Consider the following 50,543-nt stretch of genomic DNA (forward strand, 5'->3'; position numbering starts at 1 on the left):
GAGGTCGCGGAGGTGCGCATCGGGGCGCGCAGCGCGGCGGTGCCGGCCATGACTGCCTGGGCCCTGGCCGCCGGTGGGACCTGGAGGCGCCTGATCACCGACCCGGTCAGCGGAGTCGTGATCGACGTGGGCCGCACCCGCTACCGTCCCCCGGCGGGCCTAGCCGACCTGGTGCGCGCCCGCGACCGGGTCTGCGTCTTCCCCACCTGCCAGACCCCAGCCGAGCGCTGCGACATCGACCACCTCACCGCCTGGAGCCAGGGCGGGACCACCAGCCTGGACAACCTCGTGGTCCTGTGCGAGGCCCACCACCGCCTCAAGCACACCCCCGGCTGGGCCCTCACCCGCGACCAGGCCAGCGGGACCCTGTCCTGGCACACCCCCGACAAGACCGTCTACCAGCGCCACCCAGACGGCACCATCACCCGCCACCCCAAGAGGGTCGGCCCCCACCAGCACCTTGTTCCCAGCACCGTCATACCCAAGGACCTAAGCAAGCAGATCAGCCCCGACATCCTCAACCGCCTCAACCGGGCCCTTGACAGAGCACTCGACAATCCGGCCCACAACCACACCAGTCTCAGCACCAACACCAGCCGCAGCGGCAGGGCCCGCCTCGTGACCCGCGGCCCCCAACCCGGCCACAAACCCGGAGCCTTTGAGACCACCCCCTACCCCCAGGCCACCCACACCCTCCAACTCGCACCCCTCATCGACCAAGCCCCACCCTTCTGACGAGGACGAAGCGGGCGGCCTCGGGGTGCTACGCGAGCGCCGCGCTGTCCATCTGCGCGGGCACGAACCCGCCCCAGCCGTCCTCGATGAGGCCGGTCCGCAGACGCTCCATGGCGGCGTCGAGCTCGGGGGCCTCGGGGTGGCGGGCCGAGGAGAAGGACAGGTCCTCCTCGCAGCGGATCGGCAGCACATGAAGGTGCAGGTGGTCGACGCCGTATCCGGCCACGACGAGCCCGGCCCGGGGCGCCTCGAAGACGCGCACCTGCGTGGCACCGATGCGCTTGGCGACTACGGCCAGGTGCGCCACCACGTCGTCGGGCGCATCCACGTAGGAGTCGACCTCGGCTCGGGGGACCACGAGGACGTGCCCGTCAGTGTGCGGCTCAATGGTGGCGAAGGCGACGCAGACCTCGTCCGCCCACACGAAACGGCCGGGAATCTCGCCGGCGATGATCTTGGTGAAAATCGTGCTCATGGCCCCATTGTCCCCCAGTCGCGCCCGGATCCGTCCAGGCCCTTGTCCCAGATCAGGCCAGCAGCCACAGGGAGCCGTCAGGGATGACGGCCTCCGGAGTACCCTTGGGCCCTGCGCTGCGTGAGGCGTCGTCGTCCATCAGGGTGATGACGGTAGCCCGACGGCGGCCACCGCCCTCCACGGCCGGCGCCACGGTACCCCGATCCTGGATCCGCACCCGGCTGTCCAGCCCGATGCCGACCCTCTCCAGGCGGCGCAGCGTCTCGGTGTCGTCCTGGATCCGTCCGACGACGCCGTCGGAGCCCACCGGCAGGGTCTCCAGGCCCACCAGGTCGGGCACGATGAGGCGGCCGTCCGCCGTGGGGATCGGGTCCCCGTGCGGATCACGGGTGGGGTGCCCCAAGACCGCATCGAGTCTCTCCAGCAGCCGCTCGGAGACGGCGTGCTCAAGCTCCTCGGCCTCGGCGTGCACCTCGTCCCAGCCGAAGCCGAGCCGAGTGACCAGGTAGGTCTCCAGGATGCGGTGGCGGCGGATCATGCCCATGGCCCGGCGCCGCCCCTCCTCGGAGAGGGTGACGGCCTTGTAGGGCTCGTGGACGAGCAGCCCCTCCTCCACGAGGCGAGCCACGTTCTCCGAGGCGGTCGAGGGCGCCACCCCCATACGTTTGGCCAAGCCGGTGACGGAGGCGCCCGCGCCGCCCCACTCACTGGCGACCCACACGACCTTGAGGTAGTCCTGCGTGACGGTCGAGTCCCCCGCCACCGAGGACTTCCCGCCGGATCCGCTCGGAGTCCTCCGCTCCATGGGCGCAGTCACCCGAACAGCCTGGCCAGCTGGCCGCCGAAGGCGATGACGATGGTGAGGACCACCGCCAGGTACATCGCCGCCATGATCCACCAGCGGGCCTTGAGCACGTCCAGCGCCAGGTTGTCGCGCAGCCCCAGGTGCCCGCCGGCCGCGGCCCAGGTCCAGGAGTGGGCGGCCACCGGGATGGTGACGGACCAGATGACCATGCAGAAGGGGCAGAGCTTGCCGAAGGTCATGATGGAGACGGACAGGAACCAGATGACGAAGGCGATCCCGCCGAGGCTGCCGGCGCTGAGCCCCCACCACATCCAGCGTGGCAGGCGCGCGCCGCTGAGCAGGACCGCACCGATCGCGGCCAGGGCCCCGAAGGCGATGGCCCCGACGAAGGAGTTCGGCACTCCCAGCAAGTTGCCCTGCCACACGTTGAGGGAGTCGCCGCAGGACACCAGAGGGCTGACGTCGCAGACGAGCTCCGCGTCCGGGTTGCGCAGCAGGTCGAGCTGGGCGCTGATGAGCTCCCAGCAGGCGAGGATCCCGATGAGCGCGCACACGGTGAGCAGCCAGCCGAATCCCCGCTCGGCCCCGGAGCGCCGCAGCCAGGACGGGCGCGCGGCTAAGTCCTCGCCGGCATCGCGGCGGGTGCGCCGGTCGAGCTCCTGAGCGGGGGCGGAGCCCAGGTAGGCCTCGAGCTCTTCCTCGCTCATCTCATCGATCTCGGCATCTGTGGGCATGCGCGACATCGTCAGTCTCCTCACCGGTGGTGCGTCAGCAGTTCTTCTGGGCGTCATGGGGGTTGTCAGGACGAGAGCGTATGCCACATGCGGCCACCTGCGCCCTACCCGTCCGAGGAATCGCTCTCCCCCTGAGCCTCGGCCCCCTCCTGTGGCTGCGTGGCCTCCTCAGGCCTCGCGCTCTGCGAAGCCTCGGTCGGTGCCTGCACCGAGGTGGCCGACGCCGACGGGCTCGGAGTCGACGCCATCGTGGCCGTCGTCTGTCCCGGGGCGATACCGGGCACGGGCCGCCACGCCCCCACCGTCACTGAGGCGTCGGAGTGAAGAATGACCGCCCGCCAGGCCACCAGCGCCCCGGTGGCATCGAAGGACAAGACGTGGAGGAAGGCGTCCTCAGTGACCGCGCCCAGTGACGTGCCACCCTTGCCCGCCCCCGAGATGATCCCGGTGACGGGCAGGCCGGTTCGGGGACTGATTTCCGTGGTCATCCCCCGCTCGGCGTGGACGTGACCGGCCAGGAGCAGCGGCGCACAGCCCTCCTTCGTGAGCGTGTCGAAGGTGGCGGGCTGGTGGATGAGAACGACGTCGACCGGCGTGCCCCCGCAGCTGGTCGTGGCCAGGCGGGAGGCAATCTTCTCGGTGGTCTCCCCGCTGCGGGGCTTGGTGCCCGCCGCCGTCGTGCGCTCGGCGTCATCGTGCCCCAGGACAGTGATCCCGGCGACCGTCTGAACCGAGCCGTCGGTGACGGTCCACCCCTGGGAGCGCAGGCGGGAGGCGGTGGCGTCGGAGTCGTGGTTGCCGATCGTGGCGACCTTCTTCGCCGAGCTCGGGACCGCCTGGGTCAGCGCGTCGACGCACACCCGCTCCGGATCCGAACCGGTCATCGTCAGGTCGCCGTCATCCATGTGGATATCGGCGCCCGAGAGCTGGTCGAGGACCCCGGAGAAGGCGATGACATCGAGGTTGCAGTGCAGGTCCGTGGTGAGCACGGCGGTCTTGCGTCCGCGCTCGGACACTGAGCGGGCCCCGGTCACCGAGATCGAGGGCGTCGCAGCGGCCCTCGGGCTCTCAGACGGCTGCGGGGCGGCGTCGGGCTCAGGATCAGTGGCCTTCACCAGGGTCTTCGCGGAGGACGCCCTGACCCGGGCCTGCAGGTCCTCGGTGTCCACCTTTCCGTCAACGGCGGTGACATCCACCAGGCCCTCAGTCTGCTCGGCGGCCTTCCAGGCAGCCCGCAGGTTGGTGTCCGCCTTGGCGTAAAAGCCCTTACTCGTCTCCACGAAAGTACGCGCCTTGGGACCATAGGCGGTGACGACGTCGGCGATGCGTCCTGAGAAACGGGCCTGGGCCAGCGGGGTCCCCTCCAGGACGGACAGGGTGGAGCCGGGCGAGGGAACCGTGCGCATGGCCGGCACCAGGATAGAGGCCACGGTGGCCACGGCCGTGGAGAACGCCACGGTAGCGGCCCAGCGGTGCGAGACGCCGGCTCGGACGGTCTCACGCCAGGGCTTGGTCGGTGCCAGGCGCCAGGCGGCCACACAGCACAGGAAGATCGCCTCGACGACCCCGGCCCGGCGCAGGGCGTCGCCGGCAAGTCCGTAGAGGCCCTGCCGGATCGTCAGGTCGGGGTGGGAGACCAGTGAGAGGTAGGAGGTCGCGTCGGAGGACAGGGACTGCCCCACGCTGGCCGCATTGGCCGTATCGGGTGCCGGATCGCCCGGGATCTCCCCCAGGACCACCTTAACACCGAGGATCCCCGCGGGGGACTCCATTGCCGCGGTCCCCAGCGGCCCGAGGTCCAGTGTGACCGTGGAGTCCAGGGTTGTCGACCAGGTCGCCTCATGCGGGCCGACCGGCGTCGAGGCCGTCGCCGTGGACACCCCCAGCAGGAGGGAGACGAGGCTGGAGGCCAGGATCATGGCCGCCGTACCGATCGCCGTGCGGGTGCCGCGGCGGCGACGACGCCACCACAGGCGCGGCGAGAGCAGCACCGTGACAACCAGGGCGCAGCAGTGCCGCACGGCTGTCAGCAGACCGTCCCACCGGTCTCCGGCTCCTCCGGTAGTGCCGGTACCGGCATCGGTGTCGGGGTCTGAAGTTGTCCGTAGCACGACTCACCTCAGAGACGAGCGCCCAGTGAGACCTGGGCGGCAGGGTCCTCACCGCCGTGCGTCTGAGAGGCGATGAGACTCGCCAGAGAGGTGACGTAGGTGACGGTGTCCTGCCAGCCGCCCACCGCCTGGCAGGGAACGCCCAGGGCCTTGACGGGGTAGTCGTTTCCCTCCGGGTCCAGGCGGTCGCCGACGAAGATCATCTCCTCCAGCGCGATACCGGTCACCTTAGCCAGGCGCTTCATGCCGTAGGCCTTGTCCACCCCCTTGAGGGTGATGTCGACGCTCGTGGAGCCGCCTGAGCGGACCTCCAGGTCCGGCAGGAGCGGGGCGACGGCGTCACGCAGCGCGGCCTTCTTCTCACCCGTGGGGTCCCACGCGCGCTTGGCGTCCAGGGGGGCCTCCTGCCCCAGGGCGGAGAAGGTGATCTGGCTGCCGCGGTCCTCCAGGATCTCCCCCCAGGTCTTGTCCTCCCACAGGCCGAGCCGACGTGCCTGGGCCTCGACGATCTCGAAACCGGTGCGGATCTGCTCAGGGGTGAGGTCGTTGGCGTAGACCAGCGTCCAGGCGCCCTCATCGCTCTCGGCGCGGGAGGGGTCGTAGGTGTAGTAGCGCGTTCCGCAGGTGGGCATGAGGTGGAGCCGGGAGAGCTCGTCGGCGTCGGCGTCGAGGTGGGCCAGGACCTGGTCGCGGAACTGCCCCATCTGCCCCCCGGAGATGATGCAGACGGGGACGACGTCGAGCAGCCGCCTGAGCGCTGTGGCCATGGCCGGTGGCATGGCCGACTTCGAGGGCGCCAGCGTGTCGTCGAGGTCGAAGGCCACCAGGCGGGGCAGCACCTGGGGGCTCATATCAGTCTGAGTCATAGGCGTATTGTGTCCCACCCGCCTGGAAACCGGCCGAACCGGGCCCCAGACGGGTGGTGGAGTCAGTCTCTCTTCTCAGGCGGTCTCGTCAGTGGATCTCTGCGGACCGCACTGCGAACCGCGCCGGTCAGTCGGCCTGCTCGGGGTTGAGCATGTGCTCGCGGGCACGCGCCGAGGCCTCGGCCCGGGCGTCGCGGTCCTCGCGGCGTCCGCGCGAGATGAGTGCGGTGATGGACACCGCCAGGCCACCCCAGATGATGACGATGGCGATCAGCATGATGAGCACGGCGATTCCGGTCATCTCAGTCCTCCTCCCGGGAAGCGGCCTCCAGCGTGAGGGGCTCGAACTCGTCCACCGGGGTCTTCCAGGGGATGAGGCTCATGACGGCGGTGCCCAGGGCGACCACCAGCAGCATCCCCCACCCGAAGACCATGACGAAGCCGCTGGAGTAGGCCTTCGACTCGTATCCTTCGGACAGGTACGTCCACAGGGTCTGGATGAACATGTATCCCAGCAGGACGGGGACGACGGCGCCGACGAGGACCCGCCACCACAGGCCGATCATCCGGGACTCGGAGACGGCGTTGAGGTGGTCCTGAAGCAGCCTGGTGCGCCGCAGCACCCAGCCGACCACCACGCACATGATGATGGCCGAGGCGACCACGCCGATGTTGTTGATGAAGGCGTCCACGACGTCGAGGTCCGGCAGGCCCGAGCTGGTGGCGAACAGGACGAAGGACAGGACGGCGGCCGGGACGCCGACGACGAGGGAGGCCTTCTTCGGCGTCAGGTCAAGCTTCTCCCCCACGCCGGCGGCCACCACCTGGATGATGGAGATGAAGGAGGTCAGCCCCGCCATGGAGAAGGAGGCGAAGAAGAGCACCCCGAAGAGCGCGCCTCCGGGCATCTGGGCGATGACGGTGGGGAAGGTGATGAAGGACAGGGAGGGCCCGGTGATCTTCATCTCACTGATCCCGACATGCTGCGTGTGCGCCATGAAGCCGAGGGTCGCGAAGACTCCGATACCTGCGAACAGCTCGAAGGAGGAGTTGGCGAAGCCCGCCACGAGACCGGTTCCCACCAGGTTGGAGCGGCGCCGTTGGAGGTAGGAGGCGTAGGTGAGCATGATGCCGAAGCCCACGGACAGGGAGAAGAAGATCTGCCCGAAGGCCGCCATCCACACCTGGTAGTCCAGCAGGGCGGACCACTTGGGTGTGAACAGGGCATTGAGGCCTTCCCCCGCTCCCGGGAGCATGAGGGCGCGCACCACGAGTCCGGCGAACATGAGGACCAGTAGCGGCAGGAAGATCTTGTTGGCCTTCTCCACGCCTCCGCTGACTCCCAGGGCGGTCACCACCAGGCCGAAGCCCCATACGAACAGCAGCGGCAGGGCCACGCCCATGATGACTGTCGGGGAGTAGGCGACCTCGGAGCCGAGCCGGTCCATTCCGATGTAGTTCTGGAAGAAGCCTGCCGCGTCGTCGCCCCAGGCGATGTTGACGGAGAAGAGCATGTAGCGCAGAGACCAGGCCACGACCACCGCGTAGTAGGTCATGATGACGAAGCAGATGAAGACCTGGAACCATCCCAGCCACTCGAGCCTGGCGGACAGGCGCCTAAAGACCGCCGGCGGGGAGCCGCGGAAGCGGTGGCCCAGGGCGTAGTCGAGGAAGAGGATCGGCAGCCCAGCCGCCAGCAGCGCGATAACGTAGGGGACGATGAAGGCGCCGCCGCCGTTGGTGTAGGCCACGCCGGGGAAGCGCCAGATGTTACCCAGTCCGATCGCCGAGCCGATGGCGGCGACGAGGAAGCCGAGCTGACCGCTCCACTGCTCGCGCGGGGGCGCCTGAAGTGACTCGCTCTCCCCTGTCTTGGAGGTCATGAGTGCCTTCCGTGATGTGACGAACGAAGGCGGCCCTGGGGCTACCTTCTCCTGCGGATAGGGCGCAGGCCCTTTTATCGTTGGACGCTAGCCCAGCGACCACGATGTGTCGTCTGATGTTCACGATACGGACAATCGTCAGGGCGGGAGCCTGTCTTTTCTCACGCGATCCATGCCACACTGAACACCACTGTCCACACCTGATTCACCACTCCGAGAGGACCCCCATGGCCACCCCTCATATTGCCGCAGAGCCGGGAGACTTCGCCCCAGCCGTCCTCATGCCCGGCGACCCCAAGCGGGCCCGGCGCATTGCCGAGCTCCTCATGGATGACGCCCGCCTGGTCACTGACGTGCGCGGGATGCTGGGCTTCACCGGGACCGTGAACGGGAAGCCACTGAGCGTCATGGGCTCGGGGATGGGGCAGCCCTCCTTCACGATCTACGCCACCGAGCTGTTCAGCCAGTTCGGGGTGGAGCGGATCATTCGGGTGGGCACCGCCGGCGCCCTCTCCCCGAAGGTCAAGGTCGGCGACGTCATCGTGGCAACCGGCGCCCACACGGACTCCTCCATGAACCAGCTGCGCATCCCGGGCGTCAACTTCTGCGCGGTGGCGGACTTCCGGCTGGCTGCGGCCGCATACGAGGTCTCGCAGCTCGAGGGGGCTCTGGCCGGCGGAGAAGTCCACCTGGGCACCGTCATGTCACGGGACCACTTCTACTTCACCCCCGAGGGGCAGACCGAGGCGCTGGCGAGGTACGGGGTCCTGGGAGTGGAGATGGAGGCCGCCGCCCTCTACGGGGTCGCCGCCGAGTACGACAAGCAGGCGCTGGCGATCCTGACCGTCTCCGACCACCTGCTGGACCACTCCGGCGACATGAGCGCCGCCGAGCGCGAGACCCGTTTCGCAGACTCTCTGCGCCTGGCCGTGGCGGCGGCCCACAGCTGATCCACGTGCAGTCCTCCAGGTCGCTCGGACTTCCGGGCGGCCCAGGCAGCAGCGACTCCCCGGAGGCGGGGCGGGCAGTGTCCGCCCCGCCTTTGACGTAGTGCGCTCGCACAGCGGCAAGTCCTCAACCGCACCCTCGCAGGGCTGCCTTACCTGCGAGGAATAACGAAAACCGACGGCACACAACCCTAGCCTTCCTCAAAGGCCTCCAACGGGCGAAAACAACCTGATGCGGATCGTCAAAACAGCGTCATTGCAACGATTGACAACGTGATCCGAAGCAGGACAGGCTGCCCTTCGTTGCCGGGGAGCGGATGCAGATTTACGTTATTCACGTCCACAGCGCACATCCGCTCGAAAGGAAAAGCATCATGTCCGTCACCAAGATCTCCTCCTGCACCACCACCTCCTGCGCCTTCAACAACGGCGGCTGCACCGCCTTCGCCATCACCGTCGGTGGCGACAACGGCGCACCGGCCTGCGACACCTTCATCAGCCTCGACGCCCGCGGCGGTCTGCCGGTGGCCGAGGGCCACGTGGGTGCCTGCCAGCGCCTCGAGTGCGTCCACAACAAGGACCTCATGTGCACGGCCGAGGCCGTGACCGTCGGCGGCGACACCGCCGCCTGCACAACCTACGAGGTTCGCTGACCGGAAGGCTCTCCAGCTCGAGCGGCTGGGGGCCAACGGGGATGCCACCGCATGGTGGCATCCCCGTTTTGGTTTCTGCAGTCGGATCAACGGCCGTCAGCACAGCCGGGTGACTGAATCTCGCCTCAGGGACGAGCCAGGCGCTGCGGCAGGGCCTGAGAGGCCAGCTGCTCCAGGGTCGGTCCGACCTCGCCGGCACCGGCCAGGGCCTGCGGGAAGGAGACCACCAGCGTGATGACCTCTTCACCGGTGATAGACATGAGGGTCACCCCGTGGGCATCGACGTCGACGCACAGGGTCCTGTCCCACAACGTGGGGCACACCCCGACGGCAGGGCGGGAGGAGCAGACCCATCCGAGCATCTGCCCCTCGCGCACGGCCTCGCACACGGCCCGCAGCCCCAGCTGGCCGACGGCGCTGACCGCCTCATGGGCGTCCATGATCTCCTGAGGGCTCCAGGAGGGTGAGGGGGCTGCGCCGGCATCGGTGGAGTCGACGTCGAGGATCTCCTCAATGTCGTGGCTGGAGACCCCGGAGACGCAGTGAAGCATGACCCGCTCGCAGGCAATGACGCCCAGCCGCCCACCGGGTCCCGAGGCAATCTCCCGGACCCGCTCGAGCGGATCCTCGCCGACGATGGCGCAGTGGCAGGCAGAGGACCGAGAGGAGGCCAGGACCAGGGCGCGGTCCTCGCCCTCGACCCAGGTCAGGTTCCCGAGCAGATGAGCGGTGGCGGCAGTGATGCGAACACCGGGCTCGGCCGCGTCGAGAGTGACATCAAGTCGGACGTCAACGGCGACGCCGTCGGGCGCGATGGCCAATGGGGTGCTCTTGGGAGGACAGGCGGCAACGAGGATCCGGCCATCGGCCCGCATGGCATGAGCGACGAAGGCAGCCGGTGCGGAGGGGTCGATGCGGTAGGCCGTTACCGCGGCGCTCCCACTGCCGGCCAGAAGACGCCGGGCCATGCGCCGAGCACGCTGCATGATGTCAGGAACCTGAACGGAGGTCACACGCTTACCTTCCTACCGTGTTGCCGCACGTGGGAGCGGGGTGCTCCCAGCAGCATCTGAAGGTGAGGCTACCCTCAGTCTGCTCGTGGAGCCAGTTCCTCTCGGGAACCCGCACGTGGGGCGCGTCTCAGCGAGCCAGCCCGGGGAAAAGGTGCTGGATCCCGACGACGATCATCTGCACCGCGATCGAGGCCAGGATCATTCCCATGAGGCGAGTCATAATGGTGCGCATCGTCTTGGACAGACGAGCACCGATGCTGGCTGAGAAGTAGAGGACGATCCCGAGCGCTATGAGGACGGCCGCCAATGCAGCCACAACCGCCGCATGCCCGTCCAGTCCCCGGGCCTGGGACTGGATGACAATGATGGTGGCGATTGTTCCCGGACCCACGAGGATGGGAAAGGTCATAGGGTAGAAGGCAATGTCGTTCCCGTCACCGGCAACGACGTCGCGCTGCTGCTGCTTCTCCTGCGCGCTGCCCTCGTGTGCGCTGGAGCCACTGCCGTGGAGCATGGACAAGGAGATGATGAGCAGGACGATTCCGCCCGCAATCCGGAAATCGTCGACGCCGATGCCGAAGAATCTCAGGATCGTCGCACCGAGGAGCAGGACGACGGCGCACATGACGGTGGAGGAGATCGTTGTACGAACCGCTGTGCGCCGCTGGGTCGCAGCATCCTGGTCTTGGGTGAGGCTCAGGAACAGGGGCAAGTTGACAAAGGGGTTCATGATCGCGAAGAAGGCACCCAAGGCCTTGACCAGTACAGCAATAGCCATACCCGCATTGTGCCGCACAGAGTAACGGTGAGTGGAGAAACACAATGACCCTCGCCTGGATGGCGGGGCCTGCTCGGTGATGTGGTGGAGCTAGGGGGATTCGAACCCCCGACCTCTTCCATGCCATGGAAGCGCGCTACCAACTGCGCCATAGCCCCGTCCAGGCGTCCCACCCGGCGTTCACTCCGAGGGGATCGTGGAGCTAGGGGGATTCGAACCCCCGACCTCTTCCATGCCATGGAAGCGCGCTACCAACTGCGCCATAGCCCCGTCCAGGCGTCGCTCGCGTGCGGCGACGCGGATAACTGTATGAAGTTCGGACCCGTCAGAGCAAATCCGCACCACGTGCACTACCTCACCCGTTCAGCCCAGGATACTACCCAACGGACTAGAGTCCACCGGCGGCCCGGCGTTCCACGTCACCACCGACCAGCCCGGAGGCCGTTCGCTGGTCCGCAGGAGCGCGTAGCAGCAGTTGCTCATGCCACGTAGGCCGAACCACTGCTGGGCATCCATCCCCAGCAGGTAGGTGGCCCCCAGGTTGGTGGCCGCTCCGTGGGAGACGGCCACGACGACGTCGTCCTTCTGAGAGCCTGCGACGATGGCCTTGAGTGCCTCTCCCACCCTCTCAGCGGTCTGACGGCGCCCCTCGATCCTGAACTGCGGAAGCTCTCCCCCGGCGCGCCAGGTGGCGTAGTGCTCCGGCCACTGCTTCTTGATGTCAGCGGCCTTGAGCCCCTCCCAGTCCCCGAAGGACTTCTCCGCCAGTCCCTCATCGATCTCAACGCTCAGGCCGGTCAGCGACGCCAGCACCTCAGCCGTGGCCCGAGCCCGCACCAGCGGGGAGGAGATGATGCGAACGGGCCCCAGCGCCACGATGCCCTCGGCGGCGCGCCGGGCCTGGTCGCGACCGGTCTCGTTGAGAGGGATGTCGACCCGGCCCTGAATACGCCCTTGACTGTTGTAGTCGGTCTGACCGTGGCGCCACAAAATGAGATCCGTCATGACGCAGTGGTCTCCCAGCCACCGAGGGCATCACCGTCTCGGCTGCTCTCATGCGTCAGGTCCACCGGCAGCTCGATAGCGGGGCAGTCCTTCCACAGACGTTCGAGCGAGTAGAACTCCCGGTCCTCGTTCTGCAGGACGTGGACGACGATGTCGCCGTAGTCCACGAGGACCCAGTGGGCGTCGGCGAAGCCCTCCCGGGTGCGGCGCTTGGCCCCGGCATGGTGCATGGCCTCATCGACCGCGTCGACGATGGCGTGGACGTGGCGGTCGTTCGCCCCGGAGGCCAGCAGGAAGACGTCGGTGAGTCCCAGTCGCTCGGAGACGTCGATGGCGGCGAGGTGCTCGGCCTTCTTGTCAGCCGCCGCGCGAGCGGCAGCGATCGCCAGGCCGGTGGCGTGTTCAGTGGCGGACACGGCTCTCCTTCGGGACGGTCAGTCGGACATCATGCGGCAGCGGCGACTGTACCGTGCACGCCGCCGTCAGACGAGCTGACGGATCCACTCCCCCGCCCCGATGCCGGCCGCCATGGCGCTCGAGCTGCCGCCGAGCTTGCCGTTGGAGATCAGCAGCGCCAGGACAACACCGATGATGAGCAGCAGGAGGACGATGATGAGTGCGGCCATGAGGATCTTACCGATGCGTGAGGAGGAGCCGGGCTGCTCCATCGGCAGGACGTGATCGGGGGTGGGCACCCTGCCGGTCACCTCGTTGACGGGAGCCAGGTAGGGCTCCTCGGGAGCCTCAGCAGCCGGGGCCGCCACGGAGTCCCACTCAGAGGCCCCCAGCGGACCATTACCGTTCTCGGCCTCCTCGCTGTAGAAGGCGTAGGGGCTGACGGCCTCACCGGGGACGGCTGCGGTCTCAGCCGTCCCGTCCACGATCGCCTCCTGGAAGCTACCCGCCTGCGGGGGCTCATGCAGAGACCTCCACTGCGGGGCCCCGGGCGCACTGAACTCAGAGTCCTGTGCAGCCTGAGTCGAGGGTGCCGACGTCGGCACCGCCATGGTCTGCGCCTCGACGTCGATCTCGACCTCAGCGTCGCCCTGCACCATCGGCTCCTCGATGGAGGGGGCGCCGTAGACATCCTGCGCGTCGGCGGCCTCCTGGGCCGACGGCGAGCTGTCCACGGGCTGGACCGAGCTGAGCTCTCCCGTGGAGGCGTTCACGGTGCGTACCCCCTGCGCAGCGGCAGGAATCCGCACGATGGGGCGGCGCACCGAGCCGGCGGAGGACGCCGACCCGGCACTGACCCCACTGCGGGCGGACTCGGTGGTCCGCACAGCCCCGGCCTGCCCGTAGGCGGCGAGGTCGGCGGCACCGGGGACCGTCGCGGAGACGGCGGGAACAGCGGAGGCGGCGCTGACGACGTCGGTCGCTGAGGAGGACTGCGAGGAGGCATCCCCGTCGCCCTGGGCCGCCGGCTCGAGACCCTCCCGGTAGTCGTAGGGACTGGTGGCAGGCTCCTCGGTCTCAGCGCCGTCGCTCGCCTCAACCGCGCCCCGAAGCTCATTGCCCTGCGGGCTCTCCGGCTCCTCCGTCTCGGAGACGGAGCCTCCTTCAAGGCGGTCCTTGAGCGAGAAGCGGGTGGGCACCGGCGCCGGCTCGGAGCTGGCCTCCGCGGCCCAGTGGGCGTCGTAGTCAAGGGTGGCCACCGGCAGATCAACGGCCTCCATCAGGCCCGTCTCGATCTCGGAGATCGCCACGGCCTCGGCCGCCGACAGAGAGCGCCAGCTCGGAGCGGAGGCGGCCGGCCCCTCGGGGTCGGACATGCTCAGGGGCGGGTTCTGCCCTCCCTGCTCGAGATAGTCACCCCCGTCCACGGCAGCGGGCTCGACCGGCTCCCCCGGGCCGGACTCGGCCTCATCACCGGAGGTGGCGGAGGAACGAGAGGTCACCGACGTGGGATCGGCAAGAGGGTCCTGGAGCGCCTGAGCCTGTTCAGGGGTGATCTCGCCCGCCTCGACGGCAGCCCTGAGCGCCTTGGCCTCCTCACGCAGACGCCTCATCTCACGCCGGGTCAGGAGCGGCTGCTGACCGGTCAGGATCGCCTCGCGCTCCGCGGCACGCTCCGCCTGCCGGATCGCACGACGACTACCGCGTGGAGCGTGCTCATCCGGCGTCGGCTCCTCGGACGTGGGGGCATTGACGCCGGTCTGCTCAGTGCTCACCGTCGTTCTCCTTCCTCAGGGACTGCTCACGGGCCACTCTCGCCGTCATCGACGTCGCCGACGCCGGCCGCAAGGCCCTACGATAGAGCCCGTACTTGCGTATGTACTGCACGACACCGTCAGGAACCAGGTACCACACCGGAGACCCCTCGCCGACCCGCTGACGGCAGTCAGTCGACGAGATCGCCATGGCCGGCACCTCCACCAGCGAGATCCGGTCGCGGGGAACCCCGGAGTCGCTGAGGACGTGCCCGGGACGCGTCACCCCCACCAGATGAGCCAGGTCGAAGATCTCCTCACTGTCCTTCCAGGTGAGGATCTGTGCCAGCGCGTCGGCCCCAGTGATGAAGTACAGCTCCGCGCCCGGGTACTCGGTCGCGATGTCGTGGAGGGTGTCGATCGTGTAGGTCGTCCCGCCCCGGTCGATATCGACCCGGGAGACCGTGAACCTCGGGTTGGAGGCCGTGGCGATGACCGTCATGAGGTACCGGTGCTCGGCCGGGGAGACCTTGCGCTCCTTTTTGAAGGGCTGGGCCCAGGTGGGCACAAAGATGACCTCGTCGAGAGCAAAGACGTTCTGCACCTCGCTGGCTGCGACCAGGTGCCCATGGTGGATCGGATCAAAGGTTCCACCCATGATGCCGATGCGAAGCGGACGAGCAGACAGGGTCACGCGCTGCGCCTCGCTTCTCTCTTGGGGGACACGTTTGGTTCTCCTCAACCGGCTTGGACAACTGCAGTTGGCGAACATACTGCCACGGCCTACCCCCATTGTGGGTCTCCGCAACGCCATAAGCGAGTTATCAGCCAACGGCGCAGAGACGCGAGGCGGCATTCGGGCTGCCGTCAGACTACTTCCAGCCGGCCAGTGCGCGCCCCGCCGCCCCCAGCGCCGGGGCCGTTGCCCCGAGCCTGGCGGCCATCAGCCGTGGCGCCGGCAGGTCGCCCACGAGATCAGCCACCCGACGTCGCAGAGGCTCAAGGAATGCGGCCTCGTCAGCCCGCATCAGCTCGGAGTTGACGACGACGTCGAGGGGGCCGAGCAGACCGACACCGTGAGCGACGAGCTCCGCCAGGCAGTCAAGGCCGGTCTCCCAGACGCGGCGCGCCTCCCGGTCCCCCGAACCTATCGCACCGAGGAGGGCCTCCAGACCTGAGGCGCACTGGGTCAATGACTCACCGGAAGCGTCATCACAGCCGCCCGAGGCCGGCGCAGTGGCGCCGGAGCCGGAGGAGCCCGCGGAGTCATCGAGCATGCCGGCGGTGTGGCGCCTCACCATGGCGCACACGGAGGCGACATCCTCCAGGCGGGCCCTCTCCCCGCTCCAGTCCGGATCGGGAACCAGGATCCGACCGACCTGACCGGCCCAGCCCTCACCGAGCACCGGGGCGCCGCCCAGCAGGACGGCGGAGGAGATCCGCGCACCGACCGCCAGATAGAGGCAGTTCCTTCCGGCCGCACCCCACTGGCTCTCGGCCCAGGCGCCACAGCCTGCATCCTGATAGACCCTTACCTCAAGGTCTCCAGAGAGTCCGGGCACCTCAGCGGCCTGAGACGACAGCGACTGCCTCACCAGGCTCGCCAGCGGGGCGTCCTGCAACCCGAGAGTCTCGCTGCGGCGCACGCGCCCCTCATCCTCGTCGACGACGCCGGGCACACTGACCCCGACCACGAGTGCCGCCGCACCGGACGCTCCATCGCTGAGGTCATCGGCGAGGCCCGCGCATAAGGACTGGACCGCGCTGCCGATCTCCTGGGCCAGCCGGTCGGCGTCTAAACGGCACTCCTTGGGAACGGGCCGTTCCAGGGAGGACACGACACTCCCCCGGCCATCAGCGACAACCGCGGAGACGGCGTCGGCACTGACATCGACCCCCATGGCGACGACGCCCTCCTCACGGCGGAGGGGCGCGGCAAGGTCAGCGGGACAACCCATATCTTCTCTGTTCTCGGAGGCAGGGCGGCGAGCCTACGAGGGCCACCACCCCACGCAATGGCGTGATTGATGTCGACGACAGTAGCAAGGTTTGCATCGCGATGTGTCGCTCTCAGGAGGCAACCGCGGGCATCACTGAACTATGCTGACATCCATATGCTGGCTACCTCCCGCGCGGTCACTAGAATACGGCAAGTAGTTGATGTGCAAATCACGTCACGTCCCACTCCCGCCCCGTCCCTTCCCTCTTCGTCCCACACCACCCCCCTTGACCCCCAGGAGGATCGAGATGTCTCGGCATGATCGCCATTCGGCCATCCTCGACATCGTCATGGACGAGGGCAGCGTCCGTATCGATGACATCATCACGCGGTTGGGGGTCTCGGCGGCGACCGCACGGCGCGATCTCGACCACCTGGCGGACCAGCAGCTGGTCAGCCGTACCCGTGGCGGCGCCATCGCCAATCCCACCTCCACCGAGCCGCCTCTGCGCTATCGCACCTCCAAGATGGCCGATGAGAAGACCCGCATCGCCAAAGCGGCGGCAGCCCTGGTGCACCCGGGTGACTCTGTTGGTCTCAACGGCGGCACCACGACCACCGAGGTGGCTCGCGAGATCGCGCTCCTGCCGGAGCTGACCGATCCGGAGGTGCCGGTCACCCTGGTCACCAATGCCGTCAACATCGCCAACGAGATGGCTGTGCGCCAGTGCGTGCGCGTCGTCGTCACCGGTGGGATCGCGCGAGCCCGTTCCTTCGAGCTCACCGGCCCCCTGGCCTCTCTCATCCTTCCCTCGATCAGTGTGGGAACGCTCTTCCTGGGAGTCGAGGGCCTCGATGACAGAGGCGCCTATACCCAGCACGACGGGGAGGCGGCCGTCAACGCCGCCCTGGTCGAGGCCGCCGAGCACGTCGTCGTCGTGTGCGACAGCTCCAAGCTCGGCAGGACGGCCTTCGCCCTCATCTGCCCCACCGCCAAGATCGACACCGTCATCACCGACGACGCTGCTCCCGCCGACCAGGTCGAGGCCCTGCAGCAAGCCGGAGTCCAGGTGCGACTGGTCTAGCCTCCGACAAACCTGAGAGCTTTCTCATCCGTACTTAACTGTACTGCCGGCACCGCCGGCACTCCGGCTCGGCGTTGCCGTGGTCGAGGAGTGGGACAACGTGGCCCGTGGGCTCGCCGTCAGGACGATTCCCGGTTCCTTCGCAGACTCGGCGGGGTGGGAGAAGACCATGCGGGTGACCGCGAGCAGGAGGCCCGCTGTCACCACGACGACCGCGGCGGCGATGACGCGGCCGCGACCAAAACGATGTAGCAGACTCGCCACTCCGGCGTCCTCCCCTTCTCCCGGTTGTCCTGGCCCCGTCCAACTCCGAGGCGTCCCAATATCAGGGCTCAGGGACGGATGTGGCCGTCTCCCTCAACGATCCAGGTCGTCGTCGTCAGCTCGCTCAATCCCATGGGGCCGCGGGCGTGGAGCTTCTGGGTGGAGATGCCCAGCTCGGCCCCCAGCCCCAGCTGTCCGCCGTCGGTGAAGCGGGTCGAGGCGTTGACCATGACGGCCGCCGAGTCCATGCCGGCAATGAAGTCGTTGATGACGCTCACGTCCTGGGCGAGGACCGCCTCGGTGTGCCCGGTGGTGTGGGCGCGGATGTGGTCGATGGCCTCCTCCAGGCTCTTCACGACGCGCACGGCCAGGTCCAGCGAGCCGTACTCGGTGTCCCAGTCGGCCTCAGTGGCCTCGGTCAAGAGGTCATCATGTCCACCGTCCGCGGCCGCCTCGGTCAGGAGCTGGTGGGCAGTGGGGTCGGTGTGCAGGACGGTGTCCTTGTCCCACAGGGCTCGGGCGGCCGCCGGCAGGTAGGTGGCGGCGACGTCGGCGTGGACCAGGAGCGTCTCGGCGGCGTTGCACACCCCGACGCGCTGGGTCTTGGCGTTGACGATGATGTTCACCGCGGCCTCGAGGTCGGCACTGGCGTCGACGTAGACGTGGCAGTTGCCCGATCCGGTCTCGATGACGGGCACGGTGGACTGCTCGACGACGGTGCGGATGAGTCCGGCCCCGCCCCGCGGCACCAGGGCGTCGACCAGACCGTGGGCGCGCATGAGGGCGCGGGCCCCGTCCCGACCGGCGGCATCAATGCTCGATACGAGGTCTGCGGGCAGTCCCTGTGCCTCCAGGGCGCTGCGCAGGGCCGTGACGATGGCGGCGTTGGAGTCCTGGGCGGCGCTGCCTCCGCGCAGGATGATGGCGTTGCCGGACTTGACGGCCAGGGCGGCGGTGTCGACGGTGACGTTGGGGCGGGCTTCGTAGATCATGCCGACGACGCCCAGTGGCACCCGCACCCGGCGCACTCGCAGCCCGTTGGGCATGACCGAGCCGTCAACGACCTGGCCCACGGGGTCGGGCAGGGCGGCCACCTCGCGCAGGGAGTCGGCGATGGCTGACAGGCGGCCTGAGTCCAGGGCAAGGCGGTCGAGGAGGCCGGCCTTCATCCCGCCTTGGCGTCCGCGCTCCAGGTCGGCGGCGTTGGCCGCGAGGATCGCTTCACCGTGCTCGGTGAGGCTGTGGGCCATGGCCTCCAGGGCGGCGTCCTTGACGGCGCGCGGGGCCCTGGCCAGGCTCCGTTGCGCCACGCGGGCGGAGCGGGCGGTTGCGGTGACGAGCTCGTGGGCCTCAACGTCGTTCATGGGGACACCATAGAAGAAGAGACCCCGGCAGGAGGAGTCTGCGTCGGCCCACAGAACCACTGGCGGGCCACCGGTGTGAGGGCTGAGGTGCCCACGGTGTTCACGAACAGCAGGAGGGTAGGGATCCACTGGCCAGGGGTTGTGCGTACTGCACGAAGGCCCCACCTACCTGAAGCACATCCGCCTCTCCTCCAGTAGCACCCCACCCTCGTGCAGTGGTCCGGCCGAGAGGCGGCTCGGGCGGTCCGGGGATAGTGGGGACTGCGGTTCGCGCCGAGGACGTACTGTTCGTTCGGGGACTGCGTTGTCCGACGGGATACTGGGTTCCCCGCGTCGTCGTTTGCCGTAGAACGCAGTCCTGGTAACAGAAGTACGTCCTCGATGGTGCAGTGGTGCCCTGCTAAAGGTCCACGGCGGCGCGCAGGGACGTTGCAGGAACGAGCAACTCACTCGGACATTGTGACCGCCCCACCGATCGAATCGCCAGGATTCGCACCCATGCTCGAGGCGATGCGCTCAGACTCCGGCGATACGGGGCAGCTCGGCGAGATCGTCGCGGTGGATCACTGGGGCCACGTGATCGGGGGCGGCAGCACCCTCGGCCCGGGCCGCCAGAACCTCGCGCAGCTCAGCAGCGGCGTAGCGGCATATTCCCCGCGCCAGGACACCCTCGGGGCCGACGACATCGACCACGGAGCCCGACTCGAAGTCCCCGTCGACGCCGGTCAGGCCGGGCAGCAGGAGCGACTTCTTCCCCACGGTCAGGGCCCGGGCCGCCCCGGCATCGATGAGAACACGCCCTTCGGGCTGGGAGGCGTGGGCCATCCACAGCCGCCGGCTGGGGCGGTGGGGCCCGGTGGGCTCGAACCAGGTGCCCAGGTCGCTGGGAACCCGCCCCTGCCCCAGGAGCCCAGCGGCGTCGTCGGCCCGAGCGATGAGGGTGGTGGTGCCCGAGGCGCAGGCGATGGTGGCGGCCTGGAGCTTGGTGGTCATGCCGCCGGTTCCCACGAAGGAGCCGCGCCCGGAGACACTGACCCCCGCCAGGTCCGCCAAGGAGCGCACATAGCGGATGGGCGTGGCGCCGGGGGTCCCGGGGCGCGCGGTCCACAGGCCGTCGACGTCGGTGAGCAGCACCAGGACGTCGGCGGTCACCAGGTGGGCCACGAGGGCGGCGAGCCGGTCGTTGTCGCCGAGGCTGAACTCGCTGGTGGCCACCGCGTCGTTCTCGTTGATGATGGGGACGGCTCCCAGTGAGAGCAGGGAGTCGAAAGTGGCGCGCACCGTGCGGTAGTGGCTACGGATGGCGACGTCATGGGCGGTCAGCAGGACCTGGGCGGTCACCAGCCCGTAGGCGCTCATTGCGGTCTCCCAGCGGGCGGCGAGCCGGCCCTGCCCCACGGAGGCGGCCGCCTGCAGGAGACTGAGCTCGTCGGGGCGCTGACTCATCCCCAGGGGCACCAGCCCTGAGGCGACGGCCCCGGAGGAGACCAGGACGACGTCGTGGCCACGCCTGCGCATGCCTGCGATGAGGCCGGCGAGGATGTCGATGCGGTTGAGGTCGAGCCCGCCGTCGGCGCGCGTCAGGGACGAGGAGCCGACCTTGACCACCACGCGGGCGCCGGCGGGCAGTCGTTCCGGGCGCTCCTGCCCACCGGCGGCGCCGGTGCCGGTTCCTGATGGTGTCACGGGATCCCTCCGGTCAGTCCTCGTCGTCCCCGTGCCAGGAGGCGGCATCGGTCCACAGGCCCTCGGCGGCCTCGTCGCGCAGCTGCTGGCGTGCGGCCTCCTTGGCGTCCATCATCTCGTGGTACTGGCTGCGCCGCTCCACGTTGGTCCGACGCCGACTGGTCTCCAGGCGCAGGTCGGTGCCTCGGGCGCCCAGCAGCTCGGGGCCGGTGGTCATCGAGGGCTCCCAGGTGAAGAGCACTCCCCCGTCAACCTCGCCGATGAGGACGGTGTCTCCTGCGTGGGCGCCGGCCTTGACGAGCTCGTCCTCGACCCCGGCCGCGGCCAGACGGTCGGCGAGGTAGCCGACGGCCTCGTCATTGGAGAAGTCGGTCTGACGCACCCAGCGCTCGGGGCGCTGCCCGCGAACCTGGTAGACCTGCCCCTCGCTGGGGTGAGCCATCAGACGGACCTGGGCAACGCTCTCCTTCTCCCGGCGTCCGACCGCTGCGGGCCGGATGATGGGGCGCGGCTCACCGGAGCCCTCGGTCCCACCGGACTCGCGGTCGCGCCGGGGAGTTGCCGGAGCGGCCTTGCGGGCACGCTCGACCTCACCGGCCAGAGCGAAGGACAGGGGACGCAGTCCCGTGTGCGCGACCGCGGAGATGATGTGGACCGGCAGTCCCCGGGCCTCGATGTCGGCGCGCACGAACTCGGCGAGCTCGGCGGCGTCGGGGACGTCGACCTTGTTGAGCACCACGATACGGGGACGCTCCATGAGGGGGACCCGGCCGGTGAGGGAGGGGTCGTCCTCCTGCTCGCCGAGGCGCTCGGAGTAGGCGGCGAGCTCGGCCTCGATGGTCTCCAGGTCGGACAGGGGATCGCGCCCCGGCTCGAGGGTGGCGCAGTCCAGGACGTGGACGATGACCGCGCAGCGCTCGATGTGCCGCAGGAAGTCCAGCCCCAGCCCCTTGCCCTGGGAGGCGCCGGGGATGAGGCCGGGGACGTCGGCGATCGTGTAGCGCACGTCGCCGGCCTCGACCACCCCGAGGTTGGGCACGAGGGTTGTGAAGGGGTAGTCGGCGATCTTGGGGCGGGCGGCGCTCATGGCGGCGATGAGGGAGGATTTGCCGGCGCTGGGGTAGCCCACCAGGGCGACGTCGGCAATGGTCTTGAGCTCCAAGGTGATGTCGCGGGCCTGACCGGGCTCACCCAGGAGGTGGAAGCCGGGGGCCTTGCGCTTGGCAGAGGCCAGGGAGAAGTTGCCGCGCCCGCCGGTGCCGCCCTGGGCGACGACGACGCTGGCGGTCTCCCCCACGAGATCGGCGATGACCTGGCCGCTCGAGTCCTTGACGACGGTGCCCTCGGGAACGGGCAGGACGAGGTTCTTGCCGTCGGTACCGCGGCGCCAGTCCCCCATGCCGGGGGTGCCGTTGCCGGCCCGCTGGTGCGGGGAGCGGTGGTAGCTCAGCAGGGTCGTCGCCCGGGGGTCGACGGTCAGGACGACGTCGCCGCCATGACCGCCGTCGCCGCCGTCGGGTCCGGCCAGGGGCTTGAACTTCTCACGGTGCACGGAGGTGCAGCCGTTGCCGCCGTCGCCGCCGGCCACGTGGAGGACCACTCGGTCAATGAAGCTGGGCATGGGGTCTCCTGTGAGTCCGGGATAGCGAGAGAGGGTGGACGGCAACTGCCGTCCACCCTCTCTCGCGACGTGTTGATGTGCTCGGGGCTCAGGCCTCGGGGAGCACGACGTTGACGACCCGGCGACCGCGGAAGGTGCCGAACTCGACGTTACCGGCAGCGGTGGCGAACAGGGTGTCGTCGTTGCCGCGGCCGACGTTGCGGCCCGGGTGGAAGTGGGTGCCGCGCTGGCGGACGATGATCTCGCCGGCCTTGACGAACTGGCCGCCGAAGCGCTTGACGCCGAGGCGCTGCGCGTTGGAGTCACGGCCGTTACGGGAGGAACCAAGACCCTTCTTGTGTGCCATGGTTGAAGGCTTCTTTCTTCTCGAGCGTGTGCGTTCAGGATGCCCGCGTACTGGCTGACGCCGGGGCGGTCACTTGATGGCGGTGACCTTGACGGCCGTCAGCTGAGCGCGGTGGCCCTGGCGCTTGCGGAAGCCGGTCTTGTTCTTGAACTTGAGGATGTTGATCTTGGGGCCCTTCTCATCGCCGACGATCTCGGCGGTGACGGAGGACTTGGCCAGATCGGCGGCAGAGGTGGTCACCTTGTCGCCGTCCACCAGCATGACGGGAGCGAGGGTGACCTCGTCGCCGATCTCACCAGCAAGCTTGTCGACAACCACGACGTCGCCGACGGAGACCTTCTCCTGACGGCCGCCGGCCTTGACGATCGCGTAGACCACTTGAATGCTCATCTCTGTAGATTCTTCGAAAGGCTCTCACTCGCTGCAAAGCCGGGATCAGCCTCGCCAGGAGGGCCCTGTCTGGGCAATGGTGCAAGAAGCACCGGCAGATAACTCTAGGCGATCATGTCGCCAGCACCAACCTCCGATCCTCCCCGTCCCCTGTGTTCTTGGGCACGGAGACCTCGTCAGGCCGATGCCTCCGGGGTGTCTGAAGAATTCTCCGGCGAGGGCGCGGTGCTCTTGGCCGCGGCCCGCCGTCGCGTTCTCCTTGCAGGCTTCTCCTCAGCCGAGCCCGACGGCGCCTCGTCGGGCTGCGGCTCAGCAGGGCCCTCAGACGTCGTGGCGGCCTTCTTCTCAGCCTTCCCACCGGTCTTCCTCCCCGACTTCTTATCCGCCTTGTCGCTCTTCTTCTCACTGGACTTCTTCGCCGACTTCTTGTCAGCCGTCTTCCTCGACCGGCTCTTGACCGGCTTGTCCTCGGCCGGGGAGTCCGAAACGTCCTGGCCGTCGACGGGCTCCACGTTCTCCGCAGTCCCCGCCGCGTCATGGGCGCTGTCGCTCACACCCGCGGCCGAGGTCTCAACGGACCTCTCCTCATGAGGGTCCTGCCCCTCCTGCTGGTGGTCCTTGTGGGCCTGTTCGGCGGCAGCCGCGATCTGGGCCAGGGCCCCGCGCACCGCCGCCCGGGCCTCGTCGTCGGCTCCGGACTCCGGCGATGCGGCGACGTCGCGCCCTGCGTTTCCCTTGCCGTGGCCGGAGCCCTTGGAGCCCTTGGAACCCTTGGTCTCCTGGGAGTCCTGCTTGGTCTCCTTCTTCACCCCGCCGGTGGCCTGCTCCTCACGGTTCTTGCGCCCGCGCGAGCGCCCGCCACCGCGTGAGGCGGAGGCCGACATATCGACCTGCTGGTTCTCCACGGGCTCGTCGTGGACGATGAAGCCCCGGCCCTTGCAGTGCTCACAGGTGGTGGAGAAGGCCTCGACCAGCCCCTGCCCCACCCGCTTGCGGGTCATCTGGACCAGCCCCAGTGAGGTGACCTCGGTGACCTGGTGGCGCGTCCGGTCGCGTCCCAGGCACTCCACGAGCCGGCGCAGCACGAGGTCCCGGTTGGACTCCAGGACCATGTCGACGAAGTCGATGACGACCATGCCGCCGATGTCGCGCAGGCGCAGCTGGCGGACAATCTCCTCGGCGGCCTCCAGGTTGTTACGGGTGACGGTCTCCTCCAGAGTGCCTCCCGCACCGGTGAAGCGCCCGGTGTTGACGTCGATGACGGTCATCGCCTCGGTGCGGTCGATGACCAAGGTGCCGCCGCTAGGAAGCCAGACCTTGCGGTCGAAGCCCTTGGCGAGCTGCTCGTCGACGCGGTGGGCGGTGAAGACGTCCTCGGGGCCGACCCAGTGCTCGAGGCGCTCGGACAGATCCGGGCTGACCTCGTCGATGTACTGGGAGACCGTGGACCAGGTGTTGTCACCGGAGACGACGAGCCTGCGGAAGTCCTCGTTGAAGACGTCGCGGATGACTCTCACGGCGAGCTCGGGCTCCCCCTTGAGCAGGACCGGGGCCTTGCCACTGCCCTTCATGACGGAGGACGCCTTCTTGTCGATGGCCTCCCACTGAGCCACGAGGCGTTCGACGTCGGCGGTCAGCTGCTCCTGAGTGGCCCCCTCCGCCGCGGTGCGCACAATGACTCCGGCCGAGTCGGGCACGATCCGCTTGAGGATCTTCTTCAGGCGGCTGCGCTCAGTGTCCGGCAGCTTGCGCGAGATCCCCGTCATGGTGCCTCCGGGGACCAGGACCAGGTATCGGCCCGCCAGGGTGATCTGGCTGGTGAGGCGAGCACCCTTGTGGCCGATGGGATCCTTGGTGACCTGGACCAGGACGGTGTCGCCACTGGAGAGGGCGTCCTCGATGCGGCGGGGCCTGCCCTCCAGGCCGGCGGCGTCCCAGTTAACCTCACCGGCGTAGAGCACGGCGTTGCGGCCCTTACCCAGGTCCACGAAGGCGGCCTCCATGGAGGGCAGGACGTTCTGAACCCGACCGACGTAGACGTTGCCGACCATGGAGGTCTGCGTGTGCCGGGAGACGTAGTGCTCCACGAGGAGCCCGTCCTCCAGGACGGCGATCTGGTTGAGGCCGTCGGACTCGCGCACGATCATCTGCCGGTCCACGGACTCGCGACGGGCCAGGAACTCGGCCTCGGTGATGATGGGACGACGGCGCCCGGCCGCCCGCCCTTCGCGGCGGCGCTGACGCTTGGCCTCCAGGCGGGTGGACCCCTTGAGGGCGGTCACCTCGTCACGCAAGTCGCCACTGTCCGAGCGGGTGCGGGACCGACGCCGCCGACGGCGCGATCCGGACACGGTGCTTGTGGCGGTCTCAGTGGCGCCGTCAGCGGAGGTCTCGCGCGAGGACGCCGCATCAGCTCCGCCCTCCTCCACGGCCTGCGGCTCATCATCGGCGTCGTTGCGCGCCGAGTCCTCGCCCCGCGAGCGCGAGCGCCGACCGCGTCCGCCACGGCGGCGCTTGCGGCGGGCCCCGCCCTCACCGGAATCCTCCGAGGACTCGGCCCGGGACTCATCGGTCCCGTCATCCTCTGAGACCTCGGCGGACTCGGTGTCGGCCTTGTCGTGGACGGAGTCCTCGCGGGGCTCCTGCGGGGCACCGGTACCAGCAACCGCCCGCCGACGCCGACGGCCGCGGGCACTGCTGCGGTCGGATCGGGAGGACTCGGCCTCAGCTTCCTCGTTGCGTCCCTCCGCACCGGCTTGGGCACCGGCGTCCTCCTTATCCGCCCAGTCCTTGGCGCCTTGGTGGCGCGAGGCGGTTGGCGCCGCCTGGGGGGCGGCGGTCGCCGCGGTGACCCGGCGGCGTCGACGGGCCCGACTGGGGTCAGGGGCCTGGAACAGGAGCGAGGCTGCGGGAAGGCGGGGGGCCTGGAGGTCCTTCTCATCCAGGTCCGCCTCGGTGAGCTCGTCATCCTCCTGGGACATCTCGGGCTCCTCATCGTCGGTTGCCTCGGTGTCGACCTGCTCGTCGAGGTCTTCCTGCGCAGCATCGGCGCTCGACCCACCCTCGGCCACGTGCACCCCGTCGGTCTCGTCCACCTCTGCGGCGACGTGGAGCTCGGCGGCGGGAGCCTCCTCGGGGGCAGCGGAGGCCGCGACGACCTTCCGACGACGACGAGGAGGGGCCAGCTCGACGGCTGTGGTCTGCGGGGCCGGCTGCACGCCGGGCTCCTCGGACCCGGAGGCGGTAACGGCATCTAAGGCCCCTACCGAACCGGGCTGCTCGGCAACGGGAGCCTGGGCGGGGGCGGCCGCGGCCGCGGTGACCCTGCGACGGCGGCGCGGAGTCGGGGCGCTCACAGCGTCACCGTCAGCGCGGTCCTGCTCGTACGATTCTGTTGATTCTGATGTGGTGCGACGTGCCATGGGGCTTGCACTCTCCGGGGCTAACGCCGTCGTCGTACCCTCGACGCGTCAGCGCGGTTGTGCTCCCGGCCGGGAGCAGCGAGAAAGTCTTGAGAGCGCCCGCGAGGGCGCACGCCTTACCTGACGTCCACACAGACCGGGCTCGCAGCGGCGCAGCTCAGGCGGCGCAAGGTCCTCGGACAGGGTCGGCCGGAAGGCGCGGCTTCAGGTACCGGTACGAGACACCCGAAGCCGGCTCGAAGTATCCCACACAAACGCCGATAAGCGCTTGTGCGACTCATGGTGTCCCCGATCTCTGCGCACGTTGACCTCATCACCCACCCAGCAACCACCCACTCCCACCAAGACACGCGGAAGCCCCACTAAAGTATTACGGACTTTCGACCCAATCTCACAGCAGTCACACCTTCAACGCTTACCTTTTAAACTACTGCGACAACACCTCATCAGCGGTGCGACCACAGGAAAAGAACCGGATGGGCCGCAGGTCGCAGCACCTTCACACCTCACGCGTTTCACGACATGGCGCGACAGATGCACTATAATACTCTTATTGACCTGTAGGACGTTCTACAGATTCTCTTATCGACCTCATCGTCATCTCCGAAAGGTGGCACGGATGGCCATCTCTCCTACGGCGCTGGACTCTCTGGATCTGGCGCGCTGGCAGTTCGGTATCACCACCGTCTACCACTTCATCCTGGTTCCGCTGACCATCGGGCTGTCCCCGCTGGTGGCTCTCATGGAGACGCTGTGGCGCAGGACCGGCAACAAGCAGTGGCTCGTGGCCACCAAGTTCTTCGGCAAGATTCTGCTGATCAACTTCGCGCTGGGCGTGGCCACCGGCATCGTTCAGGAGTTCCAGTTCGGCATGAACTGGTCGGAGTACTCCAGGTTCGTCGGCAACATCTTCGGCGCCCCTCTCGCCTTCGAGGCCCTGCTGGCCTTCTTCATGGAGTCCGTCTTCCTGGGCCTGTGGATCTTCGGATGGGACCGACTGTCCCCCAGGCTGCACAACCTGTGCATGTGGGCCGTGGCCGCCGGCACGAACTTCTCCGCCTTCTTCATCCTCACCGCCAACTCCTGGATGCAGCACCCGGTGGGCGCCGTCGTCAACCCCAAGACGGGGCGTGCCGAGCTCGACGGCGTGAGCGGCTTCCTCAAGCTCCTGTCCAACGAGCTGGTGTGGGCCACCGTGCTGCACGTCATCTCCTCGGCCCTGCTCGTGGCCGCGGCCGTCGTCATGGGCGTGTCCGTGTGGTGGATGGTCAAAGCCGCCCAGGCGAAGCAGGACTTCGAGGCGCGTGAGCTGTGGCGGCGGGTCGCCCGTTTCGGGGCCGTCGTCATGGTGGCCGCGGGCCTGGTCACCGCCGGCACCGGCCACATGCAGGGCCAGCTGGTCGCCGAGTACCAGCCGGGCAAGATGGCCGCCGCCGAGGGGCTGTGCCACACCGAGGCCGGAGCACCCTTCACCGTGGCCGCCTTCGGGGACTGCAAGAACGAGGACGGCATGGTCCGGTTCATCTCGGTTCCCGGTGTCTACTCCTTCATGGCCACCAATGACGTCAACGCCAAGATCACCGGGCTCAAGGAGGCCGGTGACATCTACAAGCAGTACGGCACCACTGATGCGCGCGGCAACGCCGTCGACTACAGCCCCAACGTCATGGTCAACTTCTGGTCCTTCCGCCTCATGATCGGGCTGGGCATGGCCTCGATGGGCCTGGGGGCTCTGGCCCTGTGGCTGACCCGCGCCAACAGGCTCGTCTCCCGCCCGCTTCTGGGCAAGGCGGCGCTGGCCACCATGTGGATGCCCTTCATCGCCTGCTCCTTCGGCTGGATCTTCCGTGAGATGGGCCGTCAGCCCTGGGTCATCGTCCCCAACCTGTCCGACCCGGTCTCCCAGGTCTACATGCTCACGGCCGACGGCGTCTCCTCCGCGGTCTCCTCGGGTACGGTGCTGGCCTCGATGGTCATCTTCACCCTGCTGTACGCCGCGCTCGGAGTGGTCTGGTTCATGCTGCTGCGCCGCTACATTCGCGAAGGGGTGCGCACCCCGGTGCCGGACAAGACCGGCACGTCCAAGCAGACGGACCAGGACAGCAAGGACACGGATTCCGACGACGACTCCGACGGCGACTCCGTTGACTCCTCCGAGGCCGCCCCGGCCCTGTCCTTCGCCTACTGAACCGAGGAAGGTAGATAACCCATGACACTGAGCATCCTCTGGTTCATCCTCATCGCCGTCCTGTGGATCGGCTACCTCACCCTGGAGGGCTTCGACTTCGGCGTCGGCATGATCCTGAAGATCCTGGGCCGCGACGAGCGTGAGCGGCGCGCGACGCTGGCCGCCATCGGCCCCCACTGGGACGGTAACGAGGTGTGGCTGCTGACCGCCGGCGGGGCGACCTTCGCCGCCTTCCCCGAGTGGTACTCCACCCTGTTCTCCGGGGCCTACATCGTCCTGTTCATCATTCTGCTGTGCCTCATCGTGCGCGTGTGCGCCATCGAGTGGCGCCCCAAGGTCAACTCCCAGACCTGGCGCGACCGCTGGGACTGGGTCCACACGGTCAGCGCCTGGCTGCCCTCCATCCTGTGGGGAGTGGCCTTCGCCAACCTGGTTCAGGGCATGCACATCGAGGTCGTCCAGACCTCCAACGGCGCCGTCGTCCCGGCCGCCCAGGTGCCGGCCGACTCCCTGGTGCCCGGTGCCGCCCACCAGATCACCGGGGGCCTGCTCACCATGGTCACTCCCTTCACCCTGCTGGGCGGCGTCGTCACCTGCCTGCTCTTCCTCAACCACGGCGCGCTCTTCGTGGCGCTCAAGACCACCGGTGACCTGTCACAGCGCGCACTGCGGATGTCGCGCCGGCTCGCCCCCGCGGTCACCGCGGTCACCGCCGCCTGGGCCCTGTGGGCGCAGCTGGCCTACTCCGGCAGCGCCCTGTCCTGGATCCCGTTGGTCATCGCCGCTGCCGGACTCGTCGGCTCCCTGCTCATGGGACGCACTGGGAACGAGGGTCGGGCCTTCGCCCTGCACTTCGTGGGGATCGCCTTCGCCGTCGTCTTCATCTTCGCCGCGATGGCCCCCAACGTCATGCGCTCCTCGGTGGACCCGGCCTACTCGCTGACGATCCAGCAGGCCGCGAGCGCCGACACGACCCTGCTCATCATGACCGTCGCCGCGGCCGTGTTCGTCCCCGGGGTCCTGGCCTACACGGTCTGGAGCTACAAGGTCTTCGCCTCGCGTATCAGCGTCGAGAGCATCAACCCCGACCAGGGCGGGCTGCACCCCACGCTGGTGCGCGACTCGGCCCAGCCCGAGGCCCACTTCGGGTACTGACCATCAGCGCGACGCATCGGCCGGGGGTTTCCGGGCCCTTAGGCCCACTCCCCTATCCTTGAGCAGGTGAAGCCCCTCGATCCCCGGCTGATGCGTTACGCACGCTCCGCTCGCCGATACATCGCCGCCACGGCCGTCACCGGGATGGTGACCGCCGTGCTGGTGGTGGCTCAGGCCTTCCTTATCTCCAGTGCGGTCTCCTCGGTCATCTCCGAGGGGGCCGCACCGTCGGCTGTCAGGGCACTGGCGGTGGCTCTGGGCGGGGTCCTGGCGGCCAGGGCCCTGGTGGTCCTGCTCCAGGAGGCTCACGCCCACCGGTCCGCCACGAAGACGATCGTCGAGCTGCGCCGGCTCGTTCTGGAACACGCAGCCCGACTGGGCCCCCGGTGGCAGGCGCTTCACGGGACGCAGACCGCCACTTTGCTGACTCGTGCGCTGGACGACCTCGAGCCCTACTTCACCCGCTACCTCCCCCAGCTGGTACTGGCCTCCACGGTGACACCGGCCATGGTGCTGGTGCTCCTCACCCAGGACTGGTCCGCCGCGGTGGCCGTGGTGTGCACCCTGCCCCTCATCCCGATCTTCATGATTCTCATCGGCAGGATGACCCAGTCCGTCTCCCAGGAACGCCTCAAGACCATGCAGGTCCTGGGTGATCAGGTGCTCGATCTCATCTCGGGTCTGCCCACGCTCAAGGCCCTCGGACGCGAGCAGGGACCGGCCGAGCAGGTGCGCTCCCTGGGCCGCTCCTACCGGCGCACCACCATGTCGACCTTACGGGTCGCCTTCCTGTCGGGGGCGGTCCTGGAGTTCATCACGACGTTGTCGGTGGCGATCATCGCCGTCCAGATCGGTTTCCGGCTCGTGGCCGGGCGCATGGACCTGTTCACCGGCCTGCTCGTTCTCATGGTGGCCCCTGAGGTCTATCAGCCGCTGCGGCAGGTGGGTTTCCAGTTCCACGCCTCGGCCAACGGGGTGGCGGCGGCGAACGCGGTCTTCGAGGTTCTTCAGACCCCGGTGCCCGAGCCCGGCGGCCTGCCGGCCCCCGACCTGCGCTCAGCGACGATTGAGCTCGATGCGGTGTCCGTCGCCTCCCGGGGCGCGTGGGCCCCCGCCGGGCTCAGCGCCTCGATCTCTCCGGGCAGCCTGGTGGCGCTGACCGGTCCGTCGGGTGCGGGCAAGACCACGACGACGCAGGTCCTCCTTGGCCTGCTGGCCCCGGACCGGGGGCGGGTGCGGGTCGTGCCCGACAGTGGTGATCCCGGCGGCGCCGTCGACCTCGCCCAGATCGATCCGGCCACCTGGTGGGAGCAGATCGCCTGGGTGCCCCAACGCCCCACCATCACCCCGGGCACGGTGCTGGACAACGTCCTGGATCATGCCGAGCCGGGCGCATCCAGAGCGCAGGGCGTCCCCGACGTACTGGTCGAGGCGGCCCGGGCCACCGGCTTCGATGAGGTCGTGGATGGCCTGCCGCAGGGGTGGCGGACCCCGGTGGGCAGTCAAGGAGTGGGTCTGTCCGTGGGGCAGCGCCAGCGTCTGGCCCTGACCAGGGCCCTGTGCTCGACGGCGCCCCTGGTGGTCATGGATGAGCCGACCGCGCACCTGGACGCGGCCAGTGAGGCCCACGTCCTGGACGCAGTCCGTGCGCTGCACGCCTCGGGGCGCACGGTGGTGGTCATTGCGCACCGTCGCGCGCTCATGGCCCTGGCCGAGCAGACCATTGCCGTGACGAGCCAACCGGTGCCGCCGGCACCATCGGCGGGCATCACACCTGACCGGGTACCTGACCGGGCACCTGCCCGTGAGGCGACGGCGCAGGAGGAGGCCCTGTGAGCCCTGTGAGCCCTGTGAGCCCTGTGAGCACTGTCAACCCCGTGACCCCGGTGAGCCCGGCGACCTCCGCCCTCTCCCCCGCGCTGTCCGCCGATGAGCGAGGCTCCCTGCGCCGTGCGGTGGGCCTGCTGAACCTGGACCGGTCACGTTTCATCCTGGCCGTGCTCGCCGGAACGGCGGGTATGGCCTCGGCCGTGGCCCTGTCCGGGGTGGCGGCCTGGCTCATTGCGCGGGCTTCCCAGATGCCCGACGTCGTCGCGCTGGGGGTGGCGCCGGTAGCGGTGCGGCTCTTTGGTATCTCGCGTTCCGTCCTGCGCTACTGCGAGCGGCTCGTCTCCCATGACACCGCCCTGAGAGGCATGGGCGCTCTGCGCACCCGCCTCTATGAGTCCCTGGCGGCGGCCCGCACGGACACGGTTGCGAGCCTGCGTCGCGGCGACGTCCTGGCGCGGGTGGGCAGCGACATCGACGCGGTCGGGGATCTCGTCGTGCGCGCCTATCTGCCTGCGGCGGTTGCAGCCGTCCTGGGTGCGGCCACCTGTCTCGGCATCGCCCTGGTCTACTGGCCGGCGGGCCTCATCCTGCTGGCCTGCCTGCTGCTGTCGGGACTGGTGGGCCCGTTGGCCACCATCCGTTCGGCGAGGATCGCCGAGCAGGCCCGTCAGAGGCAGGCCACCGAGCTGTCCGCGCAGGTCCTGGCGGTCCTGGAGGGGGCCCCTGAGCTGTCCGTCTCCGGGCGCCTGGCCGGCTCGATGCGCCAGGTCGCCTCCCGGCAGGAGAACCTGAGCCGCCTGCGGGACCGGGCCGCGGTACCAGCCGCGATCGCGGCGGCCGTGGATGTGGCTGCCATGGGCATCGCGGTCCTGGGCAATCTGGTGGTCGGGGTGAGCGCCGTCTCCGCCGGGCGGCTGGCCCCGGTCTGGCTGGCAGTCATCGTCCTGGTTCCGCTGGCGGCCTTCGAGGCCACCTCCGCGCTCGGCCCAGCCAGCGTGCAGCTGGTGAGGTCGGCCGGCGCCGCCTGCCGCATCGTGGAGCTCATCGAGGCGGCCGAGGCCAGTGCCGACGCCGGCGGCGCGACGTCCTGCGCACCCCGGGAGCTGCCCGAGCCCTCCACCCAGGGCCCGTACCTCAAGGCAAGGGGCCTGGCGGTGGGCTGGCCGGGCGGCCCGGTTGTGGCCGAGGGCATCGACCTGGATCTGCGGGTCGGTCGCCGAGTGGCGATCGTAGGGCCGTCGGGGATCGGCAAGTCGACACTGCTGGCCACGCTGGCGGGACTGCTGGAGCCTCGGGGCGGCACGCTGACGCTCGACGGTGTCCCCCCGTGGCAGGCGGCCCGCCCCGATGTGGCGGCCAGGGTGTGCCTGACCGCGGAGGACGCGCACGTCTTCCACACCAGTGTCCTGGAGAACCTGCGCGTGGCGCGCGGGGACGTCACCCCCGCCCAGGCCGGCGATCTGCTGAGGCGGGCCGGCCTGGGGAACTGGCTCGAGGCTCTTCCCGACGGCGTCGAGACCATCATCGGCACCGATGCCACAACGCTGTCCGGTGGAGAGCGGCGTCGGCTCCTGCTGGCCCGGGCCCTGGCGGCTCCGGCCCCCCTGATGCTGCTGGACGAGCCCGGTGAGCATCTCGATGCCGTCACCGCGGACCGGCTCGTGACCGACCTGCTGACAGCGGGTGACTCGGGCCGCGGCGCTCTCCTGGTCACCCATCGTCTCAGCGCCCTGGAGCACGCCGACGAAGTCCTTGTCATGGGACACCGGCCGCAGGCCACCGGCGTGCAGGCCCCGGCGACTATCCTGCACCGAGGCAGCCACTGTGAGCTCCAGGACGTCTCCGAGACCTACCGGTGGTCGCTCTCCCAGGAGGATCAGGACAGGCAGCAGGACCACGTATCCGCTACGAGCTGAACGAGCTGAGCACGATGACGACACCCCACCCCCAGCACGCAGCAGACACTCCCGGCGACAGCCTTGGCTTCCCCGGTGTGCCCGAGGACGCCCCGGAGGAGATCGACGGTCCCTCAGCGCGACGGGATGAGGCGATGGCGCCCGCTTCGGAGGAGAACGCCGCGGCAGGACGCCTGGCCTACGCCGTCCACGCCGACCAGCTGGTCTCCACCCGTGGCCGCCGGGCGTCGGCCCTTCAGCCGAGCCTGGACGAGGCGACCGTCGCCCTCATCCAGGCGGCCCTCAGGCTCACCAGCTCCCTGCGGGTCCCCGACGCGCTGCGCCGTCTGGTAGAGTCGGCCTGCTCCATCACCGGTGCCTCCTGGGGCACCATCGCCGTGCTCAACCACGCGGACATGGATGTCGACCCGGCCGGCACCCTCTCGCCCGGTCCCTCCGGCGCGGGCTCAGGCACCGGGCTGTGCAGCGGGGTGCCCACGGCGACCCTCGATGAGCTCGCCCAGATGGCCAGCGTCCCCGATTCCGCCGGTGCTTCGCCCACCTGCGCTGAGTCCATGCTCAGCGGGCTCGAGGGCACCGGGATGGTCATCGACAACGACCTGGGCAGGGCCTCGGCCTTCACCGGCGCCATCGAGGGTGAGGAGACCGGCAGCCTGCTCTCGGCCCCGCTGCGCCTTCACGGCCAGGTCTACGGGCACCTTTACCTGTGTGACAAGCCCGGGGGCTTCACCCGGTCGGACGCCGACGCCGTCCTGACCCTGGCCCAGGCCGCAGCTGTCGCTGTGGAGAACGCCCGCCTGTACCGCGAGGCCCGCGACCGCGAGCAGTGGATGGCCGTCTCCCAGGAGCTGACGACACTGCTGCTCTCGGGCGCCCAGGAGGATGACGCGCTGACGCTCATCGCCCACCGCGTCCGCCAAGTGGCTCACGCCGACACGGCCGCCCTCATCCTGCCCAGCATCGGGAAGCGCTGGATCTGCGAGATCGCCGACGGCGAGCACGCCCACGAGCTCATCGGTACCTTCTTCCCGTCCGAGGGTCGAGCCCTGACCACCCTGGCCCATCAGACCGGCCTGGTCGTGGACTCCCTGGAGGACGCCTGGGGCGACGGCGACCTCCTGGTCCCCCAGCTGGCCCAGTTCGGACCGGCCCTCTACGCCCCCATGATCCACCGGGGGCGGGGCGTGGGGGTCATGCTGCTGCTGCGCTCCCCGGGTGCGGCACCGTTCACCGCCCAGGACCTGGAGATCGCCGAGCTCGTGGCGGGGCAGGCCACGATGGCCTTCGAGCTGGCCGACGCCCAGCACGCCGAGGAGATGGCCACGCTGCTTGATGAGCGGGCCCGGATCGGCCGAGACCTGCACGACCTGGCCATCCAACAGCTCTTCGCCACCGGCATGCAGATCTCAGCGGCCCGGGAACGGCTGGCCTCCAGCACACAGGCGGACCTGGAGGCGGTGTGCTCCGTGCTGAGCACCGCGCTGGAGGCGGTGGACGACTCCGTGGGCCAGATCCGCTCCATCGTGCGCTCCCTGCGCGATCGCGATGAGGAGGTGGGTGTGATCGAGCGGCTGCGGCGCGAGGCCTCCCTGGCCCGCAACGCCCTGGGCTACGCCCCCTCGCTGCTGCTGAGCGTCGACGGCCGGGGCCTGGCCCAGGTGGACCGCGACGAGGAGGACCGGCTCATCGCCTCGGTCGACGCCGCCGTGGCACCGGATGTCGCCGACGACATGGTCGCCGTCGTGCGTGAGGGACTGAGCAACGTGGCCCGTCACGCCCACGCCTCCTCAGTGACGGTGGACGTCAAGATCGAGGGGGTGCAGCCGGGCTCGGAGCAGTGCTGCGGCCCCGGCGACGACGAGGGCCACGCCTCGGGCGACGCCGAGCCCTTCCGGGGAAGCCCGGTGGTGGAGATCGTCTGCCGTGACGACGGCGTCGGGGTGAATCCCTCGGTGACGCGCCGTTCGGGGACGGCCAACATGGCCGAGCGGGCCCGCCGCCACGGCGGCAGCTTCGTCATCGGTCCGCGGGCCCGCTCCGACGGCGAGCGGCGCGGCACCTGCTTCACCTGGCGAGTGCCCTTGGACGGGGGCGGTCGGGAGCGCTGAGAGCGCTTGCGCCCCCTCAGCGGTGGGGGCTCAGCGCGTCGGCAGGAACCGTCAGCTGTTGCGCCAGCCCGAGGCGCGCTGGCCGGCGACCCAGGCGGCGACCTGGGTGCGCCGCTGCAGACCCATCTTGGCCAGCAGGGAGGTGATGTGGTTCTTGACCGTCTTCTCGGCGACTCCGAGCCGTTCACCGATCTCCCGGTTGGACAGGCCGTCACCGATGAGGTCGAGGACCTTGCGCTCGGCGTTGGTCAGGTCGGCGGTGGGGTCGTCGTGGTCCGCCCGGCGGCGCGTCACGGTGCGCTCGTCGAGCAGGACGCGTCCGGAGGCCACGGCCCGTACGACGTCGCTGATCTCGGCGCCGTGGACCGTCTTGAGCAGGTAGGCCCGGGCGCCTGCCGCCAGAGCCTCGGCCAGGGCCTCGTCGTCGTCGAAGGAGGTCAGTACGATCGGTAGGGCCTGGGGCACGGAGTCTCGCAGCTCCTGCATGAGCTCGATGCCGGTGCCGTCGGGCAGCTGGAGGTCCACGAGGATGACGTCGGGGCGGACCAGCTCGGCCCGGCGCACCGCCTCGGCCCGAGAGCCCGCCTCGGCGACGACGTCGAGCCCATCGGCGCGGTCAATGATCTCGGCGATGCCGCGACGGACGATCTCGTGGTCGTCCACGATCATGACGCGGACGATCTCCGAGGAGGGGGTGTGTGCCATACTCATGACATTACCAGGGGCTGGAAACCTACGTCACACCTCTGGCTCCGTCGTGGCGCGGCTGTCGTGGAGACTGCCCGACGTCGACGGCCGCCTACCGGCGTCGGCGCGGACGGGTCTGGCAGTGGGGGCAGTAGGTGTGGGAGCGCCCTGCCAGAGTCTCGCGCGCCATGGTGGCCCCGCAGCGACGGCACTCCAGTCCCTGACGCCCGTAGGCGCCCAGCTCGCGGGCGAAGAACCCGGCGGCGCCCTCGACATCGACGTAGAGGGCGTCGAAGCTCGTGCCGCCGGCCTGAAGGGCCCGGCGCATGACCTCAGCGGTGGCTTCAAGGATCCGGGCCACGGCCCTCGGGCCGAGACCGGTTCCCGGACGCAGGCCGTGCACCCCGGCCTCCCACAGGCCCTCGTCGGCGTAGATGTTGCCGACGCCCGAGACGAGTCCCTGGTCGAGCAGCTGGGTCTTAATGGCGCGCCTCGAGGCGCGCACCCGGGCGACGACGCCGGTGGGGCCGGTCAGCTCCAGGGCCGGGTCGAGAAGGTCACGGGCGATATGGGTGGCGTCGGCGGGAAGCAGCGGCCGCGGATCGCCCATCCCGCCGGGAGCACCGTCGAGCGTGGGGGTCAGGTCGACGACGTGCAGGCCGCCGAGCATGCGCTGGTCGACCAGGTCGAGCACCGCCGCTCCGGCGCTGTCGTCACCGTCGAGGCCGGTGCTGAGGTGGAGGCGCACTCGCAGGTGGCGGGTGGAGGTTGAGATGTCCCGCACGTAGCGGGGTTGCTCGGTAGCGCTCAGGTCCACTGGGCGCCCGCCGGGCCGAACGTGCGGGTCGGCCAGGAAGGCCGCGGCACCGGCCGGCTGCGGGGCGGCACCAGGAGCGGTCGCGGTGGTGGTGCCGCGCACGAGCAGCTGGCCGCTCATGCCCAGGTGGGCGGACAGGGCGCGTCCGTCGTCCAGGGGCAGCCACAGGAACTTCCCGCGGCGGACAGCCGCGGTCAGGGTGCGCCCGGTGAGCTGGTCGGCGAAGGCCTGCGCTCCCCCGTCCTGGCGGCGCAGTGGACGCGGGTCGAGGACCTCGACGCGGGTGACGGTGCGTCCGGCCACGTGCCGGGCGAGCCCGGCACGCACCACCTCGACCTCGGGCAGCTCGGGCATCAGCTCTTCTGGGAGGTCTGTCCGGTGAGCAGGTCGGCGCGCAGGGCCTCGTTGACACCGGGCAGGTTGAGGCCACCGTCGCCCTGGGCGGCCAGGATGACGGCGTAGGCGGCCTCGGCGGCGTCGTGCTCGGCGACCTTCTTCGAGCTTCCGGTGCCCTGTCCCAGAACCTGGCCGTCGACGATGGCGCTGGCGGTGAAGACCCGCTGGTGGTCGGGGCCGGTTCCGGTCACCTCGTAGGTGGGGTTGCCGAGCTGGTGGACGGCGGTGAGCTCCTGGAGGCTCGTCTTCCAGTCCAGGCCCGCGCCGCGGGTGCGGGCCGAGTCCAGGAAGCGGGAGACGAGCCGGGTGACGACCGTGCGGGTCTCCTCCAGACCGTGGGTGAGGTAGGTGGCGCCGATGAGGGCCTCGACCGTGTCGGACAGGATGGAGTCCTTATCGCGCCCGCCCGAGAGCGCCTCGCCCTTGCCGAGCTTGATGAACTCCCCCAGCCCCAGGTCGCGGGCGACGGCGGCCAGGGCCGGCTCGGAGACGGTGGCGGCGCGCATCTTGGCGAGCTGGCCCTCGGGGACGTCCGGGTGGGTGCGGTAGAGGTACTCGGTGACGATAATTCCCAGGACGGAGTCGCCCAGGAACTCCAGGCGCTCGTTGGTGGGCAGGCCGCCGTTCTCGTGGGCGTAGGAGCGGTGGGTCAGGGCCAGGTCGAGCAGCTGGGCATCAATGCTCGGCCCCCAGCGGTAGACGAGGGCCTCGGTGTCGGTGCGCGCGGGCGGGGCGCTTCGGCGCTTGGCCATCAGGCCTGTTCCTCCCCACTCGTGGGCGCGTCCTGCTCGCCCTCCTGACCGGTCTCGGTCTCCAGCAGGCTGGCCAAGGCGGACCAGCGCGGGTCGATGACCTCGTGGTGGTGGTCAGCGGGCAGGTCCTCGAGCCGCTTGCCGCAGTCGGGGCACAGCCCCGGGCAGTCGGGGCGGCACAGGGGCTGGAAGGGCAGGGTGGGCACCAGGGCGTCGCGCAGTGCCGGTTCGAGGTCCAGGGTGGTCTCCCCCACCGCAAGGAGGTCCTCGGCCTCCTCATCGCCTTCGGCCCGCTGGGCCTCGATGACCTCGGGGAAGAGGTAGAGCTCGTCGATCCTCACGCTGCGGTCCTCATCGAGGTCGCGCAGGCAGCGCACGCACTCTCCGTGGACGTGCAGGTCGGCGTCGGCGTGCGCCAGGACGCCGTCGTCCATGGAGGTCAGGGTGACGTCGAGGGCGAGGTCGCTGCCCTCGGGCACGCCGATGACCTCAGTGCCCAGGTCGGCGGGGGCGGGGGTGCGGATCTGCAGGTTCTTGACCGAGCCGGTGGCACGGGGCAGGTCGACGATATCGACGACGAGTCCTGACATGGGTTCCTCCACAGCGGGTTGACCACGCCGCATCCAGCGATGACCGAGGGGCCCCAGCGGCATAATGTCCGCGTGACGCCCAGGTGATGCACACGGTGCGGGGCGGCTGGTGGGCGGGGTGATGGACGAGGTGTCTGGCGCGAGCGTACCCGGTGGGGCGGCGGCTCCACCGATTCAGTGGGCGGAGGGGTCCACGGACCAGGCCGAACGGCGGCGGACGGGCTCCTGGATCTCCACCGGCTGGCCCGCGCCGTCCCCCAGGCGGCCGGCCAGGACCTCACGGCCGGCGCGGATCTGCTCGGCGACCTTGGCGACCTCGGCCTCCAGGGAGGCCAGGGTGCGGTCGGAGTACTCATCGGCCCCGTGACGCAGGGAGGCGGCCTTGTCCTCCGCCGCGGCCACGATGCTGTCGGCCCGGTCATTGGCCATGCGCACAATGTTCTCCCCGGCCACGAGGCGCTCGGACTCCTCCTGGGCGTACTGGACGAGCCGTTCGGACTCGGCCCGTCCCTCAGCCAGGACGGCGTCGGCGTCGGCGACGATCTTCTCGGCGCGACGAACAGCGGTCGGGACCGCGTCACGAGCCCGATCGATGAGGTGCAGGACGTTCTCCCGGTTGACGATCACCGAGGCGCTCATCGGCATGGATCGGGCGTTGCTGATGAGCTCGTCGAGCTCATCGAGGATACGCAGCAGGTCGTCTCCGGCATCGCGGCTGGTCGTCACGGTAGGTCCTCTCGAGTGTGGTCGGCGCCGACGAAGCGGCTTGGCGGGGTCCCGGGCGGGACGGGTCCTGAGTCGACGCCGTCGTGGGCTGCAGACCCGGGGGCCTGGGCCAGCCGGACCTCCAGGGCGTGGGCCACAGCGAGCGGCACGAGGGCGGAGACGTCCCGGCCATAGCCGGCGACGTCCTTGACGAGGGAGGAGGAGATGTGCGCGTAGGCGGCGGACGCGGGCAGGAAGACCGTCTCGGGCGCCCCCAGGTCGCGGTTGAGCAGGGCCATGGGCAGCTCGGTATCCAGGTCGCTGCCGTTGCGCAGGCCCTTGATGATGGCGCTCGCCCCACGCCGGCTGCAGTAGTCGACCAGGAGCCCGGGGACGATGTCCACCTCGACGCCGGGCAGGTGGGAGGTGGAGTCCCTGGCCAGGCGGAGGCGTTCGTGGACGTCGAGCAGGTGGCGCCCGGCCTTGGCGGCGTTGTGGGCGATCCCGATGACGACGACGTCGAAGAGCGTGGTCGCACGGGCGGCGATGTCGACGTGCCCCAGGGTGAGGGGATCGAAGCTTCCGGGGTAGACGGCCAGGCTCATACGCTCACGCTACTGGCTGGGCCCGCCGCGGTGCGGGACGCGCGCCGCACCACCCGCGCCAGCACGCTGCCGCTGCGCGCCGGGCGTCCCGGGATCCCCACGGAGGCGCTGCTATATTTCCCTTGTGTCCACACGCGTGACCCTCAGTGACGTGGCCGAGGCAGTCGGAGTCTCGTCTCAGACCGTCTCCCGCGTACTCAACAACCACCCGTCGGTCCGTCCCGAGACACGTCAGAAGGTTCTGGCAGCCGTTCAGGCGCTGGGTTACGAGCCGAACCTCGCCGCCCGTTCACTGGCCTCGGGCTCCTCCGGGGCCGTGGGAATCCTGCTGACCGCCGGGCTGTCGCACGGGATGGCCTCCACCTTCTCCGCGATCGCCAGGGCGGTGCGCGAGCGGGGGGATACCTTCGTCCTGGCCACTGCCGAGGGAAGCGACTCGGAATCCGTGCGACAGGCACTGGCCCATCTGCACGGCCACCGCGTGGCGACCATCGTGGTCCTGGCTCAGCGCGCCGACGTCCTGGCCATCCTCTCATCCCAGCGCCACCGCGGTCCGGTCGCGGCCATCATCTCAGGTCAGCACGAGTTCTCCGAGCTGTCCACCGTCTCCATCGACCAGTCCCTGGGGGCCAGGCTGGCAACGGAGCACCTTCTGGCTCAGGGGCGTAGCCGCCTGCTGCACGTCACCGGGGACCTGTCCTGGCAGGACGCCTCGGAGCGCCTGGCCGCCTACCAGTCGGTATGCGCCCAGGCCGGGGTTCCCGGCCGCTGGGTGGGTACGGACGCCTGGACGGGAGAGGCCGGGGCCAAGGTCGCCAGGCGCCTGCTCGACAGTGGTCTGCCCGACGCCGTCTTCGCCGCCAACGACGACATCGCTCTGGGGCTGTGCCACGAGCTGCTCGCCGCCGGCGTGAGGATTCCCGACGACGTCGCCGTCGTCGGCTTCGATGACATCCCCCTGGCGCGTTGGGCGACCCCGTCCCTGTCCAGCGTCACGCAGGACTTCGACGCCCTGGGAAGGGCTGCGCTGAGCCTGTCCGACGAGCTCGTCGAGGGTGCCCCTGCCCACAGCATCTGCCTGGAGCCAACACTCGTCGTCAGGGCGTCATCGACCAGGGCCTAGCGCCGGCGACCACCTCCTCGGGCAGACCCACTGAGCCTACGGAGGGGGCCCTCTGCGCCCACGTCATGTCACGTGGGTGCAGAGGGCCCCGAGGTGGGAGCCGACCGTCAGGAGGCGCTGACGGGCCTGGGCGCGCGCAGCGTATAGACCCCGTAGGCGGCCACCACCACGAAGCACCCGGCAACTGTGATATAGGACACCGCAGGAGACGTGTGGTCCATGATGGCACTTTGCACCAGAGGCATGGTGGCTCCACCGATGATGGCCATGACCAGGCCTGCGGCCCCGTACTTGGTGTCCTCCCCCAGCCCGAGGAGGGCCTCGCCGTAGATGGTGGGGAACAGCAGGGAGATGCACGCGGACAGGGAGATGATGGCCAGCACTCCCAGAATGTTCACGCTCACCATGGCGAACAGGGACAGGCCGACCCCGAGGGAGCACATGAGCAGAAGCAGCTTGCGTGCGTCATACCGTCCCATGAGCCCCACCATGAGGAAACGGAAGACCAGGAAGACGATCAGGCTGGCCTGAAGCCAGTAGCCGGCGACCTTGTCCGAGACGCCCAAGGCGCTGGTGACGTAGTGCAGGGTGTAGGTCCAGATGCAGGTCTGGGCCGAGACGTTGAAGTACTGCGCCGCCACCCCGAAGCTGTAGCGCTTGTTGCGCAGCAGGCGCATGAGCCTGCCTGGCCCGCCGCTGCCACCCGCCGTGGAGTCCACCGGCCGCTCCACGACCTTGACCCGGCCGATCATGACCGCCAGCAGGATGTAGAGGAGCCCGAGGGCGACATAGGGGCCCATGACCGCCTTGAGCTCTGCGCTCTGGGTGGCCAGCAGCGCCTCCTGGCTCATGGCCGCGCGCTGCTCGGCGGTGGCCGGGTTCACCTTGGGCAGGATCAGCAGGGCGGCCAGCAGTACCCCGAGGTTGGAGCCGATGGGGTTGAAGGCCTGTGCGAAGTTGAGACGGCGGGTGGCGTTATGCTCCGGCCCCATGGACATCACGAAGGGGTTGGCGCTGGTCTCCAGAATGGACAGGCCGGCGGCCAGGGTGAACAGGGCGGTCAGGAACACCGAGTAGGTCATGACATAGGCCGCGGGGATGAACAGGAGCCCGCCGGTTCCCGCCAGCACCAGCCCGATGAGGACCCCGCCTTTGTAGCCCAGGCGGCTGTTGATGAAGGCCGCCGGGATCGCCAGGCAGAAGTAGGCCCCGTAGTAGGCCGACTGCACCAGCGAGGACTGCAGGTTCGACATGGAGAACACGGAGCGGAAGACCTTGACCAGGGGATCGGTCATGTTTCCGGCCAGGCCCCAGGCTGCGAAGCAGGAGACCAGCAGACAGAAGGGCAGCGCCATCCCGGGATACAGGAAGCCCCGCTTGGCCGTCCCCTCCCGGACGGGGGCCTCCTCAGCCACAGAGTCGAGGATCGCAGTCATCACAGCACGCCCTTCTTGAGGATGAGGTTGCCGTACAGGGCGGTCTCCCCGGTGAGCACGACGGCGTAGACGCTGGGGGTGTAGTCGTAGAAGGCCATGCGCTCAATCGTCTTGACGTTCACCGGTCCGGCATCCTTCTCGGCCTCGTTCCAGATCTGCTCGTAGACGTCCCACACCGGAGGCCGAGGGTCGTCGCCAACCGTCTCCATGAGGGCAACCTGGTAGCTGCTGTAGCGGTCCAGGGGCATGAGCGTGAGGATGGACCTGAGCAGGTCGGGGATCCCCAGGCCGTCGGCCCGCACCGTGGTGGGGTGGAGGTGGTGCCCGGGGAAGTTCGCATCGGCCAGGAGAATCTCATCGCCATGGCCCATCTCGAGCAGGATCTTGACGAGTTCGGGTGACAGATTGGCGGGAATGTTGCGGAGCATCGTTGCTCCTTTCGTGTGGTGGGTGTTCAGTTCAATGTGTGGTTGCGCTCGACGTGCCTGGCGGTCAGTCGGCGGTGGCGTTGCCCAGCCGTTCCCGCATGGCGTCGAAGGCACCGGGATCGGCGATGGCCCCGGAGGCGTCGACCTCCACGGAGCCGACGCTGCGGCGCAGTACCTCGCCGCGCGCGCTCGGGTCGAGGACCTCGGCGGCCTCGAGCTGGGCGAGGATATTACCCAGGGCACTGGCCTCCGGCGTGCCCACGATGACCCGACGGTGGCAGGCCGCCGCCGTCATGGCCGGCAGGAGGCTGTTGCGCGCCCCGCCTCCCACCAGGTGGATCGGTGCTGCCGGATCCAGCTGGTCACCGACGACGTCCTGCAGCCCCTGGGCGTAGGCGGCGTGGGCGCAGGCGAGCGACTCGAGGATGAGCCGGACCGTCTGCGCCGGCCCCTCGGGAGCCACCTTGTAGTGACTGCGGCACCACTGGGCGATCTTGTCCGGCATGTCTCCGGGAGTGGTGAAGAGCTCGTCGTCGGGGTCGATGACGACCCCGAGGGAGGCGCACTGCCCCGCCGCCTCGACCAGCGCGCCGGTGTCGGGCTCGTGCCAGGCTCGCTGGCACTCCTGAAGCAGCCAGAAACCGGTGAGGTTACGCAGCAGGCGGATGCCTCCGTCGGTGCGGACCTCGTTGGTCAGTCCGGCCCGCAGCGCCGCTTCATCCAGGACGGGGCTCGGGACGGCGGCCCCGATGAGACTCCAGGAGCCTGAGGAGATGAACAGGCGCGCCTCGTCACCGGCCAGACCGAGCGCGTGGACGGCGCAGGCGGTGTCGTGCCCGCCGGGACGCACGATGGTGATCCCCTCTGGGGTCGCCCCAGCCACCGAGGCGTCGTCGACGAGCGGAGGCATCCAGCCCTCAGGGATCCCGGTGGCCTGGAGCACGCGAGGCGACCACTCTCGCGCCCCAGGTGAGGCGAGCCCGGTGGTCGAGGCGATCGCCCGCCCCGCCTGCACGGGGGCCCCGAGCAGATGGGCCACGAGGTCTGGCAGGGGCAGGAATCGATCCACCCGATCGACGAGGCCGGGCTCCTGTTTCAGGTCCGCGTAGAGCTGGTAGACCGTGTTGATCTGCTGGGGCAGGATGCCGGTCTCTTTCCAGGCCGTCTGCGCAGGGAGAGCCCGGTCCAGGTCCGCGGCCCAGCGGGCCATGCGCCGGTCCCGGTAGGCGCGTGGGGCGCGCAGCAGCTCTCCGTGGGCGTCGAGCAGGCCGTAGTCGACTCCCCAGGTGTCGATGCCGATGGAGTCGGGGGCCCGCCCCAGGCGCTGCGTCGCCATGGCGATGCTCCGACGAACACCGTCCATGATGCGCTCGAGATCCCAGGTGAGGGTGCCGTGGTCGTCCACCGCCTGGTGGTGGAGGCGGAAGACCTCCTCGGTGCTGACGGCTCCCTGCCGGTAGCTTCCCAGGACCGCTCGCACGGAGCTGGAACCGAGGTCGAGGGCGAGCGCGTGGAACTCAGCCGTCTGCCCGTCCTGCCCCGCGCCGCTCAGGCTCATGTTCTGTCGGTGCTCGTCGGTGCTCGTCATGGCCGCGATCCTTCAGCGGTAGAGAGGGCCGAAGGTGGCGCAGGCCCGGAAGTCGGCGCTCTCGGGCTCGGCGGTACCGAAGGGCACCCAGGCCTTGGGACGCAGGATCCTCTCGCGCTCGACGTTGTGCATGTAGACGGGGATGCGCAGCATCGAGGCCAGGGTGATGAGGTCGGCGCCGAAGTGTCCGTAGCCGGTGGCCGTGTGGTTGGCGCCCCAGTTGGCCATCCAGTCGTAGACGGAGGTGAAGGCGCCCTGGCCAGTCAGGCGCGGGACGAAGAAGGTCGTCGGCCACGTCGGGTCGGTACGGTAGACGATCTGGTCACGCACGTCGTCGGGCAGCTCCACGGTCCAGCCCTCGGCGATCTGGAGGACCGGCCCCTGACCGGCCACGAAGTTCAGGCGGGTCGCGGTGACGGGCATGTTGCCGGCGGTGGTGAAGTGCGTGGAGAAACCACCTCCCGGGAAGTATTCACGGGTGGCGGCATGGAAGGTGGAGGCCTTCAGATCCGCCTCGATGTCCGCCTCGGTGATCTCCCACCAGTGCTTGATGATGGGGTTGCCCCCGGCGTCCTTCTCCTGGCCGGTGGCATTGAGGGTGGTGGCCCCGGAGTTGCGCAGGTCGATGAAACCGTTCTCCGCGCGCCCCTCGAGCTTGTAGCCGGTGACCCGCTTAACGGCCTCGGGGCTCCAGTAGGTGCGCACGTCGCTGAAGAGCTGGGGGCGGTGGGTCAGGACGGAGTTGAAGAGCATGGCCACGGCGTTGCCGGCATCGCCCTCCGTGGCGAAGACCTTCTCGGGCCGCTTGCCGTTCCAGTCGAAGGTGGTGTTGAGGAAGGTCTCGAGGATGTCGCCGTTGGGCTTGTAGTCCGTCCACTGACGCTGCCCCTGGAAGCCCGCCGCGATGGCGTCATGACCCTCGGCCTCCTCGACGAAGCCGAGATCGGCCAGGGCGGGGTTGCCCTCCATGAGGTCGCGGCCGATGAGAAGCATCTTGATGCAGTAGTCGAACTGCTCGTCGTACTCCTCCTGGGTGAAGCGGTTGGCCTCAGGGTTGCGGTTCTCCCCGATGGTGAGGTGCTCCCGGGCCCAGGCCAGGGCGGTCTCGTACTCCTGGTGGTCGTAGATGCCGTGGGCGATACGGCGGTCGATCTCGATCATGTCGATGTACTCGGCACGCATGCCCAGGTAGTCAACGAAGAACTGCTCGGGGACACGGCAGCCGGCGATCCCCATGGAGACGGTCCCGATCGAGAGGTAGCTGCGCCCCTTCATGAGGCCGACCCCCAGGGCGGCGCGCGCGTAGCGCAGGATGTTCTCGACGACGTCGTCGGTCAGGCCCGAGTCGTCGGCGTCCTGCACGTCGTGGCCGTAGATGCCGAAGCAGGGGATGCCCAGCATGTTGTAGGCGGCGGCCGCGGCGGCCAGGGTCACGGCCCCGGGACGCTCGGTGCCGTTGAAGCCCCAGATGGCGTGCGGGATGGAGGGGTCGAGGTCGAGGACCTCGGTGATGTAGTTCCAGGAGGCGGTGACAGTCAGGTCGGCGCACACGTTCTCGGTGCGGAACTGCTCCTTGCAGCGGTTGGCCTCGGCCACGCCTCCGATCGCGGTCTCGGAGACGACGCAGCGCACCGGGCTGCCGTCGGGGTAGGTCAGGCGCGAGGAGATGAGCTCGGCGACATCCTTGGCCAGCTGAGCGGTCTTGTCCTCGAGGGACTCCCTCACGCCACGACGGCGCCCGTCAATGAGGGGGCGGATTCCGATGGCGGGGTAGGACGCGGTGGGCATGACAGGTTTCCTTTCACTGGGCGACGATGACCAGGACCCACATCAATGTGAGCGCAAACATAGAATGACCCCAACCAAGCAACCATGTCAAGCGTGAAAACAAGAACGCGAAGTCGTAGACATGAGAGCGCCAACATGAGACGATGCCTCGGTACCACTTCTGACGCAACGGGGCGCGCAGCGGTACGCCCCGGGGAAAGAGCCCATCATGCTTCTCAACGACGCTCGACAGCAGATCACCGACGCCTGCTCCCACCTGTCCGACGACGGCCTGGTCGTCGGCACCGCAGGTAACCTGTCCGTTCGGGAGGGGGACCTGGTCGCCATCACTCCCTCGGGGCTGCCCTACCAGGAGATGCGCCCCGACCTGGTCGCCGTGGTCGAGTACACCACCGGCAAGCAGGTCGAGGGACCGCTCAAGCCCGCCAGCGAGCTGGACCTGCACCTGACCGCACTGCGGGCGACCGGACAGATGTCGGTCGTGCACACCCACTCCTACGCAGCCACCACCGTGGCCAGCCTCGAGAGCGTGAGCGCGCTCCCGGCCGTGCACTACTACATCTGCATGTTCGGCGGCAGTGACGTGCGAGTAGCCGACTACGCCATCTACGGCTCCCCCGAGCTGGCCGCCAATGTCGCCAAGGCCCTTGAGGGACGTACCGCGGCCCTCATGAGCAACCACGGCTCCGTGGTGACCGGGCCGGACCTGGCCTCCACCTACGTCCTGGCCCAGGAGCTGGAGTGGGTCTGCGAGCTCTACCTGCGCACGCTCGCCGTCGGCAGCCCCAAGATCCTCTCCGATGAGCAGATCGCGGCGGTCGCGCGCAAGATCCAGGACACCGGCTACGGTCAGCACGCCCCGGCCGAGGAGGGCTGAGCGCAGCGGCCACAAGGGAAGCGGGCTGCGGGCCGGGTAGGGTCTGTCCCATGACGAGGATCGTGGCCGGAACCGTGGGCGGACGCAGGATTGAGGTGCCCAGGTCCGGGACGCGTCCCACCTCCGAGCGCGTCCGCGAGGCTCTTTTCGCCCGCCTGGACCACTACGGGGTGCTCGACGGCGCCCGGGTGCTGGACCTGTGCGCGGGTTCCGGGGCCCTGGGTCTGGAGGCTGCGAGCCGGGGGGCCGGTGAGGTCACGCTCGTGGACTCCTCGCGCGGTGCGTCGCAGACCTGCCAGCGCAACATCCGCTCACTGGGCCTGGGCGGGGTGTCGGCGGTGACCGCGAAGGCGGCCGCCTTCCTGGCCGGCGCGGCGGGCGCCCCGGTGGATCTGGTGCTGCTCGACCCGCCCTACGAGCTGAGCGAGGAGGAGCTCACCGCGATCCTCACCCCCCTGGCCCGCAGCGAGGACCCGTGGCTGGCGCCGCGCGCCGTCGTCGTCGTCGAGCGCTCGACGCGCTCGCCGGAACCCACCTGGCCGGCGGGGTTGGAGCGCTTCGCGGACAAGCGGTACGGCGAGACCACGATCTGGTTCGCCGAGCCGGCCTGAGCCGGGGGCGCTCCCCGGCTCGTGCCCTGGCGCTTCACGCTCTTTCGAGGAAGGCCTGGGACTCTTCATCGAGGCGCTCGACGATCGCCGCGGCCAGGGCCCGGTGCCCGCTCAGCTGCGGATCGGCGGCCACGATCCGCTCGGCCTGACGTCTCGCGGTGGCGATGAGGCGGGCGTCGCGGGTGACGCGCAGCAGGTCCAGCCCGGAGGCGCGACCCGACTGCGAGGCCCCCAGGACGTCGCCCTCGCTGCGCAGCTCGAGGTCGGCCTCGGCCAGCGCGAATCCGTCCGTGGTGGAGGCGAAGGCCTTGAGCCGGTGGAAGGCGGTGGAGCCGACCTGCGCACCGGTGACCGCCACGCACAGGGACGGCCTGCTGCTGCGCCCGACCCGCCCGCGCAGCTGGTGGAGCTGGGACAGGCCGAAGCGGTCGGCGTCCAGGATGACCATCATGGAGGCCTCGGGCACGTCCACCCCCACCTCGACGACGGTGGTGGACACCAGGACCGGGGTGACGCCCGAGGCGAAGTCAGCCATGGCGGCAGCCTTGTCCTCACTGCTCATGCGCCCGGTGAGGATCCCGACGTCGATGCCCTCCAGGGCCGGCTCACCGTCTAGTCGCTGCCTCCACTCCTCGACGGCGGCCAGTGGGCGGTCAGGATGCGAGCCGTCGCCGTCCTCCGCGAGCGGCTCCTCCCCCGGCCCACCATCAGCGTCGAAAGCCGCTGTGCCTTCCGCCTGCTCCTGTCGAGGCTCGTCGTCGACCTCGATCCGTGGGCACACGACGTAGACCCGTCCTCCGGAGGCGACCTCGGTGGCCGCGCGCCGCCAGATGCCCTCCACCCAGGAGGTGCGCGACCACGGGACGAGGTGGGTGGGAACGGCGCTGCGCCCGGCGGGCAGCTCGTCCAGGACGGAAGTGGCCAGGTCCCCGAAGACCGTCATGGCGATGGTGCGCGGAATCGGGGTGGCGGTCATGACCAGGAGGTGGGGCGTGTGACTGCGGCCGGTGGCCGGGTCGGTGAGACCGCCGCGCTCGCGCAGGGCGTCGCGCTGGGCGACGCCGAAGCGGTGCTGCTCGTCGACGACGACCAGGCCGAGGAAGGGGATCTGCACCGTGTCGGACAGCAGGGCGTGGGTCCCCACGACGATGGCCGGCTCACCGGCGGCCAGCTCGGCGAGGATCCGACGGCGCTGAGCGGCGGGGGTGGAGCCGGTCAGCAGGTGGACGCGGGTGGCGCGTTCGGCGCCACCGAGCATCCCGAGGCGGGCCATGGGCCCCAGAACCGCTTCCAGCGAGGAGTGGTGCTGGGCGGCGAGGACCTCGGTGGGGGCCAGGAGGGCGGCCTGCCCTCCACCTCCAACCACCTGAAGCATGGCGCGCAGAGCCACGAGGGTCTTGCCACTTCCCACGTCGCCCTGGAGAAGGCGTTGCATGGGAACGGTGCGGGCCAGGTCGGCGGAGATCTCCTGACCGACCCGCAGCTGGCCGGCGGTCAGGTCGTATGGCAGGCGGGCGTCGAGGTCCGCTCTCAGGGAGTCCTCCGCCTCCGGTACGGGCCAGGCGACCGCGGTGCGGGTCGCCTCATGGTGGGCTCGGCGCTGAGCTAGGGCGACCTGCAAGATGAGGGCCTCCTCGTGGCGCAGCCGTTTCCGGGCGGCCTTCCACTGCTGGCAGTCCTCGGGCCGGTGCACCCAGCGGTAGGCGGTGTAGGCATCGACCAGCCCCGCCTCGCGCCGCAGCTCCTCGGGGAGAGGATCGGCGACGTCGCCCGGCTCCAGCTGGTCCAAAACGATGCGCACCGCCTTGGCCACCAGCCAGGACGGGAGGGCCTCCGTACCCGGGTAGATGGGCATGGGGCGGGCCAGCAGGGCCTCACGCTCGTCCTCGTCGAGCTCGTCGAGGACGTACAGGCGCGGGTTGGACAGCTGCTTGCGTCCGCGGTGGAGTCTCACCTTACCGCTGAGCAGGACGGTGGTTCCGGGGGCCAGCTGGGCCGCTCGGGCACGCATCTGACCCGCAGCACCGAACTGGACGAGGTCCATGGTGGAGGCGCCGTCGGTGACGGTGGCCTCCATGAGGGCCGGGACCCGGCCGGAGCGGGTGCGCCGGGAGGAGGCGCGCACGACCCGGGCCTGGACGGTGGCCTGCTCGCCCTCGACGAGGGTACGCATGTCGGTCAGCTCCCCCCAGGTGTCGTAGCGCCGAGGCAGCAGGCGCAGCAGATCCGCTCCGGTCTCCACCCCCTGCTTGGCGAGCTGGACGGCCGTGCGCTTTCCCACGAGCCGGGTCACAGGACGCTCGAGCGGGCCGACGCTGCCGGGGCGGGGCGTGCGGGTTGAGCGATCAGACGAGCCGGACACGACCCCACCCTATGACGAAGGAGCCTGGGTGCCGTTCATGACCCGAGGGCGCCTGCAGATGCGGGCGCCCTCAGGGCATCGCAGCACGAAGAGGGGGCTACTCGATGGCGATGAGGACGTCAGGGTGCTCCTGTCCGCCCGCATGGACGGCGACCTCCACGTCCTCACCGACCACGTGCCCCCGGGCCCCTACCGCCGCGCTGGCGGCCAGGGCGCCGACGTCACGGCCGGCGTTGCGGCCGGTGATGACGGTGAGCAGCTCATCGGAGGGCCGCAGCGCCGAGGCCACGGCGCGAGCCACGGCCTCGG

44 protein-coding genes, 2 tRNA genes and 1 pseudogene (1 of these 47 cut by a window edge) are annotated in these 50,543 nt (G+C 69.5%); 12 read left to right on the top strand and 35 right to left on the bottom strand.

Annotated features, from left to right (window positions below; translation table 11 throughout):
- On the top strand, positions 1 to 735 hold the end of the coding sequence (locus tag RIV14_RS01470; RefSeq protein WP_075371805.1) for an HNH endonuclease signature motif containing protein. It extends 1,818 nt beyond the left edge of the window; only the last 735 of its 2,553 coding nucleotides appear in the window; the start codon falls outside the window, past its left edge; the stop codon is at positions 733 to 735.
- 28 nt (positions 736 to 763) lie between these two features.
- Here the strand turns inward: RIV14_RS01470 and RIV14_RS01475 are convergent, their stop codons facing one another.
- From RIV14_RS01475 to RIV14_RS01505, 7 genes are all read right to left on the bottom strand, one after another.
- Positions 764 to 1,210, bottom strand: coding sequence for an HIT family protein (locus RIV14_RS01475; protein ID WP_075371804.1), 447 nt, complete (start codon positions 1,208 to 1,210; stop codon positions 764 to 766).
- A gap of 52 nt (positions 1,211 to 1,262) precedes the next feature.
- Positions 1,263 to 2,015 (bottom strand): metal-dependent transcriptional regulator, encoded by a 753-nt coding sequence (locus RIV14_RS01480; RefSeq protein ID WP_075371803.1) that lies wholly within the window; start codon positions 2,013 to 2,015, stop codon positions 1,263 to 1,265.
- An 8-nt stretch (positions 2,016 to 2,023) separates the two neighbouring features.
- Positions 2,024 to 2,758: a vitamin K epoxide reductase family protein gene (locus RIV14_RS01485; protein ID WP_075371802.1), complete on the bottom strand. Its 735-nt coding sequence runs from the start codon at positions 2,756 to 2,758 to the stop codon at positions 2,024 to 2,026.
- A gap of 95 nt (positions 2,759 to 2,853) precedes the next feature.
- A complete protein-coding gene (locus RIV14_RS01490) occupies positions 2,854 to 4,860 on the bottom strand; it encodes a serine/threonine protein phosphatase (RefSeq protein ID WP_075371801.1) in 2,007 nt (668 codons plus the stop codon).
- An 8-nt stretch (positions 4,861 to 4,868) separates the two neighbouring features.
- Positions 4,869 to 5,726 carry an HAD hydrolase family protein gene (locus RIV14_RS01495; protein WP_075371800.1) on the bottom strand — a complete coding sequence of 286 codons (858 nt, stop codon included), beginning with the start codon at positions 5,724 to 5,726 and terminating at the stop codon, positions 4,869 to 4,871.
- Positions 5,727 to 5,853: 127 nt separating this feature from the next.
- Complete coding sequence (locus RIV14_RS01500; protein WP_070662787.1) at positions 5,854 to 6,027, bottom strand: methionine/alanine import family NSS transporter small subunit; 174 nt, start codon at positions 6,025 to 6,027, stop codon at positions 5,854 to 5,856.
- A 1-nt stretch (position 6,028) separates the two neighbouring features.
- Positions 6,029 to 7,609, bottom strand: coding sequence for a sodium-dependent transporter (locus RIV14_RS01505; protein ID WP_075371799.1), 1,581 nt, complete (start codon positions 7,607 to 7,609; stop codon positions 6,029 to 6,031).
- Between the two features lie 227 nt (positions 7,610 to 7,836).
- Between RIV14_RS01505 and deoD the strand changes: the two genes are divergently transcribed.
- Positions 7,837 to 8,559, top strand: coding sequence for a purine-nucleoside phosphorylase (gene deoD / locus RIV14_RS01510; RefSeq protein WP_075371798.1), 723 nt, complete (start codon positions 7,837 to 7,839; stop codon positions 8,557 to 8,559).
- A 371-nt stretch (positions 8,560 to 8,930) separates the two neighbouring features.
- On the top strand, positions 8,931 to 9,209 hold the full coding sequence (locus RIV14_RS01515) for a DUF1540 domain-containing protein (protein ID WP_004565152.1): 279 nt from the start codon (positions 8,931 to 8,933) through the stop codon (positions 9,207 to 9,209).
- A gap of 125 nt (positions 9,210 to 9,334) precedes the next feature.
- Here RIV14_RS01515 and RIV14_RS01520 read toward each other — a convergent pair whose 3' ends face one another.
- From RIV14_RS01520 to RIV14_RS01560, 9 genes are all read right to left on the bottom strand, one after another.
- Entirely contained in the window at positions 9,335 to 10,222 is an 888-nt protein-coding gene (locus RIV14_RS01520) for a hypothetical protein (protein WP_075371797.1), read from the bottom strand.
- 127 nt (positions 10,223 to 10,349) lie between these two features.
- Positions 10,350 to 11,000 (bottom strand): MarC family protein, encoded by a 651-nt coding sequence (locus RIV14_RS01525; RefSeq protein ID WP_075371796.1) that lies wholly within the window; start codon positions 10,998 to 11,000, stop codon positions 10,350 to 10,352.
- A gap of 82 nt (positions 11,001 to 11,082) precedes the next feature.
- A tRNA-Ala gene (locus tag RIV14_RS01530) sits at positions 11,083 to 11,158 on the bottom strand.
- Between the two features lie 39 nt (positions 11,159 to 11,197).
- Positions 11,198 to 11,270 (bottom strand) — tRNA-Ala (locus RIV14_RS01535).
- Between the two features lie 93 nt (positions 11,271 to 11,363).
- On the bottom strand, positions 11,364 to 12,005 hold the full coding sequence (locus RIV14_RS01540; protein ID WP_075371795.1) for a histidine phosphatase family protein: 642 nt from the start codon (positions 12,003 to 12,005) through the stop codon (positions 11,364 to 11,366).
- A complete protein-coding gene (rsfS, locus tag RIV14_RS01545; protein WP_075371794.1) occupies positions 12,002 to 12,421 on the bottom strand; it encodes a ribosome silencing factor in 420 nt (139 codons plus the stop codon). The genes RIV14_RS01540 and rsfS overlap by 4 nt, the downstream gene beginning before the upstream one ends.
- 66 nt (positions 12,422 to 12,487) lie before the next feature.
- Positions 12,488 to 14,176 (bottom strand): hypothetical protein, encoded by a 1,689-nt coding sequence (locus RIV14_RS01550; RefSeq protein ID WP_075371793.1) that lies wholly within the window; start codon positions 14,174 to 14,176, stop codon positions 12,488 to 12,490.
- Positions 14,166 to 14,849 carry a nicotinate-nucleotide adenylyltransferase gene (nadD, locus tag RIV14_RS01555; protein ID WP_075371792.1) on the bottom strand — a complete coding sequence of 228 codons (684 nt, stop codon included), beginning with the start codon at positions 14,847 to 14,849 and terminating at the stop codon, positions 14,166 to 14,168. Before nadD ends, RIV14_RS01550 begins: the two co-directional genes overlap by 11 nt.
- A gap of 178 nt (positions 14,850 to 15,027) precedes the next feature.
- Positions 15,028 to 16,113, bottom strand: a complete 1,086-nt coding sequence (locus RIV14_RS01560) for an ROK family protein (protein WP_075371791.1) — start codon at positions 16,111 to 16,113, stop codon at positions 15,028 to 15,030.
- A 289-nt stretch (positions 16,114 to 16,402) separates the two neighbouring features.
- Here RIV14_RS01560 and RIV14_RS01565 point away from each other — a divergent pair, with 289 nt between their 5' ends.
- A complete protein-coding gene (locus RIV14_RS01565) occupies positions 16,403 to 17,179 on the top strand; it encodes a DeoR/GlpR family DNA-binding transcription regulator (RefSeq protein ID WP_075371790.1) in 777 nt (258 codons plus the stop codon).
- A gap of 24 nt (positions 17,180 to 17,203) precedes the next feature.
- On the opposite strand, the gene RIV14_RS01570 is transcribed toward RIV14_RS01565, so the two are convergent.
- The 7 genes from RIV14_RS01570 to RIV14_RS01600 form a co-directional block, all read right to left on the bottom strand.
- Positions 17,204 to 17,443, bottom strand: coding sequence for a hypothetical protein (locus tag RIV14_RS01570; RefSeq protein WP_256699034.1), 240 nt, complete (start codon positions 17,441 to 17,443; stop codon positions 17,204 to 17,206).
- Between the two features lie 68 nt (positions 17,444 to 17,511).
- Entirely contained in the window at positions 17,512 to 18,807 is a 1,296-nt protein-coding gene (locus RIV14_RS01575; protein ID WP_075371901.1) for a glutamate-5-semialdehyde dehydrogenase, read from the bottom strand.
- A gap of 516 nt (positions 18,808 to 19,323) precedes the next feature.
- Positions 19,324 to 20,418, bottom strand: a complete 1,095-nt coding sequence (gene proB, locus RIV14_RS01580; RefSeq protein WP_075371789.1) for a glutamate 5-kinase — start codon at positions 20,416 to 20,418, stop codon at positions 19,324 to 19,326.
- Between the two features lie 88 nt (positions 20,419 to 20,506).
- Positions 20,507 to 22,114, bottom strand: a complete 1,608-nt coding sequence (obgE, locus tag RIV14_RS01585; RefSeq protein WP_075371788.1) for a GTPase ObgE — start codon at positions 22,112 to 22,114, stop codon at positions 20,507 to 20,509.
- A gap of 88 nt (positions 22,115 to 22,202) precedes the next feature.
- The gene (gene rpmA / locus RIV14_RS01590; RefSeq protein WP_003785909.1) at positions 22,203 to 22,460 is read right to left on the bottom strand and encodes a 50S ribosomal protein L27; all 258 of its coding nucleotides are present in this window, start codon (positions 22,458 to 22,460) and stop codon (positions 22,203 to 22,205) included.
- A 69-nt stretch (positions 22,461 to 22,529) separates the two neighbouring features.
- Complete coding sequence (rplU, locus tag RIV14_RS01595; protein ID WP_075371787.1) at positions 22,530 to 22,850, bottom strand: 50S ribosomal protein L21; 321 nt, start codon at positions 22,848 to 22,850, stop codon at positions 22,530 to 22,532.
- 176 nt (positions 22,851 to 23,026) lie between these two features.
- Positions 23,027 to 26,272, bottom strand: a complete 3,246-nt coding sequence (locus RIV14_RS01600) for an Rne/Rng family ribonuclease (RefSeq protein ID WP_075371786.1) — start codon at positions 26,270 to 26,272, stop codon at positions 23,027 to 23,029.
- 619 nt (positions 26,273 to 26,891) lie between these two features.
- Here RIV14_RS01600 and RIV14_RS01605 point away from each other — a divergent pair.
- From RIV14_RS01605 to RIV14_RS01625, 5 genes are all read left to right on the top strand, one after another.
- The gene (locus tag RIV14_RS01605) at positions 26,892 to 28,460 is read left to right on the top strand and encodes a cytochrome ubiquinol oxidase subunit I (RefSeq protein WP_075371785.1); all 1,569 of its coding nucleotides are present in this window, start codon (positions 26,892 to 26,894) and stop codon (positions 28,458 to 28,460) included.
- A gap of 21 nt (positions 28,461 to 28,481) precedes the next feature.
- Positions 28,482 to 29,615: a cytochrome d ubiquinol oxidase subunit II gene (gene cydB / locus RIV14_RS01610; RefSeq protein ID WP_075371784.1), complete on the top strand. Its 1,134-nt coding sequence runs from the start codon at positions 28,482 to 28,484 to the stop codon at positions 29,613 to 29,615.
- 66 nt (positions 29,616 to 29,681) lie between these two features.
- Positions 29,682 to 31,451 (top strand): thiol reductant ABC exporter subunit CydD, encoded by a 1,770-nt coding sequence (cydD, locus tag RIV14_RS01615; protein ID WP_178387826.1) that lies wholly within the window; start codon positions 29,682 to 29,684, stop codon positions 31,449 to 31,451.
- Between the two features lie 50 nt (positions 31,452 to 31,501).
- A complete protein-coding gene (gene cydC / locus RIV14_RS01620; RefSeq protein ID WP_075371899.1) occupies positions 31,502 to 33,361 on the top strand; it encodes a thiol reductant ABC exporter subunit CydC in 1,860 nt (619 codons plus the stop codon).
- A 14-nt stretch (positions 33,362 to 33,375) separates the two neighbouring features.
- Positions 33,376 to 35,469, top strand: coding sequence for a GAF domain-containing sensor histidine kinase (locus RIV14_RS01625; protein ID WP_075371783.1), 2,094 nt, complete (start codon positions 33,376 to 33,378; stop codon positions 35,467 to 35,469).
- Between the two features lie 51 nt (positions 35,470 to 35,520).
- Here RIV14_RS01625 and RIV14_RS01630 read toward each other — a convergent pair whose 3' ends face one another.
- From RIV14_RS01630 to coaD, 6 genes are all read right to left on the bottom strand, one after another.
- Positions 35,521 to 36,180 (bottom strand): response regulator, encoded by a 660-nt coding sequence (locus RIV14_RS01630; protein ID WP_020991587.1) that lies wholly within the window; start codon positions 36,178 to 36,180, stop codon positions 35,521 to 35,523.
- An 88-nt stretch (positions 36,181 to 36,268) separates the two neighbouring features.
- Positions 36,269 to 37,327 carry a bifunctional DNA-formamidopyrimidine glycosylase/DNA-(apurinic or apyrimidinic site) lyase gene (gene mutM, locus RIV14_RS01635; protein WP_075371782.1) on the bottom strand — a complete coding sequence of 353 codons (1,059 nt, stop codon included), beginning with the start codon at positions 37,325 to 37,327 and terminating at the stop codon, positions 36,269 to 36,271.
- Positions 37,327 to 38,121: a ribonuclease III gene (gene rnc, locus RIV14_RS01640; RefSeq protein WP_075371781.1), complete on the bottom strand. Its 795-nt coding sequence runs from the start codon at positions 38,119 to 38,121 to the stop codon at positions 37,327 to 37,329. Before rnc ends, mutM begins: the two co-directional genes overlap by 1 nt.
- Entirely contained in the window at positions 38,121 to 38,711 is a 591-nt protein-coding gene (locus RIV14_RS01645; RefSeq protein ID WP_075371780.1) for a YceD family protein, read from the bottom strand. Before RIV14_RS01645 ends, rnc begins: the two co-directional genes overlap by 1 nt.
- A 174-nt stretch (positions 38,712 to 38,885) precedes the next feature.
- On the bottom strand, positions 38,886 to 39,437 hold the full coding sequence (locus RIV14_RS01650; RefSeq protein ID WP_075371779.1) for an ATP synthase subunit B family protein: 552 nt from the start codon (positions 39,435 to 39,437) through the stop codon (positions 38,886 to 38,888).
- Positions 39,434 to 40,021: a pantetheine-phosphate adenylyltransferase gene (gene coaD, locus RIV14_RS01655; protein WP_075371778.1), complete on the bottom strand. Its 588-nt coding sequence runs from the start codon at positions 40,019 to 40,021 to the stop codon at positions 39,434 to 39,436. The genes RIV14_RS01650 and coaD overlap by 4 nt, the downstream gene beginning before the upstream one ends.
- Before the next feature lie 124 nt (positions 40,022 to 40,145).
- Here coaD and RIV14_RS01660 point away from each other — a divergent pair, with 124 nt between their 5' ends.
- On the top strand, positions 40,146 to 41,144 hold the full coding sequence (locus RIV14_RS01660; protein WP_075371777.1) for a LacI family DNA-binding transcriptional regulator: 999 nt from the start codon (positions 40,146 to 40,148) through the stop codon (positions 41,142 to 41,144).
- A 107-nt stretch (positions 41,145 to 41,251) separates the two neighbouring features.
- Here RIV14_RS01660 and fucP read toward each other — a convergent pair whose 3' ends face one another.
- The 4 genes from fucP to RIV14_RS01680 all read right to left on the bottom strand — a co-directional run bounded on the left by fucP (position 41,252) and on the right by RIV14_RS01680 (position 46,384).
- Positions 41,252 to 42,580: an L-fucose:H+ symporter permease gene (fucP, locus tag RIV14_RS01665; RefSeq protein WP_075371776.1), complete on the bottom strand. Its 1,329-nt coding sequence runs from the start codon at positions 42,578 to 42,580 to the stop codon at positions 41,252 to 41,254.
- A complete protein-coding gene (locus RIV14_RS01670; protein ID WP_065362824.1) occupies positions 42,580 to 43,008 on the bottom strand; it encodes an RbsD/FucU family protein in 429 nt (142 codons plus the stop codon). The genes fucP and RIV14_RS01670 overlap by 1 nt, the downstream gene beginning before the upstream one ends.
- A gap of 64 nt (positions 43,009 to 43,072) precedes the next feature.
- Positions 43,073 to 44,596 (bottom strand): rhamnulokinase, encoded by a 1,524-nt coding sequence (locus RIV14_RS01675; RefSeq protein WP_256699028.1) that lies wholly within the window; start codon positions 44,594 to 44,596, stop codon positions 43,073 to 43,075.
- A 12-nt stretch (positions 44,597 to 44,608) separates the two neighbouring features.
- Positions 44,609 to 46,384, bottom strand: a complete 1,776-nt coding sequence (locus RIV14_RS01680; protein WP_075371775.1) for an L-fucose isomerase — start codon at positions 46,382 to 46,384, stop codon at positions 44,609 to 44,611.
- 208 nt (positions 46,385 to 46,592) lie between these two features.
- Between RIV14_RS01680 and RIV14_RS01685 the strand changes: the two genes are divergently transcribed.
- On the top strand, positions 46,593 to 47,261 hold the full coding sequence (locus tag RIV14_RS01685; protein WP_075371774.1) for a class II aldolase/adducin family protein: 669 nt from the start codon (positions 46,593 to 46,595) through the stop codon (positions 47,259 to 47,261).
- 50 nt (positions 47,262 to 47,311) lie between these two features.
- On the top strand, positions 47,312 to 47,872 hold the full coding sequence (rsmD, locus tag RIV14_RS01690) for a 16S rRNA (guanine(966)-N(2))-methyltransferase RsmD (RefSeq protein WP_075371773.1): 561 nt from the start codon (positions 47,312 to 47,314) through the stop codon (positions 47,870 to 47,872).
- 34 nt (positions 47,873 to 47,906) lie between these two features.
- Here the strand turns inward: rsmD and RIV14_RS01695 are convergent, their stop codons facing one another.
- Together RIV14_RS01695 and RIV14_RS01700 are read right to left on the bottom strand one after the other, a co-directional pair.
- Positions 47,907 to 50,165 (bottom strand): ATP-dependent DNA helicase RecG, encoded by a 2,259-nt coding sequence (locus RIV14_RS01695; RefSeq protein WP_075371897.1) that lies wholly within the window; start codon positions 50,163 to 50,165, stop codon positions 47,907 to 47,909.
- 166 nt (positions 50,166 to 50,331) lie between these two features.
- Positions 50,332 to 50,543 (bottom strand): annotated as a pseudogene (locus RIV14_RS01700) (DAK2 domain-containing protein); the annotation flags it as partial.

It is taken from the genome of Actinomyces acetigenes, from assembly GCF_031296635.1.
Taxonomy (GTDB): Bacteria; Actinomycetota; Actinomycetes; order Actinomycetales; family Actinomycetaceae; genus Actinomyces; species Actinomyces acetigenes.

What these genes read in the sequence shown, in the direction of transcription:
- RIV14_RS01475 (WP_075371804.1), bottom strand. Translation starts at nt 1,210, where the DNA reads ATGAGCACGATTTTCACCAAGATCATCGCCGGCGAGATTCCCGGCCGT.
- RIV14_RS01480 (WP_075371803.1), bottom strand. Translation starts at nt 2,015, where the DNA reads ATGGAGCGGAGGACTCCGAGCGGATCCGGCGGGAAGTCCTCGGTGGCG.
- RIV14_RS01485 (WP_075371802.1), bottom strand. Translation starts at nt 2,758, where the DNA reads ATGTCGCGCATGCCCACAGATGCCGAGATCGATGAGATGAGCGAGGAA.
- RIV14_RS01495 (WP_075371800.1), bottom strand. Translation starts at nt 5,726, where the DNA reads ATGACTCAGACTGATATGAGCCCCCAGGTGCTGCCCCGCCTGGTGGCC.
- RIV14_RS01500 (WP_070662787.1), bottom strand. Translation starts at nt 6,027, where the DNA reads ATGACCGGAATCGCCGTGCTCATCATGCTGATCGCCATCGTCATCATC.
- RIV14_RS01505 (WP_075371799.1), bottom strand. Translation starts at nt 7,609, where the DNA reads ATGACCTCCAAGACAGGGGAGAGCGAGTCACTTCAGGCGCCCCCGCGC.
- deoD (WP_075371798.1), top strand. Translation starts at nt 7,837, where the DNA reads ATGGCCACCCCTCATATTGCCGCAGAGCCGGGAGACTTCGCCCCAGCC.
- RIV14_RS01515 (WP_004565152.1), top strand. Translation starts at nt 8,931, where the DNA reads ATGTCCGTCACCAAGATCTCCTCCTGCACCACCACCTCCTGCGCCTTC.
- RIV14_RS01525 (WP_075371796.1), bottom strand. Translation starts at nt 11,000, where the DNA reads ATGGCTATTGCTGTACTGGTCAAGGCCTTGGGTGCCTTCTTCGCGATC.
- RIV14_RS01540 (WP_075371795.1), bottom strand. Translation starts at nt 12,005, where the DNA reads ATGACGGATCTCATTTTGTGGCGCCACGGTCAGACCGACTACAACAGT.
- RIV14_RS01560 (WP_075371791.1), bottom strand. Translation starts at nt 16,113, where the DNA reads ATGGGTTGTCCCGCTGACCTTGCCGCGCCCCTCCGCCGTGAGGAGGGC.
- RIV14_RS01565 (WP_075371790.1), top strand. Translation starts at nt 16,403, where the DNA reads ATGTCTCGGCATGATCGCCATTCGGCCATCCTCGACATCGTCATGGAC.
- RIV14_RS01575 (WP_075371901.1), bottom strand. Translation starts at nt 18,807, where the DNA reads ATGAACGACGTTGAGGCCCACGAGCTCGTCACCGCAACCGCCCGCTCC.
- obgE (WP_075371788.1), bottom strand. Translation starts at nt 22,114, where the DNA reads ATGCCCAGCTTCATTGACCGAGTGGTCCTCCACGTGGCCGGCGGCGAC.
- rpmA (WP_003785909.1), bottom strand. Translation starts at nt 22,460, where the DNA reads ATGGCACACAAGAAGGGTCTTGGTTCCTCCCGTAACGGCCGTGACTCC.
- rplU (WP_075371787.1), bottom strand. Translation starts at nt 22,850, where the DNA reads ATGAGCATTCAAGTGGTCTACGCGATCGTCAAGGCCGGCGGCCGTCAG.
- RIV14_RS01600 (WP_075371786.1), bottom strand. Translation starts at nt 26,272, where the DNA reads ATGGCACGTCGCACCACATCAGAATCAACAGAATCGTACGAGCAGGAC.
- RIV14_RS01605 (WP_075371785.1), top strand. Translation starts at nt 26,892, where the DNA reads ATGGCCATCTCTCCTACGGCGCTGGACTCTCTGGATCTGGCGCGCTGG.
- cydB (WP_075371784.1), top strand. Translation starts at nt 28,482, where the DNA reads ATGACACTGAGCATCCTCTGGTTCATCCTCATCGCCGTCCTGTGGATC.
- RIV14_RS01625 (WP_075371783.1), top strand. Translation starts at nt 33,376, where the DNA reads ATGACGACACCCCACCCCCAGCACGCAGCAGACACTCCCGGCGACAGC.
- RIV14_RS01630 (WP_020991587.1), bottom strand. Translation starts at nt 36,180, where the DNA reads ATGAGTATGGCACACACCCCCTCCTCGGAGATCGTCCGCGTCATGATC.
- mutM (WP_075371782.1), bottom strand. Translation starts at nt 37,327, where the DNA reads ATGCCCGAGCTGCCCGAGGTCGAGGTGGTGCGTGCCGGGCTCGCCCGG.
- rnc (WP_075371781.1), bottom strand. Translation starts at nt 38,121, where the DNA reads ATGGCCAAGCGCCGAAGCGCCCCGCCCGCGCGCACCGACACCGAGGCC.
- RIV14_RS01645 (WP_075371780.1), bottom strand. Translation starts at nt 38,711, where the DNA reads ATGTCAGGACTCGTCGTCGATATCGTCGACCTGCCCCGTGCCACCGGC.
- coaD (WP_075371778.1), bottom strand. Translation starts at nt 40,021, where the DNA reads ATGAGCCTGGCCGTCTACCCCGGAAGCTTCGATCCCCTCACCCTGGGG.
- fucP (WP_075371776.1), bottom strand. Translation starts at nt 42,580, where the DNA reads ATGACTGCGATCCTCGACTCTGTGGCTGAGGAGGCCCCCGTCCGGGAG.
- RIV14_RS01670 (WP_065362824.1), bottom strand. Translation starts at nt 43,008, where the DNA reads ATGCTCCGCAACATTCCCGCCAATCTGTCACCCGAACTCGTCAAGATC.
- RIV14_RS01675 (WP_256699028.1), bottom strand. Translation starts at nt 44,596, where the DNA reads ATGACGAGCACCGACGAGCACCGACAGAACATGAGCCTGAGCGGCGCG.
- RIV14_RS01680 (WP_075371775.1), bottom strand. Translation starts at nt 46,384, where the DNA reads ATGCCCACCGCGTCCTACCCCGCCATCGGAATCCGCCCCCTCATTGAC.
- RIV14_RS01685 (WP_075371774.1), top strand. Translation starts at nt 46,593, where the DNA reads ATGCTTCTCAACGACGCTCGACAGCAGATCACCGACGCCTGCTCCCAC.
- rsmD (WP_075371773.1), top strand. Translation starts at nt 47,312, where the DNA reads ATGACGAGGATCGTGGCCGGAACCGTGGGCGGACGCAGGATTGAGGTG.